Genomic DNA, 56,810 nt, shown 5'->3' on the forward strand with positions numbered 1-56,810 from the left:
TGCCCTGGTCAATTTTCAACGCGCAGGGGTGGTCAATTTTGGGCGCGCATCAACAGACTTGTCACCGTTGCTCTCCGGAGCCTCGGAAACACGGCAACACAAAGATCTTCAGCGATCCCTGTTGCGCTGCACGCAAACGCTCTTTATACTGGGCGTCTGACTGATGCGGGGTGGAGCAGTCTGGCAGCTCGTCGGGCTCATAACCCGAAGGTCGCAGGTTCAAATCCTGCCCCCGCTACCATCAGTGAAGCAGTGAAAGGTCTTATCTTTCTGCTGCATTGCAAAGAGCCTCCCCGTGAGGCTCTTTCATTTTCGGGCCCGCAGCGTCGGTGAGGTTGTCCGGCGAGGCTCCGGTGTCTTGGACAGGGCCCTGTGCCCTGGCTGCGCTCCGCCTGGCTGCGAGCGCGTGCGAGATCCAAGGATGCTGCGCCCATGTCCCAGACCAATCTTGAACTCGAAGCCTTGATGGGCCCGGCGATTGAAAGCCTGGGCCTTGAGCTGCTGGGCATCGAGTATGCGCCGAGCAGCCATCGCAGCGTGCTGCGGCTGTACATCGATGCACAGGATCGCTACGTGACGCTCGAGGACTGCGAGGCTGTGAGCCGCGAGGTCAGCGCCCAGCTCGACGTCAACGACCCGATCCAGGGCAACTACGTGCTCGAAGTATCTTCGCCGGGCTTCGACCGGCCGCTGTTCAAGCCTTCGCACTTCGAGCGCTTCCTCGGACAGCAGGCCAAGATCACCCTGCACCTGCCGCAGGACGGCCGCCGCCGCTTCACCTGCGCGCTGCGCGCGGTCGACGGCGACACCATCGTGGTGGAGCAGGATGGCAAAGAGTTCCGGCTTGCCCACGACAACATCGCCAAGGCCCGGCTGGTGCCGGACTACTCGGCGCTTGGACAGCCGTCCGAGGCCGCAGCGGACGCGGATGCGCCCGAGGCATCCATCTACGACGATCCCGACGCCAAGCCGGCGCCCCGACGCCCTGGCCGTGGCCGCTGAGCGCCGCGCACGGACCTGCTGACTCCCACCCACTTTCCGCCCCCCAGGCACCTCCCACGTGCCGGAGACACGACGATGAGCAAAGAACTGCTGCTGGTTGCCGAAGCCGTTGCCAACGAGAAGGGCGTCGATCGCGGCGTCATCTTCGACGCGCTTGAAGCCGCGCTGGCGTCCGCTGCGAAGAAGCAGTATCCGGAAGAGGACGTGCAGATGCGCGTGTCCATCAACCGTGCCACCGGCAACTACGAGACTTTCCGTATGTGGGAAGTCGTCGCCGACGATGTGGTGATGGAGTCGCCGCACCACCAGATCCGTCTGATGGACGCGGTCGACATCAAGGCCGACGCCCAGGTTGGCGACTTCATCGAGGAGCAGGTCGAGAACGTCGACTTCGGCCGCATCTCCGCGCAGGCTGCGAAGCAGGTGATCGTGCAGCGCGTGCGCGAGGCCGAGCGCGCGCAGGTGGTGGATGCGTTCAAGGATCGCGTCGGCGAGCTGATCACCGGCATCGTCAAGCGCGTCGAGCGCGGCAATATCTACATCGATCTCGGTGGCAACGCCGAGGCCTTCATCTCGAAGGACAAGTCGATCCCGCGCGACACCCTGCGCCCCGGCGACCGCGTGCGTGGCTATCTGTATGACGTGCGTACCGAGGCGCGTGGCCCGCAGCTGTTCGTCAGCCGCGCTGCGCCCGAATTCATGATGGCCCTGTTCAAGCTCGAAGTGCCGGAAGTGGGCCAGGGCCTGGTCGAGATCAAGGGCGCGGCGCGTGATCCGGGCGATCGCGCCAAGATCGCGGTGATCGCCCACGACACCCGCACCGATCCCATCGGCGCCTGTATCGGCATGCGCGGTTCGCGCGTGCAGGCCGTAAGCAACGAGCTGAACGGCGAGCGCATCGACATCGTGCTGTGGAGTGAAAATCCCGCCCAGTTCGTCATCAACGCGATGGCGCCGGCCGAGGTGCAATCGATCATCGTCGACGAGGAGCGCCACTCGATGGACATCGCCGTCGCCGAAGACAAGCTGGCGCAGGCGATCGGCAAGGGCGGCCAGAACGTGCGCCTGGCCTCGAAGCTGACCGGCTGGCAGCTCAACGTGATGACCCAGGACCAGGTCGCTGCCAAGAGCGAGGCCGAACAGGCCACCGCGCGCAAGCTGTTCATGGACCGCATGGAGGTCGACGAGGAAATCGCCGGCATCCTGGTCAGCGAGGGCTTCAGCACGCTGGAGGAAATCGCCTACGTGCCGGCGGCCGAGCTGCTGGCGGTGGAAGGTTTCGACGAGGACGTCGTCGAGGAGCTGCGAGCGCGTGCCCGCGACGCCCTGCTGACCGAGGCCCTTGCGGCCGAGGAGCAGCTTGAAGAGCACAAGCCGGCTGAAGACCTGCTGGGCCTGGACGGGATGGACGACGCGATCGCCTACGCGCTGGCCGCGCGCGGCATCGCGACGCGCGACGATCTGGCGGAAATGGCGGTCGATGAGATCAGCGACATCGAGGGGCTGGATGACGAGCGCGCCGCCGCCCTGATCATGGAAGCACGCAAGCACTGGTTCGAATGAACACCCGAGAGGCGGGTGCGCGAGCAGCGCGCCCGTCAGCCACGGGGTAGAATTACCGGCTTGACGCCCGTGCGCGGTGCTCGGCCGGGCCCATGAATTTTAGGAAGCCACATGTCGGAAGTTACAGTTCGTACCCTCGCAAAATTGACGGGAACCCCGGTCGAGAAGCTCCTTGAGCAGCTCGCCGAGGCCGGCATGAGCTTCAGCGGGCCCGACCAGGTGGTGACCAGCGCGGAGAAGATGAAGCTGCTGGGCTTCCTGCGCCGTACCCATGGCAAGACCGAGCCCGCCGAAGAGGCCTCCGCGCCGCGCCAGATCACGCTGAAGCGCCGCAAGGTCGAAGAGATCACGGTCGCTGCCGGCAAGCAGAAGACCACGGTCAACGTCGAAGTGCGCCAGAAGCGCACCTACGTCAAGCGCAGCGAAATCTCCACCAGTGAGGATCCGGGCCGCGAAGAGGCCCAGCGCCTGCTGGCCGAGTCGCAGGCGCGACAGGAGGCCGAAGAGGCCGCCCGTATCGAGGCCGAGCAGCGCAAGGCCGCCGAGGCCGAGCGCCAGCGCGAGGAAGAGGAAGCGCGCCGCCGCGCCGCCGAGGCGCCTGCCGCGGTGGAAGCCAGCGCGCCCGTCCCCGAGCCTGCCCCGGCAGTGCAGACGCCGGCGGCGGTGGCTCCCGCGGCCTCCACGCCGTCCGTGCGATCGCCTGCGCCGAGCGCGCCCACCTCGCGTCCTGCTCCGCGCAGCGACAGCCCCTCGTCGCGCCCGCCGATGCGTACGGGTGCGCCCTCAGGGCCCGGGGCTCCGCGTCCGGCGGGTGCACCGCCGCGTCCCGGCATGCGCCCCTCGGGCCCGGGTCCCGGTGCCGCGCCGCCTCCGCCTGCCGGCCCGGCTCGTGGGCGTGACGATCGCCGCGCCCGTCCGGCCCGTGGTGCGCCCGCCCGCCCCGGTGGCGATGATGCCGCGTCGCGCTTCGGCCGCGGTGAACTGCATCTGTCGGACGCCGGCATGGCGCGCCGCGGCGCGCGCAAGAAGCCCGGCCAGCGTCGCCAGGAAGCCTCGCGCTCCGGCGGCGGCAGCCATGCCTTCTCGCGCCCGCTCGCGCCGATGACCCGCGAGGTCGCGATCGGCGACACGATTGTCGTCGCCGACCTGGCGCAGAAGCTCGCGATGAAGGGCGCCGAGGTGGTGAAGGCCCTGTTCAAGATGGGCGTGATGGCCACGATCAACCAGACCATCGACCACGACACGGCCGTGCTGGTCGTCGAGGAGCTCGGCCACACCGCAGTGCGCGCCAGCGAGAACGATGTCGAAGACGCGCTGATCGCCCACGTCGAGCAGACCGGCGAAGGCGAGCTGCGTCCGCCGGTGGTGACCATCATGGGCCACGTCGACCACGGCAAGACCTCGCTGCTCGACCACATCCGCCGTACCCGCGTGGCGTCCGGCGAAGCCGGTGGCATCACCCAGCACATCGGTGCCTACCACGTCGAAACGCCGAAGGGTGTCATCAGCTTCCTCGACACGCCCGGCCATTCCGCCTTCACCCAGATGCGCGCGCGCGGCGCCAAGCTCACCGACATCGTGGTGCTGGTGGTCGCCGCCGACGACGGCGTGATGCCGCAGACGGTGGAAGCCATCAAGCATGCGAAGGCGGCTGGCGTGCCGCTCATCGTGGCCATCAACAAGATGGACAAGTCCGACGCCAACCCGGACAACGTCAAGCAGGGCCTGGCCAATCACGAGGTCATCCCGGAAGAGTGGGGTGGCGACACCCAGTTCGTGCCGGTGTCGGCCAAGACCGGCATGGGCATCGACACCCTGCTGGATGCGATCTCGATCCAGGCCGAAGTCATGGAGCTGCGCGCAGTGGTCGATGGGCGCGCCAACGGCGCCGTCATCGAGTCCTCGCTGGACAAGGGCCGCGGCCCGGTGGCGACCGTCCTGGTCCAGGCCGGCACCCTGAAGAAGGGCGACTTCGTGGTCTGCGGCACCCAGTACGGCCGCGTGCGCGCGCTGTTCGACGAGGCCGGCCGCCAGGTCGAGGCGGCGACGCCTTCGATTCCGGTGGTCATCCTCGGTCTGTCCGGCGTGCCGGATGCGGGCGACGATTTCGTGGTCGTCGAGGACGAGCGCCTCGCAAAGGACGTCGCCCAGCAGCGCGAGGCCAAGAAGCGCGAGTCGCGTCTGGTCAAGCAGGCCGGCAACCGCATGGAAGACATCATGGCCCAGATGGGCCAGGGCGAAGGCCAGCAGACCTTGAACCTGGTGGTCAAGGCGGATGTCCAGGGCTCGGTGGAAGCCCTGCGCGACTCGCTGACCAGCCTCTCCAACGACATGATCCGCATCAACGTGATCGCGTCCGGCGTGGGCGGCATCAACGAATCCGACGCCACCCTCGCTGCCGCCTCGAAGGCCGTGGTCATCGGCTTCAACGTCCGCGCTGACGCTGCTGCCCGCCGCGTCATCGAGGCCAATGGCCTGGATCTGCGTTACTTCTCGATCATCTACGACGTGATCGACCAGGTGAAGCAGGTTGCGTCCGGTCTGCTCGGCGTGGAGATCCGCGAAGAGATCATCGGTACCGCCGAGGTCCGCGAAGTCTTCCGCAGCTCCAAGTTCGGTGCGGTCGCCGGTTCGATGGTCATCGAGGGCGTGGTCCGCCGCAACAAGCCGATCCGCGTGCTGCGCAACAACACCGTGATCTTCCAGGGCGAACTCGAATCGCTGCGCCGCTTCAAGGAAATCGTCGACGAGGTCCGAATCGGCACCGAGTGCGGCATCGCGGTGAAGCAGTACAACGACGTCAAGCCCGGCGACCAGATCGAGTGCTACGAGCGTATCGAAGTCCAGCGCACGCTTTGAGGCCGGGATTCGGGATTCGGGATTGGGGTTTGACGCTGGCACGGCTACGCGTGCCGGGACGTCACAGGTGGCTCCGGAGCTGCGCGGCGATGTTCGCGCATGTTCCGTCTCCCGGTCTCAAAACCGTAAGCGCTTCCTGAGAAGAGAGATATGGCGACCAAGAGCTTCCATCGCACTGACCGCGTCTCCGCCCAGCTTCGCCGCGATATCGGCCAGCTGGTGCATGAGGCCGTGCGCGAACACGGGCTGCCCTCGGTCAGCGTGTCCGATGTCGAGGTGACCCGCGACATGGCGCATGCCAAGGTGTACTTCACCGCGCTGCAGCCCGAGAGCGCCAAGCAAGCCCTGAAGGCGCTGAAGGAGCTGGCCAAGGAGATGCGATTCGAGCTTGGCAAGCGCATCCGCATGCGGTCCGTGCCCGAGCTGCACTTCCATTACGACGATTCGGTCGACCGCGGCGAGCGCATCGAAGCGCTGTTGCGCGGACCCGAGTAAGCCGATGTCGCGTCAGGCGCGCACGGTCTGGCGTCGGCTGGACGGCATCGTCCTGCTCGACAAGCCGGCCGGACTGTCCTCCAACCAGGCCCTGCAGCGCGTGCGACATCTTCTGCGCGCCGAGAAGGGCGGCCATACGGGCGCTCTGGATCCTCTGGCCACCGGCCTGTTGCCGCTGTGCTTCGGTGAAGCCACCAAGATCGCCGGCCAGCTGCTGGGTGCGTCCAAGGCCTACGAGACCGTGGCCGTGCTGGGTCGCACGACTGACACCGACGACGCCGATGGACAGCCGCTGCGCGAGCGCTCCGTACCGGAGCTGAGCGCAGCGCGGATCGAAGCTGCCCTGGCGCCGCTGCGCGGCGCGATCCAGCAGGTGCCGCCGATCTACTCGGCGCTCAAGCGCGGCGGTGAGCCGCTGTATGCGCGTGCCCGCCGCGGCGAGCAGATCGAGCTGGAAGCGCGACCGGTGCAGGTGGATCGATTCGAGCTGATCGCCATCAATGGCCTGCGGCTGCGCCTGCACGTGGAGTGCGGTTCCGGCACCTATGTGCGTTCCCTGGTCCGCGACCTCGGCGAAGCGCTGGGTTGCGGCGCGCATGTCGCCGAGCTCCGTCGACTCTGGGTGGATCCCTTCCGTGAGCCGGCCATGCTCAGCCTTGAGCAGATCGCGGCTGACGCCGCGCATGCGCCAGACGTGGCTTGGCTGCTGCCGCTGGAGGCTGGCCTCGTGAGCTTCCCGCGCGTCACTCTCGATGCCACCCAGGTACACCAGCTGCGCCGCGGCCAGCGCTTGCCCGGCTTCGAGGGGCTGGCCTCAGGCCTGCATGCGGCCTACGGCGAGGACAGTCGTGCAGTTGCCCTGGTCGAGCGCCTGGACGGCGGTCTGCTCGCCTCCACGCGGGTGTTCCTGGCAGGCTGAGGTGGGCTGCGGACGCAGGCGGTCACCGCGTCGCCTTGCCCTGAGGCAACACTGATCATGTCCATCCCGACCTTGATCAGTGGTCGCGAGTCTGGCACAGGCCCGGACCCGCTTACGCTGGATCAAGCACTTGCGTGCTCGCTCCGCGGGCGCGCCCTCCATGGCGCGCGACAACGCTGAATTCTTCAGCCTTGCCCTAGGAAATCGACTTCAGCGCCAGGCGACCCCGGCTGTGCTCGCGCAGCGCGTGGGCAAAGGCGTCGACCTGATCCGCGCGCAGGCGCAGGCGTAGATCCACGCCCTCGGAATCAAAGCCCTCGTGGAGCTTGTCCGCGGCGAACAGGCTCATCAGTCCGTGCACTTCGCCAAGGTCAGGAAAGCCGCAGTGCAGCTCGATCACTCGCATCGGCAGCACGGTGATGCGCTCCGCCAGCCGCAGGCATTCCGCGGCGCAGCCGCCGTAGGCGCGCGCGAGGCCGCCGGCGCCGAGCTTGATGCCGCCATACCAGCGCGTGACTACGGCGACCACGCCGTCCAGGCCCTGGCCGTCGATGGCGGCGAGGATGGGTCGGCCGGCTGTTCCGGCCGGCTCTCCATCGTCGGAGGAGCGGTACAGCTCACCGATGCGGAAGGCCCAGCAGTTGTGGGTGGCGCCGGGGTCTGCAACGTCGCGCAGGAATCCAAGCGCGGCCTCCGCGTTGTCGACCGGCGCCGCTCGGCAGAGGAAGCGGCTGCGCTTGATCTCCTGCTCCAGCCGGGCTGGTGCGGCGAGCGTCTGCGTGCTCACGGAGTCTCGTTGAGCAGCTGCCGCAGGTCCTTGGGCAGCACGCGGTGCGGGTGCGCGCGCACGAACTCGCGGACGCTGCGACGTGCCGAGTCGAGGTCACCGCTGTCGCGACGATCGCGGATCCTCTGCAGCCAGTCCTCCGGCGACAGCCGGAAATCCTGCACGACCGGCGGAAAGCCGCTGATGCGCGAGCCCGTCACCTCGATGCGATCCAGCTGTGGCTGTTCGCCGACTTCGACGCCGACCCCCGCCGCTGGCGCCTCTTGCCGCTGAATATCCAGCACGGCGCCGGGGCTTGGCGTGGGCTGCGGGCTCGGGGCCATGGCCGGCGCCGGAGGTGCGACCGGCTGGATCGCGGCAGGCGCCTCGCGACTGTCGGCTTCACGCTGGCGCGAGGGGTGCTCCGCCGGCGCTGCGCGCTCGGCGGCGACAGGTGCCGCGCTGTTCGCGCTCTCGGACACTGTCGACGCTTTGGTTTCGGAAGCGCTGCGCGGAATGATCACGACTTCCATGTCCCCCTCGCGCGGCGCGGCCGGGCGCGATGCGGCGGTCGAGGCCCGGTCAGCGCCGTCCGGCGCGGCAGTCCGAAGCCCGCTGATCTGCCAGCCGATACCCGCAGCCATCACCGCGCCGGCTGCCGAGCCGAGCCACCACAGTGCGGACGAACGGCGTCGCGGACGCGGGCGCAGTGATGAAGTCGCCGCGCCGCGCGCGGAGGCCGGCGGTGCGACGGCTTCGCGTGCCATCGCCAGGATGCGGGCATCGAGCGCCGCCGAGGGTCCGCCGCCCGGCAGCGCATCCAGCGCTGCGGCGAGCCGCGCCTCGTCGGCGTCCAGCGGCGCGTGCCTGGGATCGGGCCCGTTGCCGGAGGGTGTGGTGGGCGTGTTCATCGACGCAGGCGGTCCTTGAGCTTGTCCAGCGCGTAGCGCAGCCGGGACTTGACGGTTTCTCGGCCGGCGCCGGTGATCGCGCCGATTTCTTCGAGGCTCAGCTCCTGCTCCAGACGCAGCTGCACGGCGATGCGCTGCTCGTCGGGCAGCTCGGCCAGCGCCTGCTGCAGCCGTCGCGCTTCCTCGAAGGCGCCCACGGTGTCCTCCGGCGACAACGCAGGAGCGGGGGCGATGGGGTTGTCGATGGGTTCGGCCTCTTCAGGCAGGGTTTCGACGTTCAGCTCGGGACGCTGGCGGCGGTACTGGTCGATCAGCAGGTTGTTGGCGATCTGGTACAGCCAGGTCGCGAAGCGCGCCTCGGGCTGGTAGCGGTCGCGGGCGGCGATGACCCGGCTCCAGACCTCCTGGAAGCATTCCTCGGCGGTCTCGCGACGGCCCAGACCGCGCTGCAGGAAGCGCATCAGCCCGCCCTTGTGGCGGCTGTAGAGCTGCTCGAAGGCGCCGACATCGCCGGCGGCGAAGCGGCGCATCAGCTCGCCATCCTCGGGTGCGGCCACTGCAGCCTCGGTCGGCAGGGTTTGTGGCGTGGCGTCATCCAGCAAGCGCATGCGGCCCGCTCACTCGCAGCGCAGCTTGAGTTCGCCGTCGACCAGCCGCGCCCGCAGGGCCTGGCCCTGACGCGCCTCCGAGGCTCGTGCCACCACGCTGCCGCTGTCGGCATCCAGCAGGATCGCGTAGCCGCGCCCCAGAGTCGCCAGCGGGCTGACCGCGGACAGCGTGCGCGCCAGCAGGCCGGAGCGCAGGCGCTGCCGCTGCAGGTTCTGGCTGACGCCGCCACGCAGCCGCCGCAGCAGCTCTGCACCCTGCTCGCGCTCCCGGCGCAGGCGCTGGGCGGGGGTGGCGCGCTGCAGCCGCAGCCGCAGCTGCTGCAGGCTGCGTCGCCGCTCGGCCTCGCTGCGCCGCTGGGACTGCATGAGCCGTGCTGCCGCCTGCTGCAGGCGCGTACGCACGCGCTGCAGGCGCAGGGCTGGCGCCTGCGCGCGCAGGCGCAGCTCCAGCTGGTCGAGGCGCTGCCCGAGTCGGCGTTCGAGCTGGGCCTGGTGCAGCTGCAGGCGCTGTCGAAGCCGTCGCAGCTGTGAGCCCAGGTCGGCCCGGTCCGGCACCAGCAGCTCGGCAGCCGCCGAGGGCGTGGGCGCGCGCAGGTCGGCCACGAAGTCGCTGATGCTGAAGTCGATCTCGTGACCGACGGCGGAGACCAGCGGCGTACGCAGGCGCGCGATGCAGCGGGCCAGCGCTTCGTCGTTGAAGGCGAACAGATCCTCCAGCGAGCCGCCGCCGCGGGTCAGCAGCAGGGCGTCGTAGCGGCCGCTGGCGTCGGCGCGTTCGAGCATCGCACGCATCTGCGCCGGCGCCTCGCGGCCCTGCACCAGCACCGGCAGGATCTCCACCTCGACGAGCGGAAAGCGGCGGGACAGCACGCTCAAGACGTCGCGCACGGCGGCGCCACTCGGCGAGGTGACGAGACCCAGACGTCGCGGCGGCGAGGGCACCGCCCGCTTGGCCTCCGCGGCGAACAAGCCTTCGGCTTCGAGCCGCGCGCGCAGCTCCTCGAAGGCGCGTCGCAGGGCGCCCTCGCCGGCGGGTTCCATGTGGTCGGCGATCAGCTGGTAGTCGCCGCGCGGTTCGTACAGCGAGAGCCGGCCACGCACGCGCACCTGCTGGCCGTCCGCGGGCACGAAGGGCAGACGCAGGCTGCGCTGGCGGAACAGGGCGCAGCGCACCTGGGCGCGGGCGTCCTTCAGGGTGAAGTACACGTGGCCCGAGGCCGGTCGCGAAACGCCGGACAGCTCACCCTCGACCCAGACCAGCGGGAACGCGCCCTCAAGCAGATCGCGGGCCATCGCGTTCAGGCTGCTCGGCGTCAGGCTGGGCGTCGGAGAATTCTGCAAATCGCTCACGCAAGGGGCAGGGCGGTGCATCGACCGGGATCGGCATGCTACCTGCTGCCGCGGCGTGCCGGCAGGCCGCAGGGGCGAGGGCGGCGCGGGACTCGGCCGCTCGCGGCGTGCGGGCGACGGCGATCCGGCGCGGGCCGTGCTGGCAATTCGGCCCCGACTTTGCATGCGACTGCCGTCACAGCATTCGGGATGCGGCTAGACTGCCGGTTCCCCGCGATCGGAGGCAGCCGGACCTCGCCTCCGCCACCGGCAACGAGGATCAGGACAGGCATGTCAGAACCCTATCAGCAGTTGGGCGAGCAGCTTCCCGAGCGCAGCCACAGCGCCTCCGGCAGCTTCCCTTCCGAGCCCAAGGCCGTCGCCCGCTGGGTAGAGGAGCTTCCGCGCGCGAACCCACAGGTGACGCTTGCACGTCTTGCTGACGCCTTCAACCAGCTGCGGCAGCGGGCGCTCGGCGGCAACCAGCGCGCGGCCATCCTCGATCTGGTGCGGCCGGCGGTGCTGGAGGCCCTGCAGTTCCTCGACCGCCAGCTGCAGACCAGCTCGTTTCCGCTGTCTCCCCAGGCCTCGCAGGCCGCCGAAGCCAGCCTGAATCTGCACCGCGAACTCGCCAATGGCTATCGCGCAGCGGCCTTCGAAACGCTGGCGCCCACGGGCTCGGTCTCGTTCCTGCGTCGCGGTGCGGTCAGCCAGATCCTGCTGCGTGCGGCCCTGCACTACGCGCGCATGCTTTCGCTCTGCTACTTCCTGTACCGGATGCCGCTGCCCGGCGCCTGGTTTGGCCTGCACTCCGTCCATCGCTTCGCGCGCGCCGCCGGCCTCGCCGCCAAGACAGTCAACGAAGCCTCCGAAGGCGGTGCCCGTTCGATCGAGCAGATCTACCTGCAGGCCGTGCTGCTGGCGCTGTCCAATCCCTTTCGCTTCAGTCAGCGCGAGCAGCACGAGCTGTGGCCGATCTGTCGCGAGCTGGTCGGCGAGCTGGAGCTGAAAGACGCCAGCGGCGGCGAGAGCGATTTCGCCGTGCCGGTGGCCAGCGACCGCGGTCCCGGCTACATCCCCGAGGAGCGCGAGGGTGCGGCCGAGCAGGTGCTGTGGCTCGATCTCGGTCCGCTGCGGGCCGTACTGGAAGCGCCGCTGCAGAACGCGGGCGTCGAACAGGTGCTGCTGAAGCTCAAGCGCCAGCGGCGCAGCATGGATGCGCCGGCGGAGCTGCTGCGCCGCCTGCGCGCAGGCTGGGGTACGGCGGCCGCGCGGCGCGCCCGTCGCCTGGGTGCCACCCATGCGCTGGATACGGTGATCGGCCTGTCCGGCCTGCATTACTTCCTTTCCGGCGAGCAAGACTTCGACAGCTTCATGCACCAGGTCACCGGTCATCGCGTCGGCGCCGCGCCGCACGCGAGCTGGGCACAGGCCACGCAGGAGACGGTCAAGGCCAGCCGGGTGCGCTCGCAGGTGCTCGACCAGAGCCTGGGCGGCTACCGCCTGCTGTGGCCGCGCGAAGCCGGTATCCGGATCCGCGTCGGCGAAGTGCTGGGCCTCACCATTGCGCACGAGGAGGACGATCCCCTGTGGATGGTCGGCGTGGTGCGCTGGATGCGCTACCACGGCGATGGTTCGGTCGACGCCGGCGTCGAGCTGCTGGCCCGTCGCGCCTTCGCGGTCGGTCTGCGCACGCTGGACCTGATGGGCACGCCGAAGTCACCGCAGCGCGGCATCGCCCTGCGCTGGCTGCGCGAATCCGGCGATCAGGCCTCGCACTTCCTGGCGCCCTCGCTGATCGATGCCCAGGCCGGGCGCATCGAGGTCGCCGGCCTGCCAGAAGATCTGGATGACCTGGAAGCCACGCCTGGCACCGAGGCGGTATCCTTCGCCGGCCTCGCGGCCGTCGAGCAGGCCGGTGACTACGTCCTGCTGCGGGCCGAGCGCAGCAAACCGCCCGCAACCCCGGTGATCTGAATGTCGGAACTGCAAGTGATCGAGCGTCGGCAGACGCTCCGTGCCCGCGTGGGCGGTGTCGAGGTTGGCGGCGGTGCGCCGATCGTCGTGCAGTCGATGACCAATACCGACACCGCCGACGTGGCCGCGACCACCAGGCAGGTGGGTGAACTCTGGCGTGCCGGCTCGGAGCTGGTGCGGATCACCGTCAACACGCCGGAAGCCGCGGCCGCGGTGCCGCGCATCCGCGACCGGCTGGCGATGATGGGCATCGAGGTGCCGCTGATCGGCGACTTCCACTACAACGGCCATCGCCTGCTGGCGGACGAGCCGGCCTGTGCGGAGGCGCTGGCGAAGTACCGCATCAACCCCGGCAATGTCGGCTTCGGACGCAAGCGCGACACCCAGTTCGCCCAGCTCATCGAGTTCGCGATCCGCTACGGCAAGCCGGTGCGCATCGGTGCGAACTGGGGCTCGCTGGACCAGGATCTCGCCGCACGGCTGATGGACGAGAACGCCGAGCGCGCCGAGCCCTGGGACGCCGCGCGGGTGCTGCGCGAGGCATTGATCCGCTCGGCGCTGGATTCGGCCGAGCGCGCGGTCGAGATCGGTCTGGCCCCCGAGAACATCATCCTGTCCTGCAAGGTCTCCGGCGTGCAGGACCTGATCGCCGTCTACCGCGATCTGGCCAGGCGCTCGCGCTTTCCCCTGCATCTCGGCCTGACCGAGGCCGGCATGGGCTCGAAGGGCATCGTCGCCTCCACCGCGGCGCTGGCCATCCTGATGCAGGAAGGCATCGGCGACACCATCCGCGTGTCGCTGACGCCTGAGCCGGGACAGTCGCGCACCACCGAAGTCGTGGTCGCGCAGGAGATGCTGCAGACGCTGGGCCTGCGCGCTTTCACTCCACTGGTTACGGCCTGCCCGGGCTGCGGCCGCACCACCAGCGAGTTCTTCCAGGAACTCGCGAGGGACGTGCAGGAGCACGTCCGCGGACGCATGCCGGAATGGAAGCTCAAGCACCCCGGCGTCGAGAACCTCACGCTGGCGGTGATGGGCTGCGTGGTCAACGGCCCCGGCGAGAGCAAGCACGCCAACATCGGCATCTCCCTGCCCGGCACCGGCGAAGCTCCGGTGGCGCCGGTGTTCATCGACGGCGAGAAGGCGACGACGCTCCGGGGCGACAACATCGTCGCCGAGTTCATCGGGATCATCGAGGACTACGTGGAGCGGCGTTACTTGTGAAGCCGTGAGTGGGGATTCGGGATTCGGGATTCAAAAGAGCGCATTCGGTAGGCTGAAGACCGCGCCCCGGAGTGGTCTTGTCGATGATGGGTCTTGCGCTGGGCTGAGACTTGCCGGCTCTGACGAATCCCGAATCCCCGCCCGTCAGGGCTCCACGCACACCCGGTTGCGCCCTTCGTCCTTGGCCCGGTACAGGGCTGCATCGGCCGCACGCATCAAGCGCGAGCGATCGCCGCGGTCGGGGCGCGCTTCGGCGACGCCGACGCTGACGGTGATGTGCTGCGCCTCGCCGCCCGGATGGAACAGGGTGCCGGCCACGGCGCCGCGGAACTGCTCCGCGAATTCGCGGGCGCCCTCGATGCCGGTTTCCGGCAGCAGCACCGCGAACTCCTCGCCGCCGATGCGCGCGGCGAGGTCCTCGCGTCGCACCTGGGTGCGCAGGATCGAGGCCATCTGCTTCAGCACGCTGTCGCCGGCGATGTGTCCGTAGCGGTCGTTGACCGGCTTGAACAGGTCGACGTCGATGATGCACAGGCTCAGCGGTCGCCCGTGGCGCAGCGCACGGGCGATCTCAATGTCGACGTGCTCGGCGAAGTGGCGGCGGTTGTAGAGGTCGGTCAGCGGGTCATGCGTCGCCAGCTGGTAGACCTCTTCGTGGTAGCGCGCCTCCAGGCTGGCATGGCTGATGAACTTCAGCAGGATCTCGCCGACCGTGATGTGGTCGCCGTCGGTCAGGATCGCCTCGGCGCAGGCGCGGTCGTTCACCCGCGTCTGGTTGGTCGCGCCGAGGTCGCGGACCCGATAGGTATCGCCCTCCCGCCAGACCTCGCAGTGCCGCCGCGACACGCTGGGATGCGGAATATGCAGCCGTGCCTCAGGTGAGCGGCCGACCAGCACGCGATCGATCTCGACGTCCACGCGCTTGCCCAGGCCCTCACCGTGGATGATCACCAGGCAGGCCGCGCGCTGCGCGGGGGCGATCAGGCCCGGGCTGAGCGCCGTCTGCTGGGTGGTGGGGTTGTCATAGGACGGCGGCATGCGCAGGCGGTCACCGGGGCGGAATCCGACGCAGGTTAGCACCGGTTCATGGCCGTCGAGAATCTTGGCGTGATGGCCGCCTGCGCTGCGTTCCGCGAGGCGCACCGGCCGATGTCGACAGGGCCGCTGATCGCCGGGTCGGCGGAGTTCGCACATGGCCCGGTTCCGCCCTTTCTTGCTGCAGGGCAGCATGCTAGCCTCGGGCGGATTCACGGTTTCTTCCCAGCTAGCGGAGCCCCCGAGCATGTCGCGTACCTTCAACTTCAGCGCCGGCCCCGCCGCGCTGCCCGAACCCGTGCTGCGCCAGGCGCAGGAGGAACTGCTGGAGTGGGGCGGCGAGCGCGCCTCGGTGATGGAGGTCAGCCACCGCGGCGCGGCCTTCGTGGCGGCGGCCGAAGAGGCCGAGCGCGACCTGCGCGAGCTGCTGGCGGTGCCGACCCACTACAAGGTGCTGTTCCTGCAGGGCGGCGCCACCCAGCACTTCGCCCAGATCCCGATGAACATCGCCTCGCCCGAGCGCGCGGCCGACTACATCGTCACCGGCGCCTGGGGCCAGAAGGCGGTGTCCGAGGGCAAGCCCTACGTCAAGACCCGCGTGGCGGCCAGCTCGGAAGCCGGCAACTTCACCGCGATCCCGGCGCGCAGCGAGTGGCAGCTCGGCGACGATGCCGCCTACGTGCACTACACCCCCAATGAGACCATCCACGGCGTCGAGTTCCACGAGACGCCGGACACCGGCGGCGTGCCGCTGGTGGGCGACTTCAGTTCGACCATTCTTTCGCGACCGATCGACATCGCGCGCCACGGCATCGTCTACGCCGGCGCGCAGAAGAACATCGGCCCCTCCGGACTGGTGGTTCTGATCGTGCGCGAGGACCTGATCCCGTCGCCGCCTTCGAACATCGCCAAGGTGCTGAGCTATGCCGCCCAGGCCAAGGACGGCAGCATGCTCAACACGCCACCGACCTTCTCTTGGTACCTGGCCGGTCTCGTCTTCAAGTGGCTCAAGCAGCAGGGTGGCCTCGCCGCCATGGCCGAGCGCAACCGCGCCAAGGCCGAGCTGCTCTACACCGCGATCGACGGCTCCAAGGGCTACTACCGCAATCCAGTCGAAGTCTCCGCGCGCTCGTGGATGAACGTGCCCTTCACCCTGCACGACGAAGCCCTCGACAAGCCCTTCCTGAAGGAGTCCGAAGCGGCAGGCCTGCTGGCGCTCAAGGGCCATCGAGCGGTCGGCGGCATGCGCGCCTCGATCTACAACGCGATGCCGATCGAGGGCGTGCAGGCCCTGGTTGACTTCATGGCCGACTTCGCCAAGCGCCACGGCTGAGGTCGTAGAAGCGGCGCGCGGCGCCGAGCCGCGCGCACGCTGGAAACCGAGGCCGCGCGCAGGTCCTTGATGACTGCCGCGCGGCGTCTCGTTCCGAAATCTCCTTTGCCGGCCGCGCGCAGCGTGGACCACGCTGCGCGGGTCGAGACTCACCGTCTTTCTCCTGCCAGGCTGTCCCCGCCCATGTTCAAGATCCAGACCCTCAACAACATCAGCCGTATCGGCCTAGACCGCCTGCCGGCCGACCGCTACGAAGTCGCCACCGACATGGCCCAGCCCGACGCGGTGCTGGTGCGCTCGGCCGACATGCACAAGCTCGACATCCCGAGCTCGATCAAGGCCATCGGTCGCGCGGGTGCGGGCACCAACAACATCCCCGTGGCTGCCATGAGCGAGCGCGGCGTGCCGGTGTTCAACGCCCCGGGCGCCAATGCCAATGCGGTCAAGGAGCTGGTCATCGCCGGCATGCTGCTCGCCGCGCGCAACATCAGCGAGGCCCTGGGCTTCGTCGCCCGCCTTCGCGAGCACGCCGACCCGCACCACGCCATCGAAGCCGAGAAGAAGCGCTTCGCCGGCTTCGAGCTGGCCGGCAAGACGCTCGGCGTGATCGGCCTCGGCGCGATCGGTGTCAAGGTGGCGAATGCCGCGCGCGCGCTGGGCATGCGCGTGGTCGGCTTCGACCCGCACATGACCATCGACGGCGCCTGGCAGCTGTCCTCGGATGTGGTCAAGGCCGGCAGCCTGAACGAGCTGTTCGCGGCGTCCGACTTCATCAGCTTCCACGTGCCGCTGAATGACGCCACCCGCGGCATCTTCGGCGCTTCGGCGCTCGAAGCCGCCCGTCGCGGCGTGGTGCTGCTTAACTTCGCCCGCGAGGGCATCGTCGATCCTCAGGCCCTGCGCCAGGGCCTGGAGAGCGGCGTGATCGGCCACTACGTCAGCGATTTCCCGAGCGTCGATCTGGTCGGCAATGCGCGCGTCATCGCGCTGCCGCATCTCGGCGCCTCCACTGCCGAAGCCGAAGAGAACTGCGCGGTCATGGTCGCCGACCAGATCCGCGACTACCTGGAGAACGGCAACGTGCAGAACTCGGTGAACTTCCCCAACACGCGCATGGCGCGCGAGGGCAAGGCGCGGCTGTGCATCGCCAATCGCAATCGGCCGAACATGATCGGCCAGCTTTCGCACCTGCTGGGCGAGGCCGGCTTCAACATCGCGCAGATGCACAACGCCTCGCGCGGCGAGCTGGCCTACACTCTGCTCGACGTCGACTCGCCGGTCGACGCCGCGGTGGTGGCGAAGATCGCCCAGGTCGACGGCATCCTGTCGGTGCGGGTGGTCTGATGGCCACGCGCAGGCAGGCGGGGCAGGGAGGCAAGCCGCCTGCCGCGCCGAAGAAATCGAAGTCCGCGACGAAGCCCGCAGCGAAGCGCGCGCCCAAGGTCGAGCTGCCCGAATCGACTGCGCTGCCGCCGGCGCTGGCGCAGGCGCGTGAGCGCATCGACAGCATCGACCAGAGCATCCAGAACCTGATCGCCGAGCGCGCACAGTGGGCGCAGCAGGTCGGCCGTGCCAAGGGTCCCCTGAAAGCGGCGGTCGACTACTACCGGCCCGAGCGCGAAGCCCAGGTGCTGCGCAAGGTCGTCGATCGCAACGACGGTCCGCTGCACGACGAGACCCTGGTGCGCCTGTTCCGCGAGATCATGTCGGCCTGCCTCGCCCAGCAGGAGCCGCTGCGGATCGGCTTCCTCGGGCCTGAGGGCACCTTCAGCCAGCAGGCCGTGCACAAGCACTTCGGCCATTCGGCCCACGGCATGCCGCTTTCCAGCATCGAGGAGGTCTTTCAGGAGGTCGAAGCCGGCAACGCCGATTTCGGCGTGGTGCCCGTCGAGAACTCCGGCCAGGGCACCATCCAGTCGACCCTGGACATGTTCCTGACTTCGAAGCTGAAGATCTGCGGCGAGGTCGAGCTGCGGGTGCACCAGTACCTGCTGAATCGCTCCGGCCGCATCGAGGACATCGAGCGCATCTATTCGCATCCGCAGTCCTTGGGCCAGTGCAAGACCTGGCTGCGCCAGTACCTGCCCAAGGTCGAGAAGCTGCCGGTGGTCAGCAATGCCGAAGCCGCGCGGCGCGCACGCACGGCGGACGATGCAGCGGCGATCGCGGGCGAGTCGGCGGCGCATGTGTACGGGCTCAAGGTCGTTGCTGGCCCGATCGAGGATCGACCGGACAACACCACGCGCTTCCTGGTGATCGGCCGCGAGCTGTTCCCGCCCTCGGGCCACGATCGCACCTCCCTGCTGGTGTTCGTGCGCGACCAGCCCGGCGCGCTCTACAACGTGCTGCGGCCGCTGGCCGAGCATGGCGTGAGCATGAATCGCATCGAGTCACGGCCTTCGCACGAGGGCAAGTGGCAGTACGCCTTCTTCATCGACATCGCCGGCCACGTCGAGGACGCGCCGGTGCGTGCGGCGCTGTCGGCGCTGGGCGAGTTCGCCTCGCAGGTGCGCATCCTCGGCAGCTATCCGGTGGCGGTGCTGTGAGCGGGGCAGGGGGCGTGTATCTCGCCATGCGCGCGGCGCGTGGCCTGCAGGGCCGCATCCGCGTGCCCGGCGACAAGTCGGTCAGCCACCGCGCGGTGATGCTGGCCTCGCTCGCCGAGGGTGTCAGCCACATCAGCGGCTTCCTCGAAGGCGAGGACACCCGCGCCACGGCGCGCGCGTTCGCGCAGATGGGCGTGCGCATGGAGGCGCCCGAGCCCAGCGTCCGCGTCGTGCATGGCGTCGGCCTGCACGGGCTGTCCGCCCCGGCTGCCGCCATCGACTGCGGTAATGCCGGCACCGGCATGCGTCTGCTCGCCGGCCTGCTGGCGGGGCAGGGCTTCGACAGCGAACTGGTCGGCGATGAGTCACTGACCCGGCGGCCGATGAACCGCGTGGTGCTGCCGCTGCGGCAGATGGGTGCCGTGATCGACACCGCCGAAGAAGGTCGCCCGCCGCTGCGTATCCACGGCGGTCGCGCGCTCAAGGGCATCCGCTACGAACTGCCGGTCGCCAGCGCACAGGTCAAGTCGGCCCTGCTGTTGGCCGGTCTGTACGCGCAAGGTGAAACCGAGACGATCGAGCCGCACCCGACCCGCGACTACACCGAGCGCATGCTCACGGCCTTCGGCGTTGACATCGATTTCGCGCCCGGCCGCGCGCGCCTGAGTGGCGGCCAGCGCCTGCGCGCCACCGATGTGCAGGTGCCGGCGGACTTCTCCTCCGCGGCTTTCTTCATCGTCGCCGCAAGCCTGGTGCCGGGCTCCGATCTGCTGATCGAGCAGGTTGGCATCAACCCGCGCCGCACCGGCCTGCTGGAGGCGCTGCGCCTGATGGGCGCGGACATCACGCTGGAGAACCGCAGCGAGCACGGCGGCGAACCGGTCGCTGATCTGCGCGTGCGCCATGCGCGCCTGCGCGGCGCGGTGATTCCCGAGCACGTCGTACCTGACATGATCGACGAGTTCCCGGCCCTTTTCATCGCCGCGGCCTGTGCCGAGGGTGTGACCACGGTCAGCGGTGCGGCCGAGCTCAGAGTCAAGGAATCCGACCGCATCCGCAGTATGGCCGAGGGCCTGCTGGCGCTGGGGGCGCACATCGAGGAGCGCTCCGACGGGGCGATCATCGAAGGCGGCACCCTGCGCGGCGGCACGGTCCACGCCCGCGGCGACCACCGCATCGCCATGAGCTTCGCCATCGCCGGCCAGCGCAGTCAGGGCGAAGTGCGCATCGAGGACTGCGCCAACGTGGCGACCTCGTTCCCGGGCTTCGTTGAGCTGGCGCGGGGCTGCGGCTTTGAGCTGGTCGAAACCGCGGGCTGATCGCGGCTAGGCCGGCATCGCCCCAGCCGCTAAACTGAGCGGATGACCACGAACGCCCAGACCCTGCCGCCCGTCCTGACCATCGATGGCCCCTCGGGCTCCGGCAAGGGCACGGTGGCGAGGGCGGTGGCGAAGCAGCTGGGCTGGCATTTCCTCGATTCGGGCGCGCTGTACCGCGCCGTGGGCCTGGCCGCGGGCTGGCACGATCTGGATCTCAGCGATGCCGAGGCTCTGGAGCGCTGCGCGCGCGAGACCCGGGTCGGATTCGAGGAGCGCGACAGCGGCGAGCCCCGGGTGTTCGTCGACGGCGTCGACGCGACCGACGAGCTTCGCACCGAGACGGCAGGAGCCGCTGCCTCGGCGATCGCCGCCCTGCCGCCGGTGCGTGCCGCCCTGTTCGACAAGCAGCGCGCGTTCCGGCAGCCTCCGGGCCTGGTGGCCGATGGTCGCGACATGGGCACGGTGATCTTCCCCGATGCCCCCTACAAGGTCTTTCTGACCGCCAGCGCCGCCGAACGCGCCGGGCGTCGCTATAAGCAGTTGAAGGATAAGGGTCTCGCGGTTACACTCGCCGGTCTGCTGGAGGAGATTGTCGCGCGCGACGCGCGTGATGCCGAACGCACCGTGGCCCCCCTGAAGCCCGCAGCCGATGCGGTCCTCATCGATTCCACCGGCGTTCCCGTCGACACCGTGATCGAACGCGTGCTCGCCGTGCTGCGCTGATTGGCGCCGCATCGCGGGCTGGCTTCGCGCCGGAACGCCCGACTTTTCCGACTGCGGAAACCCGAACCCCCGGGCCATGAAGGCACGGGTCAACCCACAGATGTCCGAAGGCCGTCCCGATCCGTCGGGTCGAACCCGAGGCCGTCGCACAGCCGGTGGCCGGCGCAAGTTTTGGCGCGTCAGGCCGTGTGTCCAACCTGGAAATTCACCCCCATGACCGAAAGTTTTGCTGAACTGTTCGAGCAGAGCGAAAAGCTCTCCAAGCTCAAGCCGGGCGCCATTGTCGTCGGCACCATCGTCGAGATCCGCTCCGACGTGGTTGTCGTCAACGCAGGCCTGAAGTCCGAAGGCATCGTCCCGATCGAGCAGTTCAAGAACGAGCAGGGCGAGCTCGAAGTCGCCGTCGGCGACGAAGTCAAGGTTGCGCTCGACTCGCTCGAGAACGGCTTTGGCGAGACCGTCCTCTCCCGTGAGAAGGCCAAGCGTTCGCTGGTGTGGGACGAGCTCGAGGAAGCCCTCGAAGCCAATGCCACCATCACCGGCCGGATCAGCGGCAAGGTCAAGGGCGGTTTCACCGTCGACATCAAGGACGTCCGCGCTTTCCTGCCGGGCTCGCTGGTCGACGTGCGCCCCGTGCGCGACCCGGTGTACCTGGAAGGCAAGGACATCGAGTTCAAGATCATCAAGCTCGACCGCAAGCGCAACAACGTCGTCGTCTCCCGCCGCGCGGTGGTCGAGAGCGAGTACAGCGCCGAGCGTGAGCAGCTGCTGGAGCGCCTGCAGGAGAACGCGGTCGTCAAGGGTGTGGTCAAGAACCTCACCGACTACGGCGCCTTCGTGGACCTCGGCGGCATCGACGGCTTGCTGCACATCACCGACATGGCGTGGAAGCGCGTGCGTCATCCGTCCGAAGTCGTCAACGTCGGCGACGAGCTGGACGTCCGCGTGCTGAAGTTCGACCGCGAGCGCAACCGCGTCAGCCTTGGCCTGAAGCAGCTGGGCGAGGATCCGTGGGAGAACATCGCCCGCCGCTACCCGAATGGCTCGCGCATCATCGGCAAGGTCAGCAACGTCACCGACTACGGCTGCTTCGTCGAGATCGAAGCTGGCGTCGAAGGCCTGGTCCACGTGTCCGAGATGGACTGGACCAACAAGAACGTCAACCCGTCCAAGGTCGTGCAGGTCGGCGATGAAGCCGAAGTCATGGTGCTGGACGTGGATGAAGAGCGTCGCCGCATCTCGCTGGGCATCAAGCAGTGCACCTCGAACCCGTGGGAAGCCTTCGCGGCGATGCACAAGAAGGGTGACAAGGTCGAAGGCCAGATCAAGTCGATCACCGACTTCGGCATCTTCATCGGCCTGGACGGCGGCATCGATGGCCTGGTGCACCTGTCCGACATCAGCTGGAACGCCACCGGCGAAGACATCGTCCGCAACTTCAAGAAGGGCGAGAACGTCGAAGCCGTGGTGCTGGCGGTCGATCCCGAGCGTGAGCGCATCTCGCTGGGCATCAAGCAGCTGGAGCAGGATCCGTTCGGCCAGTTCATGGCCGGCAATCCGAAGGGCAGCATCCTGAATGGCGTGGTCAAGGAAGTGGACGCGCGCGGCGCGACCATCGAGCTGGCCGACGGCATCGAGGGCTACCTGCGCGCCTCGGACATCGCCAAGGAGCGCATCGACGACGCCACCCAGCACCTGAAGGTGGGCGACAACGTCGAAGCCAAGTTCATCGGCATGGACCGCAAGGGCCGCACCCTGCAGCTGTCGATCCGCGCGAAGGAAGAGGCCGACCTGCAGGACGTGCTGGACGAGTACCAGAACGCTGCCGGCGGCACCACCAAGCTGGGCGCGCTGCTGCGCGAGCAGCTGGGCAACAAGGGCGACTAAGCCCCAACACGCGTCGCGGCTGCGCCTTCCGGTGCAGCCGCGGCGTGCTGTCGGAAGGTGCGCCCGCATCCCTGCGAGAACCCTTTCGATTTCCGGTCCGGCGGGCGTTCGCGCCCGTCGGGCTCCCGGTGTGACGTGCGTTCGTCGCGCCCAGGGTTGAATCGGCTCGCGCCTTTGCCAGCCCAGACTCGAGCTGCTCCATGACCAAGTCCGAACTCATTGAAGCCCTGGCACGCAACCAGTCCCATCTGAAGGCCGACGACGTCGACCTCGCGGTGAAGACCCTGCTGGAGCAGATGAGCACGGCGCTGGCCACGGGCGAGCGCATCGAGATCCGCGGCTTCGGCAGCTTCAGCCTGCATTTCCGTCCGCCGCGCATGGGCCGCAATCCCAAGACCGGCGATTCGGTCGCCCTGCCGGGCAAGTACGTGCCGCACTTCAAGCCCGGCAAGGAGCTGCGCGAGCGCGTCAACGACGGCAACGCCAAGCTCTGAGACCCGCCTCCTTCGGCCTGCGGCGTGATTCCCGCAGTCCGCGATGTCCGCCGCGCCGCATTCGGCGCGCGCTGTCCCGGTTTTGCGCGCAGCGATCCTGCGCAGGGCCGTCCCGCTACCCCTGCCGCCCGTCCGTCGAGCAGCCCTCCGCGCTGGTGGCAGCCACTGCCCGTGGCGGCATGAGTGCTCGTCTACAATGCCCGCCTGGTTGCCGTCGCTCCTGTGCGCGATGGTCCTTTCGGGAGCCCGCATGCGCATTCTGTTGACCGTGGTCGCGCTCGGCCTGCTGGGATTGGGCTTCCTCTTTGGCGCCCTCAATCCTGCGCCGGTCGCGATCGATCTGTTCGGCTTCGATTTCTCGCTTCGCCTCGGCCTGGCCCTGCTGCTGGCGGCCCTCACCGGAGCGTTTGCGGCCGGCCTGCTGCTGACCGTGCTGGTGCTGATGCCGCGGAGCAGGAAGCTGCGCCGCCTCACGATCGAACTCAAGGCGGCGGAAGCGGCCCAGCGGAACGCCCTGCAGTGAGTGAGCTTCTGCTGCTGTTCCTGCTGCTGCCCGTGGCCATGGCCTGGGGCTGGTACGCCGGTCGCCGCAACGCCGAGCGTGCCGGTGGGCATCGCGTCAGCCGGCTGTCGACCCGCTATTTCAAGGGCCTGAACTACCTGCTCAACGAGCAGCCGGACAAGGCGATCGAAGTCTTCCTGCAGATCGCCGAGATCGACAGCGACACGGTCGAGACCCACTTCGCGCTGGGCAGCCTGTTCCGGCGCCGCGGCGAGGTCGATCGCGCGATCCGCATCCACCAGAACCTGATCGAGCGGAGCACGCTGACCGATGAGCAGCGCGTGCAGGCCGTGCTCGAGCTTGGCGAGGACTACATGCGCGCCGGCCTGCTCGATCGTGCCGAAACCCTGTTCGCCGACCTCGTCCGCCTGGGCGAGCAGGCCCCGCAGGCCCTGCGCCATCTGCTGGTGATCTACCAGGCCGAGCGCGACTGGGAAAAGGCCATCGAGCACGCTCAGCGCCTGGAGGCCGCGACCGGCGAACCCACCGGCCGCCTGGTCGCGCATTTCCACTGCGAGCTGGCCGAAAAGGCTCGCCGGCAGGGCCGCAGCGCCGACGCGCGCGCGCTGCTCCAACAGGCGTTCGCGGCCGAAGCCAACTGCGTGCGCGCCGGCATCATCGAGGGCCAGATCGAGCTCGCCGAAGGGCGCGACGCGCTCGCCGTGCGTGCTTTCGAGCGCGTCGCCCGGCATGAGCCCGACGCCCTGCCGGAAGTGCTGAAGCCGCTGCTTTCGGCTTATGGGCGCCTCGGGGAACGGGCGCGGGCGCGGGCCTTCCTCGCCGAGATGAGCGAGCGCTATGCCGGCGTGGCGCCGGTGCTGGCCCTGTTCCAGCTGATCCGCGAAGACGATGGCGACTGCGCCGCCGCCGACTACCTGAGCGAAGCCCTGCGCCAGCGCCCGTCGATCAAGGGCCAGGCTGCCCTGATCGAGCTGGGCACGTCGAGGCCCGCCGAGGCGGCGCTGCCGATCCTGCGCGTGCTCGAACAGACCACCGGCCAGCTCGCCTCCAGCGTGCTCACCTACCGCTGCAACCGCTGCGGTTTCGGCGCCCGCCAGCACCACTGGCAGTGCCCGAGCTGCAAGAGCTGGAGCAGCGTGCGTCCGATCCACGGCCCGGCGGGGGATTGATGCCGCTGTCGTTGGCTTCGATGGGCCCGCTTGCGTCGGTACTGCTGCTGCTTGGCAGCGGCCTGCTGGCTTTTCTGATCTGCAGGTTTGCACTGGCCTACGCCCTGCGTCGCGGCCTGATGGATGCACCTGGACGCCGCCGCTCGCATGTGGTCGCCACCCCGCGCGGCGGCGGCATCGGCTTCGTGCTGGTGCTCGCTGCGCTGGCGCCGCTGCTGCTGACGCCGGCGACGCTGGGCCTGTCCTTCAGCGCGGGCCTGCTCGCGGTCGCGGCCGTCGGCTGGTGGGACGACCATCGGCCGCTGTCGGCGCGATTCCGGCTTGTCGTCCATGTGCTGGCGGCGGCCCAGTTCCTGTGGGTGCTACAGGGAACGCCAACGGACATGCAGACGGCCCTGCACTTCGGGCTCGGCCTGCTGTGGATCGTGAGTCTGGTGAACTTCTGGAACTTCATCGACGGCATCAACGGACTTGCTGCCCTGCAGGCGGTAATCGCCGCGGGCCTGTACGCAGGTCTCGCCCAGGCGGCCGGTCTCGCGGGGGCGGCCGTGTTGATGCTGGCCCTGTCCTCGGCGGTGCTGGGATTCCTGCCCTACAACCTGCCGCGCGCACGCCTGTTCATGGGCGATGTCGGCAGCGGCGCACTCGGCTTCGCACTCGGTGCCTTCGCCTTGCTGCTGCTGCCCAGCGTGCGTGCGCCCTGGCTGCTGCTGCTGCCGGTGGCAGCGGTCCTCGCCGATGCCGGCCTGACCCTGGCCAAGCGCATGCTGTTGGGGCGCCGCTGGTATGCTGCGCACCGGGAACATCTCTACCAGTGGTGGGTCCGACGCGGCGCCAGCCACGTGCGCGTCAGCCTTGCCTACGCTGCCTTCAGCCTCCTGGTGATCCTGCCTTCCATGGTCCTTGCCCTTGAACAGCCCGCCCTACGCCTGCCGATCGCGATTGGCGTGTATGCCCTGGCCGGCCTGATCTGGCTCTGGGGCAGGGCGCGGCTGCTGCGGAGGCCGCGCTGATGGTCAGCCGCGTCGCCGGCTTGATCGGCCGCGTGCATCCGCGCCTTGCCGTGGTGCTGCATGACCTGCTGATGGTCTGGGCGGCGTGGGTCATCTCCAACGCCCTGCGCTTCAGCCTGGTGCCGAACGCACCGTCCTTCACCCTGTTTCCGCCCGAGCTGCCGGTGGTGCTGCTGGCCCAGGGCGTGGTGCTGTGGTGGACCGGCCTGTATCGCGGGCTGTGGCGCTTCGCCAGCCTGCCCGACCTGTGGAACATCGCGCGCGCCTGTCTGCTCGGCGCGCTGGCCGTGTTCAGCGCCCTGTTCCTGCTGACGCGACTTGAGAACGTGCCGCGCACGGTGATGGCGCTCTACCCGCTGACCCTGCTGGTCTGCCTCGGCGCACCGCGCTGGCTCTACCGCTTCTGGAAGGACAGCCGCTACGGCGGGGCTCCGCGCCTGCAGCCGCTGCGCGTGCTGGTGATCGGTGCAGGCAGCGCCGGTGAGGCGCTGGTGCGCGACCTGCGCCGCGAGGGGCGTTTCCGTCCGCTCGGCCTGATCGACGACAACCGCGCGTTGCGCGGCGCCAAGGTTCACGGCGTGCCGGTGCTGGGCGACCTCGACCAGCTTGCGCAGATCGCCCGCGAAGTCGCCGCCGAAATGCTGCTGATCGCCATGCCGTCTGCCAGCAACCAGCAGATGCAGCGCGCGGTCGAGCGCTGCGAGGACAGCGGCCTGCCGTTCCGCACGGTGCCGCGCCTGCAGGACGTCATCGACGGTCGCTCCAGCTTCAACCAGCTGAAGGAAGTCGCGATCGAGGACCTGCTCGGCCGCGATCCGGTGGCGCTGGACTGGACCGCGATCCGCACCGGGCTGTCGGGCCGGCGCGTGCTTGTCAGCGGCGGCGGCGGCTCGATCGGGTCGGAGCTCTGCCGCCAGGTCGCGCGGCTCGGGGTGTCTTCGCTGATCGTGCTGGAGCAGTCCGAATACAACCTCTACCGCATCGAGCAGGAGCTCTGCGCCGAATTCCCGGAGCTGCTGGTGGTGCCGGTGCTGGGCGACTGCGGCGATCCGGCGGTGGCCGAGTACGCGCTGTCGGAGTTCCGGCCCGAACTGGTCTTCCACGCCGCCGCCTACAAGCACGTGCCCCTGCTCGAGGGCATGGTGCGCGAGGCGGTGCGCAACAACGTGCTGTCGACCCAGGTGCTGGCCCAGGCCGCGCTGCGCCACGGCGTCGGCAGTTTCGTTCTGATCAGTTCCGACAAGGCCGTCAATCCGGCCAATGTGATGGGCGCCAGCAAGCGGCTGGCCGAGCTGCTGTGCCAGACCCTGCAGGGCCAGGGCGGCACGCGCTTCGTCACCGTGCGCTTCGGCAACGTGCTGGATTCCGCCGGCAGCGTGGTGCCGCTGTTCCGCGAGCAGATCCGCCGCGGTGGGCCGGTGACGGTCACCCATCCTGAGATCACCCGCTACTTCATGACGATTCCCGAGGCCTGCCAGCTGATCCTGCAGGCGGCCACGCTGGGCGAGGGCGGCGAGATCTTCGCCCTCGACATGGGCCAGCCGGTGAAGATCCAGTACCTGGCCGAACAGATGATCCGGCTCGCCGGCAAGCGTCCGGGCGAGGACATCCGCATCGAGTTCACCGGCCTGCGCGCGGGCGAAAAGCTTTTCGAGGAGCTGTTCCATCCGCAGGAGGACTACCAGCCCACCCGGCACCCCAAGATCATGCTGGCGCAGCCGCGCGAGCTCGCCGCCCAGTCGATCCAGCAGCAGCTGCTGCGGCTGCGCCAGGCCAGCCAGCAGTACGACTCGGCGCAGATGCTGGAGATCCTGCAGCAACTGGTGCCCGAGTTCCGCCGCAGCGAAGACGCGCCCGGCGTGGTGTCGCTGCACCGCGTCTCCTGAACTGCCAACCGAATCCCCCTCACATGACCCAACGCATCCGCAAGGCCGTGTTTCCCGTGGCCGGACTCGGCACCCGCTTCCTGCCCGCCACCAAGACGGTGCCGAAGGAGATGCTGCCGATCGTCGACAAGCCGCTGATCCAGTACGCGGTCGACGAGGCGATCGAAGCCGGCTGCGACACCCTGGTGTTCATCACCAACCGCTACAAGCACGCGGTGGCCGACTACTTCGACAAGGCCTACGAGCTCGAACAGAAGCTCGAGCGTGCCGGCAAGCAGGAGCTGCTCGACGTCGTCCGCGGCGTGCTGCCGCCGCATGTGCGGGCGATCTTCGTGACCCAGGCCGAAGCGCTGGGCCTCGGTCATGCGGTGCTGTGCGCCGAGCCGGTGGTCGGCAATGAGCCGTTCGCCGTGCTGCTGCCCGACGATCTGATCTGGAACGCCAGCGGCCCCGGCGCCTTGAAGCAGATGGCTGATCTGGCCGAGCGCGAGCAGGCCAGCGTGATCGCAGTCCAGGACGTGCCGCGCGCGCAGACCTCCAGCTACGGCATCGTCGCCACGGACGCCTTCGAAGGCCGCTCGGGCCGCATCCACGCGATGGTCGAAAAGCCCAGGCCAGAGGTCGCGCCCAGCACCCTGGGTGTGGTCGGACGCTACCTCCTGGGCCCCGGCATTTTCGATGCGCTGCGCGCTACCCGGCCGGGCGCCGGCGGCGAGATCCAGCTGACCGACGCGATCGCCGCCCGCCTCGCCCAGCACAAGACCCTGGCCTATCACTTCGAGGGCACCCGCTTCGACTGTGGCAGCCACATCGGCCTGATCCAGGCCACGATCCGCTTCGCGCTGGACCACGAGAAGCTCAGCTCCGCCGCGCAGAGCTTCATGCGGCAGACGCTGGAAGAGCTCTCGCACAGCGAGGCGCCGCTGGAATAGGGCGGGGCGCGAGGGCGGGGATTCAGAGGCGGGGCGTATAATCCGCGCCCCTCGCTCGCAGACGCCCGCCACCCCATGTCCAGCACCGCCCCCAAAGTCGGTTTCGTCAGTCTCGGCTGCCCCAAGGCGCTGGTCGACTCCGAGCGCATCCTCACCCAGCTGAAGGTCGAGGGCTACGAGATCGTGCCGACCTATGACGAGGCCGACGTGGTGGTGGTCAACACCTGCGGTTTCATCGACTCGGCGGTGGACGAGTCGCTCGACGCGATCGGCGAGGCGATCAGCCAGAACGGCCGGGTGATCGTCACCGGCTGCCTGGGCAAGCGCCCCGAGACGATTCGCGAGGCGCACCCGGAAGTGCTGGCGATCAGCGGGCCCCAGGACTACGCGAGCGTGATGAACGCGGTGCACGAAGTCGTCGCCCCACAGCACAACCCCTACATCGACCTGCTGCCGGACTACGGGCTGAAGCTCACGCCCAAGCACTTCGCCTATCTCAAGATCTCCGAAGGCTGCAATCACCGCTGCAGCTTCTGCATCATCCCCAGCATGCGCGGCGACCTGGTCAGCCGGCCGGTGGACGACGTGCTGCGCGAGGCCGAAAAGCTGGCGCGCGGTGGCGTCCGCGAGCTGCTGGTGATCTCGCAGGACACTTCGGCTTACGGCGTGGACTTGAAGTACGCCGAGCGCGAGTGGCGCGGCAAGACCTACCAGACGCGCATGAAGGCGCTGTGCGAAGGCCTGTCCGAGCTCGGCATCTGGACGCGCCTGCACTATGTGTATCCGTATCCGCACGTCGACGACGTGATTCCGCTGATGGCTGAAGGCAAGCTGCTACCGTATCTGGACATTCCCTTCCAGCACGCCAGCCCGAAGATCCTGCGCGCCATGCGCCGCCCCGGTGCGGTCGACAAGACACTCGAGCGCATCCAGCGCTGGCGCGAGACCTGTCCCGAGCTCGCGATCCGCAGCACCTTCATCGTCGGCTTCCCCGGCGAGACCGAGGACGACTTCGAGGAGCTGCTGGACTTCCTCGAAGCGGCCCAGCTCGATCGCGTCGGCGCCTTTGCTTATTCCCCGGTCGAGGGCGCGGCGGCCAACGACCTGCCGGGCGCGGTGCCGGAGGAAGTGAAGCAGGAGCGCCTGCAGCGCTTCATGGAGCTGCAGGCCGAGATCAGCGAGGCCAAGCTGGCCGCCAAGGTCGGCACGCTGCAGCCGGTGATCATCGACCACCTCGAAGGCGAGCTCGCGATCGGCCGCTCGCGCTTCGACGCGCCCGAGATCGACGGCCTGGTGCAGATCCAGGACGGCGAGGCCATGGGCGTGAAGCCCGGCGACATCGTCAACGTGCGCATCCTCGGCAGCGACGAGCACGACCTGTTCGGCCTGATCGGCCCGGGCGAGGATGAGCTCGACGACTGACGCCATGGCCAAGCGTCGCTTCGAGGCGCCCGCGCGCGAGGCCGTCGATCGGGCGGTCTTCGAGCATCCGGCCTTCGCGCCGTATCGCTTCGAGCTGGATCTGCTCACCGTCGAGCACTGGCCCGACATGGGTACGCTCAATGCGCGCGGCTGCGGCTTGAAGCACGCCGGCACCGGGCGCAGCCTGCGCTTCGTCGAGCAGACGCCTGAGCTGCTGGCCGAAGGCCTGCACTACGAGACCCGCATCTTCGAGCGCGGCGAGATTCCCACCCGCGCCGACAACTGGCATGACCTGCTGAACGCGCTGGTGTGGATGCGCTTTCCTCAGCTCAAGTCCGCGCTCAACGCCCGCCAGGCTGCCGACGTGGCCACGGTCGGTGCCAGCGAGCGCACCCGCGGCCAGTGCGCACTGACGCATTTCGATGAAGCCGGCGTGCTGGTGCGGGTGTCCGATGCGCACACGCTGGCGCTGTGGGATGCGCACGACTGGGGCGCGCTCGGTGCCCGCGCCCAGCTCGACCCCGAGGCACTCGAAGCCCACGTATTCGGGCATGCGCTGCTGGAGCACGCGCTGTACCCGCAGCCGCTGCTGGTCGGCAAGGCCATCGCCGTGCTGGCGCCGCCCGAAGTCTCCACCAGCACGCTAGTTCGCCGCGTCGCCGAGGGCATCGCTGCAGGCGAACTGCTGACCGATCCGCAGGAGCTGCGTCCCTTGCCCACGGCGCTGCTGCCCGGCTGGCATCCGCGCAGCGGCGAGGCGGAATTCCTGCGCGAGGGCGAGTGCTTCCGGCCGCTGCGCGAGGGCAGGGTGTATCCGCTGGCGGTGGAACTCGACCCGGACGCTGGGCCCTGAAGCCGCTGAGCGGGTTCTGTCACGCTTCGCGCCTTCCCGCATCCTGTCGCGACACCCTGTTCGGCCGCGCGGCCGATTGCGTTTGTAGGCAGAGCAGGCAGGATGCTCGCGCGAGGACTGTGTTCAAGGAGCCGACTGCATGGGATGGGAACGATTTCACGCGAGCTGCCGGCGACATCTGCGTCGTTCGGGCGAGGATTTCGCGGCGACGCTGGAGTACTTCCGCTCGCATCGCGACGCGGCCTTGCTCGGGCCGCCGCCGCGGAGCGACTCACTGGCCGACAGCCTTATGCAGGCGCTGGCGCGCATGCCGGTCGAAGCCCGTGAGATCGCGCTGCAGCGCTACGCGACGCTTGATCTGGACGATCTGCTGAAGCCGCCGCTGGGTCGGGCAAGGGTGAGCCTGTACCTGCTGCTGCTCAGCGCGATGCTGATCCTGATGGTGTCCATCTTCAGCCTGTTCGTGCTGCCCTCGCTGCAGAGCTTCTACGCCGCTGCGGGCCACGTCCTGCCCGAGTTCAGTCAGCAGGTCATGCGCTGGGCGCCGCTGCTTGCCGTCGGGGTGTCGCTTCTGGCCGGCTATGTCCTTGCTTCGGCGCTGGCGCTGCGAGGCCTGTTGCCCTCTGCAGGTTCGCGTGTGTCCGCTCGGCGCCTCGCCTGGCTTCTGCCTCTCGCACTGCGTGCTCAAGGCACCCGGGTGCGTGCGCTTGTCGCCAGTCCGGCCCTCGCCGTGGACGACCTTGCACTGAAGCATGAGCTGGCCGCGATGGAGTCGGAGGGGCTGCTGCTCTCCGAGGAGCTGCCCGCGATTCTTCGCCTTCAAGCCCAAGGACTGCAGCGACGGGCGGAACGCTTCAGTGTCGGGCTGCTGCTTCTGCTGTCGCTCGCCGTGGTGGCGAGCATCGCCACCTTCCTGGTCGCCATCTACCTGCCAATCTTCAGGATGGGTTCCTCGCTATGAACAAAGCACGCGGTTTCACCCTGATCGAACTGATGATCGTGGTCACCATCATCGGCATCCTCGCAGCCATCGCGCTGCCGAGCTACCAGACCTATATCCAGCGCGCCGAGATCGTCGAGGCCATATCGCTGGCCGAGCATGCGCGTCGGAGGGTGGAGCAGTACTACACCGAGTTCGAGCGCTTCCCGCAGGACAACAGCACCGCCGGTCTGCCTCTCCCCGACAAGCTCATTGGCAATCGCATCACCGGTGTCGAAGTCGTCGATGGCGCGGTCCATGTCACGCTGGGCTTCAAGGCGTCCGAGAGTCTGCGCGGCAAGGTGCTTTCCTTCCGACCCGCCAGCGTCGACGGCAGCCCGACCAGCCCGATCGCCTGGCTGTGTGGCTTCGAGCAGCCCGTGCCCGGCATGTCGGCCTCGGGTGAGAATCGCACCGACGTTCCCGGCGTGGTGCTGCCCGGCAGCTGCCGCGGTTAGCCAATTCGAACCGGAGCCGCTTTCGATACTTTCGACGCATGCGGATTCGCACGAGCGCGAGGCAATACTGCGCGACACGCGGACCCGGGGAGAGTCGAGCATGGACCACGAAGCCGCCATTGGCGCATTGATGCAGGCCCTGTATGCGCAGGTCTCCGGGCCGGCCGGGCATCGCCGCGACTGGTCGCAGCAGGCCGAGCTGTTCATGCCGTTTGCGCGCATGGTGCGCACCGGTGTCGATGAGGCGGGCACGCCCTGGGCGCTGGTGATGGAGGTCGCCGACTACCCGGCCAACTTCGAGCAGAAGATCGCCGGTGCGCCCTTCTTCGAGGTCGAGATCCATCGCGTGGTGCAGCGCTTCGGCAACATCGCCCAGGTGTTCAGCACCTACGAGGCCTGGCGTGACGCGGCGCAGACCGACTTCATCAAGCGCGGCATCAACAGCATCCAGCTCTACAACGATGGCCAGCGCTGGCGCGTCGCCAACATGATCTGGGACGACGAGCGGCCGGGACTGCGCATCGATCCCGCCTTCCTGCCGCCCTGCACCGACGCCGTCCTTTGAACCTGCTCTTTGTCTGCACCCAGAACCGCCTGCGCAGCCCGACCGCCGAGCAGGTGTTCGCTGACTGGCCGGGCGTGGAGACGGCCTCGGCCGGGCTGGGCAACGAGGCCGCCGTGCCGGTCTCGCCCGAGCTGCTGCAATGGGCGGACTTCGTGTTCGTGATGGAGCCTGTGCACCGGACCCGACTCGCCCAGCGCTTCAAGGCGCACCTCAGGCGCGCCCGGGTGGTCTGCCTCGGTATTCCGGACGACTACGACTACCAGCAGCCCGAGCTGGTCGAGCTGCTGAAGCGCAAGGTCACGCCCTTCCTGCGCTCGCCGCCAGGGCGAGACTGAAGCCCTCGTCCGCGGGAGAATCCTCAAGCCGGATTCCGCACCGGTCGCGGCGCCCGTCCGCCTGGCTTAGTCTTTGGCGCTTCCCATTGCTGGAGCGCCTTCGATGTTCCGTTCGTTGACCCTTGCCCTCTGCCTGGTTTCCTCGGCTGCCATAGCGCAGGAGCCCGCCGCCCCCAGTGACGCCACGGTCCGTGAGCTGCTGGAGATCACCCGCAGCCGTGAGCTGGTCGACAGCATGCGGCCGCAGCTTGAAGCGGTGACCCGACAGGCCATCGGTGACGCAGTGGATCTGTCGCAGCTCTCGCCCGGCCAGGCGCGCATCCTCGACGAAATGCAGGCGGAAATGCTCGATGTCTTCGTCGAAGACATGGCATGGGACGTGATGGAGCCCGATTTCATCGCCATCTACCAGGCCAGCTTCACTGAAGCGGAGCTGCGCGGCATGATCGAGTTCTATTCCACAGAGCTCGGCCAGACCATGATCCGCAAGATGCCGATGGTGATGGAGCAGACCATGGGCATGCTCGGCCAACAGATGCAGCGCGCAGCGCCGCGGCTGCAGGACATCCAGACTCGCGCGATCGAACGCATGCGGAGCTGCTGTGCGGACGAGAAGGTCGAATAGCCTGCGACGCTGACCGGCCTTCCGAGCCGAGGGAGTGAACCCGATGCATCGTGCCGCCTGCCAAGTGCTCCTGTTGCTCGCTGCCGCTGGCGGCGCTACCGCTGCCAGCCCCATCAGCGGCGCCGCTGCCGACCCGTGGGTTCCGCCGTATGCTGGCAATCCCTGTATCGCCCCGGGCGCGGTTCCGGGCCATCAGCTTGAGTTCAACGCTTACTTCGAGCGCGAGGCGGATGCGCAGGGCGTGGCCCGAGCGCTCCCGTCCGAGGTCTTCATGCTGAGCGTGCGACGCTCGGTCGAGGGCCACGACTGGATTCTGATCGCGCGCTATCGCGAGCTGCCGACGCCCAACGACCATGCCGCGCACTCGGAACAGGCCCACGCCCTGGCCCGCGCCACGGGTGGGCGCTATCCCGGCTTTGTCTGCGCGGGGCCGCGCTACAGGCCCGCGGATTCGTCGGCTGCGTCTCCTTCGCCGCCGCAGGCACAGCCCTGATCTTGCCGGCCTTGGCGCCCGCCGAGTGGCGCGGTTGACGAGCGCGCCTTGAATACAGTTGCGGCGGCGGACACCGGTCACGGATGGCTCGGGGCGATCTGGCTAGACTTCACGCCGTTCGCAGCCCCTGCGCTGCTAGTCGACCGCAGTCGCCATGGCTCTCCGCTCCCGCTTGCCCCGTCTCATTCTTCTCGCTGCCGCACTGGCACCGGCCCTGGCTGCCGCTCAATCCGCGCGGCTGGAGATTCCCAAGGCGCAGTTGGAAGCGCTGCTTTCTGCGCAGCCGGGCGACGAGCGTCGCCTGCTGACGGACTGGAGCACGGCCGAACCGCGGCGCGACGCTGCAGCGCCGAAGTCCGTCGAGCTGCGCCTGCGCCGCATCGAGGTCTATGCGCCCGATGCCCGTGTGTTGGAGGCGACCGCTGACGGCTACCGCGAGCTGCCGCGCGATGCGCGTCTGCATTTCGTCGCCGAGCCCAGCGCCGGCCAGCGCATGTCGCTGAGTCTCAACCCCGAGAGCGCCAAGGCCGAGGGGCTGCTGCTGCTCGGTGGGCGCATGTATTCGCTCACCGGCGCGCGCAGCGAGGGCGGGCTGGCGCTCGACGCGAACGATATGGAGCAGCCGCTGCCGGACGGCGCGCTGCGTGTCGCCTCCTGCGTCGGCGACATGAGCGCGGCGGATGCGCCGACCGCGAAGGTCGAAGCGCCGGCCGCACAGCCGCTGCGCGCCCGCGAGGCCGCGAACCTGTTCGGTGCACCGTCGACCCCGGCCCAGCGCCTGGCCATGCAGTCCTTCGCGCCCAAGGCCGCGACGCGACAGGTCACGCTGGCCATCGACACCGACAACGAACTGCTGCAGAAGAAGTTCAGCAACAACACCAGCAATGCGACGGCCTACGTCGCCGCCCTGGTGGCGGCCATGAACGCGATCTACGAGGACGATCCCGCCCAGTACGGCCTGCAGCTGCGCCTGCTGCAGGGCACCCTGATCCTGCGCCCCTCGACCACCGCTGATCCGTACACCAACAGCGACGACATGGCGACGGGCGCGGCCCTGACCGAGTTCGGCAACTGGTGGCAGGCCAACCAGTCCGGGGTGTCGCGCGCTTTCGCGCTCAAGCTCTCGGGCAAGGCCAGCAACCAGTTCAGCTCCTCGGGCATCGCCTGGCTGCTGAGCAGTGGCACTTACTGCACGGCAACGTCGGGCTCGGGTGGGCACTACAGCGTGACCCGCGTATTCCACAGTCCGCAGCTGGTGGCGGCGGACGACGCCTATGTGGTTTCGCATGAGTTGGGCCACAACCTCGGCGCCCGCCACACCCACTGCGCCAATGCCAGCACCGGCGCCCAGGCCGCCACGGGCACCATCGATCGCTGCTTCAACGGCGAGTCTGGCGGCGGCTGCTATGCGGGGCCGCAGGCCTGCCCGACCGGCGCGGAGTCGCCGCTGGCGCCGCAGGGCACGCTGATGTCCTATTGCCATCTCAACGGGCTGAACTGCGGTGTCTCGACCGAACTGCATCCCACCCACGTCAACCAGCTGAACGGGCGACTCGCCAGCCAGCCGAGCAGCTGCGTGGTGCCGATCGGCAGCAACCAGGCGCCGACGATCAATGCGCCTGCCAGCATCAGCGGCGTCGAGGACACGGTGCTGGCCTTGACCGGCATCAGCGTCGCCGACCCTGACAGCGCCAGCCTGGCCGCGACGTTCTCGGTGCCCTCGGGCGCGCTGAATGCGACTGCGGCCGCTGGAGTCAGCGTGAGCGGCAGCGCCAACGCGCGCGTGCTGACGGGCAGCCCCTCGGCCCTGAACAGCTTCCTCTCCGAGGGACGCCTCAGCTATGCGCCGGTCGCGAATGCCAATGGCAACGTGACGCTGGGCCTGTCGGTGACCGATACCGTCGCAGCACCGGTCACGCGTTCGGTGACGCTGGCCATGGCTGCGGTCAACGACGCGCCCACCCTCAACGCGCCTGCCTCGCTGTCCGTACAGGCCAGCGTGTCCTCGGCCATCAGCGGCGTCAGCTACGCCGATGTCGACTCGCCCGGCGGCGGCATTGCCGTGCAGGCAACCTACAGCGCGGGCTCCGGCAGTTTCACTGCCAGCAGCGGCGGTGGTGTCACTGTCAGCGGCTCGGGCAGCGGCAGTCTCACCCTGTCGGGCACCCTGGCCGCCATCAACAGCTTCGTGGCGGCGACGCCGGTGCGCTTCACCGCCTCGCCCACCGGGCCGGCATCGGTCAGTCTGAGCCTGGGCATCAATGACCTCGGCAACACCGGCTCGGGCGGCGCGCTCAGCGCGACGCGCTCGATCAGCGTGTCGGTGAGCGGGCGCGAGGGCGAACTGTTCGCCAACGGCTTCGAACCCTGAACGCCGACGCACCTGCGTGACCTTCGGCGGGTCGTCACGACCCGCCCTTCACCTATGCTTGCGCGCCCTCACACGTCCGCCCGCATGCGCCCTGTGTCCGCCCCCGGCCCTGTCCTTGCCCTGCTGGCCCTCGCCCTGCTGCTGGCGCCCCCCGTCATGGCGGCCGACGGCATCCAGCTCGACGGTCGCCTGGACGAGCCCGAGTGGGCGCAGGCCCTGCGCATTGACGACTTCCGCACCGTCCAGCCGCTGACCCGCGAACAGCCGCCGGTGCGCACCGAGGTCCGCGTGCTCTCGCGCGCGGACGGCCTGTACTTCGGCATCCACGCCGAGCAGCCGCCGGAGTTCGCGCGCACCCGCCATCCGACCCGCCGCGATGCGCAGGCGCGCGCCGATCGGATCAATCTGATGATCGATTTCGAAGGCGAGGGCAGCACCGCCTACGAGTTCACCGTCAGCATCAGCGGCGGCATCCAGGACGCCATCATCACCGGCCAGAACGGTTACAAATACGACTGGGACGGCGTCTGGGAGCAGGCCGTCGCCGAGGACGCCGACGGCTGGAGCGTCGAGGTGCGCCTGCCCTGGGGCATCGCTCCGCTGGGCCGCATCGAGGACGGCCGCACCACCATCGGCGTCTACCTCTCGCGGGTCGTCGAGCAGCGCGGCCTGCGCTTCTCGCATCCACACTACGATTTCGAGAATCCGACCTTCGTCGCCGACATGGCGAAGTTCGAGATCGAAGCGCGCAGCGACCTGCGCCTCGACGTGGTGCCCTATGTCGCAGTGGCGAACGATCGCCTGCTGCGCAGCACCGACACCCGTGCCGGTGCCGACCTCTACCTCGCGCGCGGCGCGCATCGCCTGAACGCCACGCTGGCGCCGGACTTCGGCCAGGTCGAGAGCGACGCGCTGGTGGTCGACTTCAGCGCGCTGGAGGTTTTCTTCAGCGAGAAGCGGCCCTTCTTCACCGAGAACCAGGCCCTCTTCGATGTGCCGCTGGGCAATGGCGCCCTGCTGGTCAACACCCGCCGCATCGGCGGTCGCCCGGACGATGGCCCCGACGGCATCAGCGATGTCGACGGCGCGATCAAGTACACCGGCGCTTTCGGCGCCTTCGACATCGGCACCCTGCTCGCCACCGAGGCCGATCCGGTCGATGCGCGCGGCCGCGACTTCCGGGTGCTGCGCGGTCGTTGGCGCACCGCCAGCGGCGAGTACGGCGCGACCGTCACCGAGACGCTCAGACCCACGCTGGACCGCGAGGCGCGCGTCGGCGTGGTCGATGCGCTGTGGCGCCCGCTCGAAGGCCTGCAGCTGCGCGGAGCGGTCGGCGAGAGCCGGATCGACGATGCGGGGCAGGGTGATCCCGACGGGCGCCTGCTGTGGCTGCGCATGGACCATGCGGTGAGCCCCAACTTCCGCCAGGAGTACGAGCTGGGCCGCTACGGCCGCGACCTGCAGGTGAACGATCTCGGCTTCCTGCAGCGCGCGGACATGAGCCTGCTGCGCGCCGAGTACACCTGGTACCGGCGCGCCTGGGGCGCCGAGTCCAGCGTGCGCGACTCGTCGTGGGAGACCGAGCTGCTGTGGCAGCGCAATGGCGCCGGCGAGCGCATCTATGGTGGCTGGGAGCTGGGGCACAGCTGGGCTTTCCGCAATGCCGCCGAGCTGACCACCTATGCACTGCTGCGTACGCCCTACACCGATGACCGCGTGCTGCGCGGCAATGGCGACGTGCGCCTGCCGGCACAGCATCTTGCGGGCGTCTACTTCGCCAGCCCGCGCATGGGCAGGTGGCGCTTCGAGACCGACCTCGGCCTGGAGCAGGAAGGGCTCTCTGGCTGGGCGCGCTTCATCGAGTTCACGCCGACCTGGTTCCTCGGCGAGCGCTTCAGCACGGCGCTGGGGGTGTACCTCACCGACAGCAGCGACTGGCTGATCTGGGACAGCGGTGACCGCCTTGGACGCTACGCGCGGCGGCAGGCGGAGTTCGACTGGACGCTCGAGTGGTTCCCGGCGGCAGGCCACGAAGTACGGCTGCGCGCCCAGTACGTCGGCCTGCGCGCGCAGGCGCTGGCGGGCTATGCGGTGCAGTCGGGCGCGCTGTTCGACGCCGTGGCACCCTCGGACTTCAGCCTCGGCACGCTGGCGGCACAGATCCGCTACCGCTACGAGTTCGCCCCGCAGCGCGAGTTCTACCTGGTGCTGAGCCGCGGCGGCGAGTACTTCGGCGAGGACGAGGATGCGGCAGGACTCGGTCGACTCTTCGACCGCAGCCGCGCCAACGAAACCGCCAACCAGATCCTGGCCAAGCTGCGCTGGGGCTTCTGAAGGCGCGCCCGGGCGTGCTCGGCGCTCGACGCCTTACTCCGGAAGCGCCGCGCCGTAGCTCACGTCCAGCACAAGGAAGCGCACGCGGCCCCCGGGCAGCGGGGCCTCGAACTCGTCGTCGATGCGCTTCCTGAGTGCGGACCGCGCCAAGGGCGAGTCGATGCTGATCCAGCCGCGTACGGCATCCGTTTCATCGGGGCCGACGATGCGGTAGCGCAGGGTTTCGCCATCGTCCGTGCGCTCCAGCTCGATCCAGGCGCCGAAGTAGATCGCCTCGGGATCGGCAGGCTGGCCCTCGGCGACCTTGAGCGCCTCCAGGCGCTTGCTCAGGTAGCGCACCCGCCGGTCGATCTCGCCCAGCTGCTTCTTGCGATAGGTGTACTCGGCGTTCTCGCTGCGGTCGCCTTCGGCGGCCGCGGCGGCCAGCGCCTTCACCACCTCGGGGCGCTTCTCGCGCCACAGATGGTTCAACTCGGCGCGCAGGGCTTCAAAACCCTCGCGGGTGATGATCGGGGTGGAGCCGGGGGCAGGCGGGCGCCAGCGGGACATATGCGCTTGGAGACGGCATCAGGACGGCCGCCTATTGTGGTTGCCGGCCGCAGCGCTGTCAGCCAGCCTCGACGCGCAGCCACGCATGCGGCGTAGCGCGCCGCCCAAGCCTGCCTCTGGCAGACTGCAGGTCCACCAGGATCACCAGGCCATTCACCCCATGCCACGACCCATCTTGAGTGAAACGGACCTGCACCCGGCGATCCGCGAGCGCGTGGCGCGCCTGCATGCCGATCTGCTCGACGAAGTTCGTGCCGCTGTCGCGCGCGAGCCGGTGCTGGTCATCGGCATGGCCGGCAATCCCTTCGTCGGCCGCGCGCGCAAGGCGCTGAGTGGCATCGGCATCGAGCACGCCTATCTCGGCTACGGCAGCTACTTTTCGCAGTGGCGACGCCGCAGCGCGCTCAAGATGTGGAGCGGCTGGCCGACTTTTCCGATGGTGTTCGTGCGCGGCCAGCTGATCGGCGGCGCCACCGACCTCGAGGCCCTGATCGCCAGCGGCGAACTGCAGCGGATGATGGCGGCGTCTGCGCAGGTCTAGCTCATCGGCTCAACAGGGACGATCCCGTGCAGGGGCTCCGCTTGCTGCGAGGCATCCATCGGAATTGCTGGTGGATGCGCTGCGCTTGTCCACCCTGCGACCCCAGCGACGCCAGGTAGCAGGCGACGCCGGATGCGTTCGTGCGTAATGGACGCGGCGCGCAGCGCATGTGGCGGATCGCGATCGACTCCAGCCACCGAACCCAGCTGCAACGCCCGGTGCGCAGAACAGTCGCAGCTCAGCGCGTATTCCCCCGCCACCGCGCCGCGCTTAAACAGGTGTTCAGTCCAGGCCCACCCGGAATTCACCGACATCGATCCGGCCGCGTACGTCGTGCAGTCGACGCGTCGTGGCCTGGCGCTCCGAATCCGGCGTGCCGAACGCGGTCTGGAACTCCAGCTGCACCGTGACCGGGCCCGCAAGGCTCTGGCGGCGGTCGCCGAAGTAGTTGGCCTGGACGCGGTAGACGCCGGGCAGCGGCCTCGTCAGGGTGAACACTTCGGGCCCGTAGCCCTGGGTCAGATCCTGGCTGACGCGGCCGCCGCTGCTTGAACGGTTGCTGGCGTAGTAGACGGACTCGCCCAAGGGGTCGATCACCCACAGATCGATGTCGGTGTTGTCCGCGTCCCAGCCCAGCGTCACCCGCAGGCCGATGGGCAGTGGTTCGCGCAGGGTCTGCGGGATCCGCAGGGCGTCCAGGGTGTCTGCCAGCTGCGCCGGGCCCGCGCGGGCGATGAGGTCGTTGATCTCGTGCGCGGCGATCAGTTCGATGCCGGGAAAGCGGTTGCTCCAGTCTCCGAGCGCGACCTTCCACAGAAGTTCGATCGCGCGCACATAGTCCGGCTGCGGCAATCGCGCCAGCGCGAGCGCGAGGTCGCGATGGCTCTGCGGCTCCTCCGGGCGCTGCGCAAGCGCGGTCTCGAATTGCTGCACGGCCAAGGCGTGCGATCCCCACTGCGAGAGTCGATGCGCCAGCACGCGAACCAGGGCGGTGTTCTCGGTCGAGAGTTCGGCCAGGTTGGAGAGCACGCGCTGGGCAAGCGCCGCATCGCCTCGCACCTCGCGCAAGTGGTCCGCGGCGTCCAGGAAGAAGCCCGGTGTATCGCCGTATGCCTCGCGCTGGCGCAGGTACTCGGCGTAGGCATCGTCGGCGGCCTGCATCGCCTGCAGGTAGGGCGTGTCCGGATTCCAGGCCTGGAGCCGGATCTCTGCGCGGGGTGTGGACGGGTCGCCGTCATCTTCCTCTGCGCCCTCGGAGACCCGTGCGCCGGTGACGACGATCTGATCGAGTGACATATCGTTGGCGTCGACGGGCGCGGAGGCAGGCGCGGGGACTGACGGCGCCGGTGAGGGCATCGCCGCTTGCTGGCGACCAGCGGCGTCGTCTTCGCGTGCGTCCCGGCCTGCGCCCGTCCTTGCTCGCGGCAGCTCCGGCAGCGCTTCGCGTCGCGCGCGCAGCGCCAGCAGCAACTCGAGCTGTTCGGCGGCCTCACGTTCCCAGCGCTGGCGCGTGCGCGCATCGCTGCCCTCGTTTGGCCAGCGGGATTGCAGCGTGCGAATGCGTTTGTCCAGCGTCTGCGCCTGGCGCAGTTCCGCGCGCACGCTGCGATCGCGCGCAGCGCGCGCCTGCCACAGAGCGACCTCGGCCGAAGCCGCCTGCGGCAGGAGCGTCTCCAACCACGGATGCGCCCGCCGGTGCCAGCGGCTGAACTCTGCCCAGCCGGACAGCAGGCGGTCGATGCGATCGCGCTCGCTCAAACTGGTATCCGGCTTCTGGGCCATGGCCAGCGCCTGTTCGTACTGCGCGCGCAGCTCGGCTTCCTTCGGGGCAATCCGGTAGCGGACATAGTCCTCGATACGGTCCAGCACCAGCAGCGAGGTCCAAGGCGTGACGACCCCGTGGCGGGTGGCCAAGGCAAGGATGGCCTTGGTGTCCGGCCTGTCCTCAGCTGCCATGCGCCGCAGCTGCTGCTGCGCGCGCAGCCGATGCACCGCTTCGCCCAGGGCGCCCTCGGCGGGGGATGACTCACCAACCCGAATCGCGAACTCTTCGCTGGCCTGGGTATTGCCGACCCGCAGCCGGAGGCTGGATTCGCCCTCGCAGCGCGCGCTCACCACAAGCCGCATCGGAGCGGCTTCGCCCGCCTTCGGCAGCAGGTCCTCGCAGTGGCCCCCAGTGACTTCGACCGCGAGCACGCGCCGCTCGTCCGCCAGCAGGGCCGCCAGCGCCGACTCGGCATCGAGCTGGAGCAGGTCGACGACTTCGCCGCCCTGCGCAGTCGCGATGCGCTGCAAGCGCTGGTGGTCCGCCGACTGCGTCGCCAGAAGGATCGATACGCGGGGCTGGTGGCCGCTGCGTGTCTGCAGTCTTGGGGAGGCCTCGCCGAAGTTGTGCAGGCCGTCGCCCAGCACGAGCACGCGATCGACCTCGGGCAGACTGGTGAGATCAAGGCTGCCGTAGCGGCTGCCGCCGTCCAGGGGCAGGGCCTCGATCGCTTCCAGCAATGCCGCGCTGTTGCCATTGGCGACGTCGAAGCGACGCGGCGCCTCCGCGGCATCGCGGAATGGCACCAGCCACAGCTCGCGCACATTCGCTGCCCTGATCCACGCCTGCAGCACGGCGCGCTCGCGTTCCAGATCACGGCGCGCCGCGCTGGCCGAGGCATCGAAGAACAGCGCTACCCGCACGGACTCGGCCGTGGGCGCCATGCGCCGCGCGCCGGGTTCGATGCTGGCGATCACGCTGCGCCACGCCGGCTGCTGCGTGTCCTGCGCCTCGATCTGCACGGCAGGCGCAGCACCTGCCGGAATCGAGAACGCCAACTCGCGCTGCGGCTGCACGTTGCGGCGGACGAAGCCGGCGCTCCAGGCCGGCCCCGCGCGATCAAACCGCAGCTCAGGGTCCGGCGAGGCAGGCGCCGGACGCAGATCGCCCGTGTGCGCCAGCGCCTGTACTTCGAAGCGCTCGATTGGGGCGTCGAAGCTGAGCGGCAGCAGGTAGCGGTACTGACCCTCGCGCAGCGGCATCAGCTGCTCGAAGCCCAGCGCGACGCGCTTGTTGCCGCGCGCAGGTATCGGGTACAGGCGGGTGCGGAAGACATTGCCCTGGGTGAGTTCGGCGAGGCCCGGATCGATCTGCTGCCGGCTGATCTCCTCGAAAGCGACGCGTGCGGTCTGCTTCGGCACGACCACGCCCTCGCGCATCGCCCCTTCCACCTCCAGCGCGTAGCCGGAGACGGTCTGTCCGTCAGCCAGCGGGAACAGGAATTCGCCTTCGAGGACGCGTGCGTTGGGATTGTGGAAGCTGAGCTCGATCCAGGTGCGCGCCAATGAGCCCTGACTGTCGATGTGGATCGATACCGACTGCAGCTGCACCGGCAACAGGTCCTCTGCGGGGGGAATCCAGACCCGTGGCGGCGGCAGGGGGCGCGTATCGGGTATGGGCGTAAGCGCCTGGGCAGGCGTCAGCCCGCCGCAGGCGCAGAGCAGGACAAACAGTCGAAGCAGGCGCATGCGGGGGCGCTCCGGGCGAGTTCGAGGGCAGCCTAGCAGTTGGCGTCGCTCGCGCGATTGCTCTTAGCTTCGACCACGCGCGACGCGGCTGGTGCTGCGCCAGGGCGGTGAGTCAGCTCATTGAATGCGCCCGGGCGCTTGTCGATGCCGCCACGCGTCGCCATCTCGAGTCTGCGCCGCGGACGCGATCGGAGCATTCACTCCAGACGCCAGGCGCAGGCTGCAACGCGGTGTGCGCATCCATGCAGCGCACCGTCCCGGAGTCGGAGGCTGCCATGGGTTCGAGCACGAAACACAGGCGCACGGGTCGCTGGCAGCCGGGCGATGCGCGGGCGGCCGTGGCGCTGGCGCAGCGCGCGAGCGAGGGCGTGATCGACATCACCGAGGGCGTGCACCAGTCCGTGCGTCGCACGCTGGGCCTTGCCCACGGCGCCACGGCAGACCGCTGTGGCGGGCTTGCCGGTCGCATCTACGCGCTGGTGCGCGGCGGGCACGCCCTGGTCGGCTCGGGTGCGCAGGCGGCGCTGCGCGCGCTGGAGGGCCAGCGAGCGGCCGAGCACACCGGGGTATCGGATGAGGCGCCGATCGACGCCCGCCGTCTGGCCTGGCTGGCCGCACTCAACGGCGTCTGCGGCGATCACCTGCATGCGACCGGCAATGCACTGGCCATCCAGCCGGCACTCAGCGCGCACGAAGGCTCGCTGGCGGATGCCCTGGCTGCAGCCTCGGCCTCGGGGCATCTGCTGGTGCTGGCGCATGGCCTGTGCATGAACGAGCTGCAGTGGCGCAGCCGCGGTGATGCAGGACACGGCGCGGCGCTGGGCGCGGAACTGGGCACGGTGCCGGTCTATTTCCGCTACAACAGCGGGCTGGCGATCGAGCACAGCGGGCGACTGCTCGCGGAGGCGCTGGAATCGGCACTGGCGGCCATGCCGCGGCCGCCGCAGCGGATCAGCCTGATCGGGCACAGCATGGGGGGGCTGGTCGCACGCAGTGCCGAACGGCAGGCGCGGCAGGCAGCGCTGCGCTGGCGTGGTGCCCTGCGCGAGATCGTGCTGCTGGGTACGCCCAATGAGGGCGCGCCGCTGGAGCGTCTTGGCCACGCCTTCGAACGCGTGCTGGGACGCCTGCCGTTCGCACATCCGTTCACCCGCATTGGCGCGCTGCGCAGCCGCGGCATCCTCGACCTGCGCGATGGCCTGCACGATGCGGAGGGGCTGCCCGGGGATCTGCGCTGCTACACCGTGGCGGCCTCGCTGGCGCGTGCGCCGGGTCGTCTGGATGCCGCGCTGCTGGGCGATGGTCTCGTGCCGGTCGAAAGCGCGCTGGGACGACGAGCGCTCGGCAGGCCCGCCGACGACGCGCTGGTGGTGCCGGGCACCGGCCATCTTCAGCTGCTGCGTTCACCAACGGTGCGTCGACAGCTGTCGGACTGGCTTACCGAGGGTTGATCCAATGGCGCGGCCTGCTTCGTCAGTTCGGACCGTGCTGCGATAGGGCTCAGAACCTCAGTTCGAGCTTGCACAGGGTGAGCCCATCGCTGTGCCGGAACAGCTCGACGTGCCGGAAGCCGAGGTGCGCGAGCAGGCCCAGTGAGGCCGCATTGTCCTGCTGGCAGATCGCGAGCAGGCCAGGCAGCTGCAGCGCGTCGCGGACGAAGGCCAGCGTCGCTTCAGCCGCCTCGCGGGCGTAGCCCCGGCCCCAGAACTCGGGCAGGAAGGCGAAGCCCAGATCGGGTCCGGGCAGGCTGTCGCGACGTACCAGCCCGCACAGGCCCATCGGCGTCGGGTCATCGATGCGGCTGATCCGCCAAAGGCCGTAGCCAGACTCGCGGTAAAGCCGGCGCGGGCCGTCCTCGATGTAGCGGATCGCATCGTCGCGGCTGCGCACGCCGCGGTCACCGATGTAGCGCAGCCAGCCCTCGCTGTTGGTCAGCCGCAGGATGAAGTCGGCATCGTCAGGGTCGAGCTCGTTGAAGTGCAGGCGAGGGCTGGTGGGGCAGGGCATGCACGGGTCTCCGGTGGCAGCGCAGCACAGCAGTCGACTACGAGCGGCGCAAGTCCCGGCATTCACGGCGGGCGCGCCAGAGGGGACAATGCGCGACCGCCGCGCCTGACCACTCCGACCCTTGAGCCACACACACCTCCACGACGCCAGTATTCCCAGCGGGACCGACATCGCCTGGATGCGCGAGGCGCTTGCACTCGCCGAGCAGGCCCGCGACCGCCTGGGCGAAGTGCCAGTGGGCGCGGTGCTGGTGGACGCTGCCGGGCAGTGCATCGGTCGTGGCCTGAACCGCACGATCAGCGACCACGACCCCAGCGCCCACGCCGAGATCGTCGCCTTGCGCGAAGCCGGCCGCGCTCGGCACAACTACCGGCTGACCGGCAGCACGCTCTACGTCACCCTGGAGCCCTGCGCGATGTGCGCCATGGCCCTGGTGCATGCGCGCGTGGGCCGTGTGGTCTATGCCGCCGACGACCCCAAGACCGGGGCGGTGGTCAGCGTCTTCGACCTGCTGACCTCGCCGCGCCACAATCACCGCGTCGAGGTCTGCCGCGGGGTGCTGGCCGACGACGCCAGCGCGCTGCTGCGCGATTTCTTCCGCGCCCGCCGGGCGCAGGCCAAGCTCTTCGAACCCAAGGATCCATCCGCGTGAATGCGACCACCGTACTGCCGCCCGAGACCCGCCTGATCTGGATCGACCTGGAAATGACCGGGCTCGACACCGACCGCGACAGCATCATCGAGATCGCCACCCTGGTGACCGACAGCGAGCTCAATGTGCTGGCCGAGGGCCCGGAGATCGCCATCCGCCATCCGGTCGAGCGCCTGCAGGCGATGGACGACTGGAACCGCGAGACCCACACGCGTTCCGGCCTGTGGCAGCGGGTGGTCGAGTCGCAGGTGTCGATGGCCGAGGCGGAGGCACGGACGATCGAGTTCCTGAAGGCCTGGGTGCCGGCCGGCAAGTCGCCGATGTGCGGCAACAGCATCTGCCAGGACCGTCGCTTCCTTGCCCGCGAAATGGTCGAGCTGGAGCGCTACTTCCACTACCGCAACCTCGACGTGTCGACAGTCAAGGAGCTGGCCAAGCGCTGGGCCCCGCAGGTCGCGCAGGGCCTGAAGAAGAACGGCGCGCATACCGCGCTGTCGGACATCCGCGAGTCGGTGGCCGAGCTGGCCTACTACCGCGGCTTCATGGGGGTGCTGGGCGGGGCGACGGCGGACGCTGAGGCTTCGGCCTGAGGCATCGGCCGCAACACGCTGGGGGCGAGCGCCCGGGCTGACGTCCGTGCGTCCGCGATCTGCCGAGCACGCGGCGTCATCTGGACTTGCTGGCGGATGCGCTGCGCTTATCCGCCCTACGACTCGGGTGACGCCATGCGGCGAACCAAGCAGCGGGCCTGTGTACGCGTAGGGCGCACAGGTGCAGCGCATGCGCCGGCCCTGGGCACTGCTCACGCTGTCCATCGCTGCGCGAACCACGGCTCTGGCGCCACAAGGCCGACATCAGCGCATGCGCCAGCAGCCCTCAGCCAATCAGCCCGTCGAACTCCACCGCCAGCTCGCGTGGGCTGGGCATGTCTTCGAGCAGGGCTTCGTCCAGCTCCAGCGCGTCCAGCACCTGCACCGGCAGGGTGCCGGCGATCTCGTCCGGCTCAAGGCTGTTCTCGTCGCAGCGGGCGCGCCAGGCGGCGATGTGGATGACCGCCGCCAGGCGGTCGAACTCGGCCAGCTCCAGCGGCTCGTTCCAGGCCTTGAGCGCCGCCGGGTAGGCCTTGGGAAAGCGCCACAGCTCGGCCAGACGCGCGCCGACCTGAGGAAAGCTGTAGCCGAAGGAGTGCCGCTCGACATCGCTGCGGCGTGGATCGAAAACGCCGGCCACGCGCGACACCGCCAGCATCTTCTCAGGCATCGCCGCGTGCATCACCAGTTGTCCGATGGCGTGCATCAGGCCGACGGTGAAGGCCTGGTTCGGATCGACGCCGGCGGGTTTGGCCAGCCAGCGGCCGATCACCGCGGCCTTCAGGCTGTAGCGCCAGAACGCGGCGAGGTCGAGGCCGGGAATCGGACGGAAACTGCTGGTGAGCCCCGCGCTGATCACCAGCGTGCGCACGGTCGAGAAGCCCAGCATGCGCAGCGCGTCGTCGATGGTGCCGATCGGCCGCGGCGGGTGGTAATAGGCCGAGTTCGCCAGCCGCAGCAGGCGCGCCGACAGCACCGGGTCGGCGGCGATCTTCGGCGCCAGCTCGCCGATCAGCACGTTGTCGTCGTCGAGGCTGCTGATCAACTCCTGGACCACCTTGGGCACCGTCGGCAGGGCGCTGGCGTGGTCGAAGAGGGCGTCGAACTGCATGCAGGACTCCGGCGAAAAACAGGGAAACAGGCGGGCGAGTCTAATCCGTACGCACGCGATATGCCTCGGCCAGCGTGATTTCGCCCGTTCTGGCGAGATCCAGCGCCGATTGTGTGATCGAGCGCATGCCGCCGGCGAGGGCTGCTTCATGGATGCGATCGGCCTCTGCGCCGGGCACGATCAGGCGGCGGATCTCGGGCGTGACTTCCAGCAGCTCATAGACCGCGCGGCGGCCCTTGATGCCGTGCCCCCCGCACTCCGGGCAACCGCGGCCGCGCTGGAACCGCTCCTGCTCGGCCACCGACAGGGCCTCCCGCATATGGGTCTCGCCGGTCTCGGGCTCGCGGCAGTGCGGGCAATTCACCTTCACCAGGCGCTGGGCCAACACGGCGAGCAGCGAGCTGCGCAACAGATACGACTCGACGCCCAGATCGAGCAGGCGGGTGATCGTGGTCGCCGCGGTATTGGTATGCAGGGTGCTCAGCAGCAGGTGGCCGGTGAGCGCGGCATCGACGGCGATGCCGGCGGTCTCGCGGTCGCGGATCTCGCCGACCATGATGACGTCGGGGTCGTGGCGCAGCATGTTGCGCAGCGCGCTGGCGAAGGTGAAGTCGGCGGCGCGGTTGACCTGCATCTGCTGCAGGCCCGTGATGTGGTACTCGACCGGGTCTTCGACGGTGAGGATGTTGAGCGCACGCCGGCGCAGCTCCAACAGCAGGGCATAGAGCGTGGTCGACTTGCCGCAGCCGGTCGGCCCGGTGGCGAGGAACATGCCGTGGCTGCGCTCCATCACCCGGCGGATCACCGCGCGGTCCTGCGTGCTGAAGCCGATGCCGTCGATGTCCTTCAGGCTGTCGGCCGTGTTGAGCAGGCGGATCACCGCGCCTTCGCCCCACACCGTCGGCATGATCGAGATGCGCATGTCGGGCTTGCGGCCGTCGTCGAGCGTGAGGCTGCAGCGGCCGTCCTGCGGGCGCCGGTGCTCGGCCAGGTTCATCAGGCCGATCACCTTGATGCGGCTGATCAGGGCCGGCGCCAGCGCCGGCAGGAAGCGGCGCACCGGCAGCAGCTCGCCATCGACGCGGTAGAGCAGCTCCAGGCCATCCTCGGCCGGGCGCAGGTGCACATCCGAGGCGCGCCGGGCCAGCGCATCGACCAGCAGGTCATGGATGATCCGCACCACGCTGCGCTCGCGGGCCAGGCGCTCGTTGTCGCGATCGCTGGTTTCGCTGACGCGCAGGCCGGGGTCCAGCCCCAGCTCGCGCACCACGTGGATGTCCTCGATGCGGTCGTAGCTCATCGCCAGCAGCTTGCCCAGCACCTCGCTGTCGGCCAGCAGCGGCACCACGCGCTGGCGCGAGAGGAAGTCGAGCTGCTCCAGCGCCGCGGCGTCGAGCGGGTTCTCCATCGCCACCGCGATGCGCCCGTTGATGCGCAGCAGCGGCACCGCGCGCAGCTGGCGGGCGCGTGCCGGCGGCACCAGGGCCAGGGTCGCCTCCTCGCCGTCGAGCACGGGCGACAGCAGCACCGGCAGGCCAAGCTGCTCGGCCTCGATCAGGCGCGCGTCGGTGAGGCGGGTCAGCGTCTTCAGATGCTCGGGCGGGTGGCGCAGCGGACCCAGCGACCAGTCCGCATTGCCCTGCGCCGTCGCGCCGACATAGGTCTCGATGTCCTCCAAGCCGCCCAGCGCGATCACGCCCTGCGCGCGTGCTCGCGTCGAATCCGCAAAGCCCATCCGCCCTTCCCCTGTGGCCGGCGGCGCCGGCCCTGATTTCCAGTGCGCCCGCTCAGGGCGGTGTGGCCTTGACCGCGATCAGACCGTGAGATCGATCTGCTGCACCACGCCGGCCGTCGCCGCCGTGCTCAGGTAGAGCCCAGTGCTGCGCACCTGGCCGAGATCGCTGTTGTTCGCGCCGCGCAGGTCGAAGGCGCTGCTGATCGGGCGCAGGCTGATCGCCGCCACGCCGGCGTCCTCCAGGGTCAGCAGCTGGCCGCCCTGGCGACGCTCCTCTTCCTCGCGCGAGCGGGTGCCGGTTTCCGGCGCGGTGGGGTCGGGCATCCACACCCGCAGCCGGCCGAAGATCGTGTCGCCGGAGTCGATCCAGCCGTTGCCGTCGGAATCGAAAGCCAGGAGCTCGCCGAAGCCGTCGCCGGTCTTCGCGCCGAACAGCTCGCTGCCGTCGTTGATGCGGCCATCGGCGTTGCGGTCGAAGGCCAGGAAGCCGCTGCCCGAGCGCAGCATCGGCAGGGCCTCGCTCTGGCCGTCGGCATCCAGGTCGAACGCGAAGCGCTGGTCGCTGAGCTGGGCCGCACGGCCGTCGAAGTTGATCACCAGCGGATCCTTGCGCTGGGCGGCAGCGCCGGCCTGCAGTCGCAGCTCGACGGTCTCGCTGTAGGCGCGCTCCATCGACAGATCGAGCGAGAAGCGGATGCGCGCGCCATCGGCGGTCAAGACCTCGCCCTGTGCGCTGACCGAGGTGCGCTCGTACTCGCTGCGGGTGGCGCGGAACTGGTAGTCGAGGCTGAAGCCGGGGTCGGACCCGGCAGGCGCGGCTGCGGGCGACGGCCCCTGTGGGGCGGCAGCGGTGGTGGCCTCTGCTGAACCGCCCGAGGGCGCACTCAGCTGGCTGGCGTCGAACAGCTTCACCGGCCGTCCGGTGAGCGTCTCGATCAGGCGGATCAGCAGGCTCAGGTTGGGATCGTTGCGCGCGCCCGCTTCATCGGTGGCGGCGACTTCCTCCGGCGCCAGCAGCGGCGATTCGCCGGCGCCGACCTGCAGGGCCAGCTCGCGGCCGCGGGCGGACAGTTCGATTTCAGGGCGGGCCTGTGGCGCAGGCCCAATGCGCAGCGCCAGCCGCTCCTCACGGGTTTCCGTTTGTCGGAACTCGCGCGCGGACGCGAGCTGCAGTTCGGTGGCGACGATGCGCATGGCTGGCTCCCCAAGGTGATCGCGGAAGCGGAGTTCCGCTGGACGGAGTAGCGGCCGGGGCTGGGGAAACTTGAGGGCCGGGTTGCGCCAGTGGTGCGCGACACGCGCACCCTACGATCGCGCGCGACGCCAAACCCCAATCGAAACCCGGGCCACAGCCCGTAGGGTGCGCCTGTGGCGCACCAATGCCCGCGCCGCGATCCCGCAGATCCGGGCAGAGAGATCGGCCTGCCCCGATCCGGGCTCGAACGGGAAACCTTCGGCCGAGACTGTGAACCGTCGCTTCTCCATGCAGCCGCGCTGCTACGCTTCGGCGCTTGCCTACGCGATGGACGCCTGCATGACACCGAGCCCCCTGGTCGATCTCCGCAATCAGCAGTTCATGCTCAATGACGTGTTCGACCTGCCGGCCCTGCTGCGCCTGCCGGCGTTCGCCGAACATGGCGAGGACGCGGTCGCGGCAGTGCTTGATGCCGCGCATGCGCTGGCCGCGGAAGTCTTCCTGCCGCAGGCCGCCGAGGCCGATCGCGAGGAGCCGCGCTTCGTCGATGGCGAGGTGCTGCTGCCGGCGTCAACCCGCGAGGTGACGCGGGCCTACGCCGAGGGCGGCTTCAACGCCGCTGCCGCGCCTGTCGACCACGGTGGCCTCGGCCTGCCCTACACCGTGGCGCTGGCCGCCGACGGCCTGTTCATGGGCGCCAACACCGCCGCTGCCGGCTACGGCCTGCTGACCCGCGGTGCCGCGCATCTGCTGCTGGCCCACGGCTCGCCCGAACAGATCCGCCGCTACGCCGAACCGCTGCTGGCCGGACGCTTCTTCGGCACCATGTGCCTGTCCGAGCCGCAGGCCGGCAGCTCGCTGGGCGACATCCGCACGCGCGCGATCCCGCAGGCCGACGGCAGCTATCGCCTGGAGGGCCAGAAGATGTGGATCTCCAGCGGCGAACACACGCTGGGCGAGACCATCATTCATCTCGTTCTGGCGCGCATCGAAGGGGCACCTGCCGGCACCCGCGGCATCAGCCTGTTCGCGGTGCCCCGCAACCACATCGGCGCCGATGGGCAAGTCGGCGAGCGCAACGATGTGCAGCTGGCGGGCCTGAACCACAAGCTGGGCCAGCGCGGCATCGTCAACACGGTGCTGAAGTTCGGCGAGCGCGGCGCGTGCGTGGCCGAGCTGGTCGGCCAGCCGCAGCAGGGCCTGGCGGCGATGTTCCACATGATGAACGAGGCGCGCATCGGCGTCGGCATCGGCGCGATCATGCTGGCCTACCGCGGTTATCTGTATGCGCTGCAGTACGCGCGAGAGCGCCTGCAAGGGCGGCCGGTCGACAACCGTGACCCGGAATCCAAGCCCGTCGCCATCATCGAGCACGCCGACGTGCGCCGCCTGCTGCTGCGTCAGCGCGCCCTGGTCGAAGGCGGCTACGCGCTGTGCCTGTACGCGGCCAGCCTGGTCGATCTGAAAGCGCATGCAGTGAACGAAAGCGAGCGTAGCGAAGCCGGGCGTCTGCTCGACCTGTTGACGCCGATCGTCAAGGGCTGGTGCTCGGAGTTCGGCGTGCAGGCCTCGGACCACGCGATCCAGGTGTTGGGCGGCTACGGCTACACCCGCGAGTACCCGGTGGAGCAACTCTGGCGCGACAACCGCCTGAACCCGATCCACGAGGGCACCAACGGCATCCAGGCCATCGACCTGCTGTCGCGCAAGGCGATGGCGGAGCAGGGCGCGGCGCTGCGTCTGCTGGGCCAGCGCATCGAGGCCACGCTGGGCGAGGCCGCCATGTACCCGGACTGGATCGAAGCCACCGTCGTGCTGCGCGTACTGACCCAGAAGGTCGGCGTCACCGCCGCCAGCGTCGCCAGCCGCATGCAGCGCGGCGAGGCCGGTCTCGCGCTGGCAAATGCCAGCCACTACCTGCACGCCGCCGGCCACGCGGTGGTCGGCTGGCTGTGGCTGAAGCAGGCCCTGGTCGCGCAGAAGAAGCTCGACGCAGGGCAGGGCGATGCCGACTTCCTGCGCGGCAAGCTGCAGACCTGCCGCTACTTCCTCAAGCAGGAGCTGCCGACCGCGATGCATGCGATCGGTCTGGTCGCAGGCTTCGAGGACTCGTTCTTCGCGATGCGCGGAGAGTGGTTCTAGGGCAGTGCTGAAGACTTCAGCGCTGTCGCGCGCCATGGAGGGCGCGCCCTTGGATCGAGCACGGAAGTGCTTGATCCAGCGAAAGCGAGTCCGGACCTGTGCCGGACTCGCGACCACTGAACAAGGCCAGGAGGGACTTGATCGGTATTGCCGCAGGGCGGGGCGTGTAGCCCTGGCGGATCGGCTCACCGGTGGCTCAAGCACGTTGGCCGTGGCCCGGCCTGCTCACTCCGGTTCGCGGATGTTCGCCGGCGTACCATCGCTCCGCTGCTTCGGAACATGGAACCCGATCGGCTGCCGGGCGATCAGCTCGACGACCCAGTCGATGAACGCGCGCAGCTTGCGGCTGACGTGGGGGCTCTGCGGATAGGCCAGGTAAAGCGGCATCGGTTCGATCTGCCACCCTGCGAACAGCGGGATCAGCTGGCCGCGCTGCAGCGGCGCGCTGGCCATGTACTCGGGTAGCCAGAGCACCCCGAGGCCAGCAATGCCCGCGGCGAGGTAGGCATTGCCGTCGTCGACGATCAGCGTCTGCCGCCCCCGCAGCGCGTGGCGCGTCCCATCGCGCTGCAGCACAGGGCGCAGGGGCTGGCCGACGCGCGAGCCGCGATAGCCGATCAGCACATGGGCGCCCTCGTCCAGAGTCGCGGGTGAATCCGGTATGCCGGCGCGCTGCAGATACGCCGGCGCGGCGTACACGCCCATCGACAGCTCCGCCAGCTGGCGCGCGCGCAGGTGGGGCTCGGTTAGCGGGCCGCCGCGGATCACGCAGTCGACGTTCTCGTCGATGAGGTCCACCCGGCGATCGCTGGCGCCCAGATCGAGCTGGATCTCGGGAAAGCGTGCCTGGAACTCGACCAGCGCCGGCAGCAGCACAAGGCTCGCGAACGGCGCCGGCACGTCCACGCGCAGACGCCCGCGGGGGGCCGTCGAAGCCGCGGAGACACTGGTCTCGGCATCGTCCAGTTCGGCGAGCAGGCGCTGCGCGCGCTCGTAAAAGGCCGCGCCCGCTTCGGTCGCGGCCACCCTGCGCGTGCTGCGGTGGAGCAGCTTGACGCGCAGGTGCCCCTCCAGCTGCTGGATGAGCTGGGTCACCCGCGCCTTGCTGGTCTGCAGGGTCTGCGCGGCGCGCGTGAAGCTGCTCGTTTCCACCACGCGCACGAAGGCCTGCAGCGCTTCGAATCGGTCCATGCAGGGCGTCGGATCAGGGCGGGATTGTTTGGATTCTACAAACAGTGAAGCGCGCCGCGCGGTGCTTATCGCCCACGCCCGCAGCGCCGACACTGCTCGCACCTCCTCCCCAACGGACCCCCGCCGCCATGAACCTCGCCCGCCAGGCTGTCTTTCCCGAGGGTCGGCACGCCCTCTACGCCCTGCACGGCTATTCCGCCGCGATCCGCTCCGGCGACCTGCTGTTCGTCTCCGGCCAGGTCGGCAGCCGCAGCGACGGCAGCCCCGAGCCCGACTTCGAGGCCCAGGTGCGGCTCGCCTTCGCCAACCTTGAGGCCACGCTCAAGGCGGGCGGCTGCACGCTGGACGACATCGTCGACGTCACCAGCTTCCATACCGATCCCGAGCGGCAGCTCGCCACCGTGCTCGCAGTGAAGAGCGAAGTCTTCGCGCAGCCGCCGTATCCGAACTGGACGGCGATTGGGGTCACCTGGCTGGCCGGCTTTGACTTCGAGATCAAGGTGATCGCCCGCATTCCCGGCTGAGGCCACGCGGACGGCAGCGTGCCTGCGCGCTGCCGCGCCAGCGCGACTGGCGGTCTCCACGGGGTCCGCGCCCGCTTGCGTGGCTGGGCGCGAAGCGAATACGATTCGTATATGTTTCGTATCTTGAGGCGCGCATGGGCATCGTGAACATCGACGACGAGCTGCACGACCAGCTGCGCAAGGCCAGCGCGGTCTCGTGCCGCTCCATCAACGCGCAGGCGGCCTTCTGGATCCGCATCGGCATGCTCTGCGAGCTCAACCCCACGCAGAGCTACAGCGAGATCGTCGCGGCCGAACTGAGGTCCGCCGGCGTCGAGCCCCAGCCCATGCGATTGGCAAGGGCGTGATCAAGCGACCCGAAGAAATCAACCTGCTTGCGGAGGCGGGTCGGCTGTTGGCGCAGGTGTTCGAGTATCTCGATGGCCTTGAGCTCATCGGCCTGTCGACCCTGCAGGTCAATGACCGGGTCGATGACTTCATCGTCAATGCGCTCAAGGCGCGCCCGGCCAGCAAGGGGCAGTACGGCTACGCCTATGCGCTCAATGCCTCGCGCAACCAGGTGGTCTGCCACGGCGTGCCCTCGGCAGCCGATATCCTGCAGGACGGCGACATCGTCAACTTCGACATCACCCTGGAAAAGCACGGCTACATCGCCGACTCCAGCAAGACCTATGTGCTGGGCGCGGCCTCGCAGCCGGCCCGGCGTCTCGTGCAGACGACCTACGAAGCGATGTGGAAGGGCATCCAGGCCGTGCGCCCGGGCGCACGGCTCGGCGACGTCGGCCACGCCATCGAGCGGCACGCCCGCCGGTACGGCTATTCGATCGTCCGCGACTACTGCGGCCACGGCATCGGGCGCGAGATGCACGAGCCACCGCAGGTGCTGCACTTCGGCAAGCCGCACACCGGCCTTGTCCTGCGCGAAGGCATGGTGTTCACCATCGAACCGATGTTGAACCAGGGGCGGCGCACCGTGGATACGCTGGAAGATGGCTGGACCGTCGTCACCCGCGATGGGCTGCTGTCCGCGCAGTTCGAACACACCGTCGCGGTGACCGATCGCGGCGTGCGCGTGCTGACCTTGCGTCCGGGCGAGACGGCTCCGCATTGAGATCGAAGAGCCTGGATTGAAGAGCCGGGATTGGGGATTCGGGATTGAGAATTCGCCCACAGCCGTGCAGATCAGCTCCAGACGGCCGCTGCCGGTGTCAGCTGTGTGCGGGGAGACGGTCTGTCTCTTGAGAGCTTCAAAGCCCCGCGCGGCGGCCCCGGTGATCATGAAGAGACCTTGATTCGTCATCCCCGCGAAGAGCCTGCCCTCGCGAAGGCGGGGGCGGGGATCCAGGACTCGTGCGACTGCGGCAAGCGACACTGGGCCCCCGCCTTCGCGGGGCGACGGTACTGGCTGATGCGCCGAGCGATCGGTTTCTCGAGCACTTCTCAGCCCTGCGCGGCGGACCCGGTGATCTTGAAGACACCTTGATTCGTCATCCCCGCGAATGCGGGGATCCAGGAGTCGTGCGACTGCGGCGAGCGACACTGGGCCCCCGCCTCCGCGGGGGCGACGATCAGTGGGGCTGCACGTGTTCTGCTTCTCGAGAGGCTCTACCTTGTGCAGGCAGCCTCCGAGTCACGCAGGCTGGCCACGTCGCGGATCGGTGGGGCGCCGAACATACGCGCGTATTCGCGGCTGAACTGCGAGGCGCTCTGATAGCCCACGCGATAGGCTGCGCTGGCGGCGTCGGCCCGCTCGGCCAGCAGGATCTGGCGGGCTTCGGTCAGGCGCAGACGCTTCTGGTACTGCAGCGGGCTCATCGCGGTGACGGCCTTGAACTGCTCATGCAAGGCCGAGCGGCTCATGTGCGCCAGTGAGGCGAGCTCCTCGATGCGGATCGGCTCGGCGAGCTGGCTGCGGATGTGCTGGATGACCTGCGCGATCCTGTGCGTGTGGCTGCCGGCCATGGCCATCTGCGCGATGCATGCACCGAAGGGGCCACTCAGCACTCGAAAATGGAACTCGCGCATCAGCAGCGGCGCCAGCACCGGAATCTCGCGCGGCGTGGCGAGCAGGCGCGCGAGCCGCAGCACGGTGTCCTGCGTGGCCTCATCCAG

Annotated in this window: 49 protein-coding genes, 1 tRNA gene and 1 pseudogene (1 of these 51 running past the window's edge); 38 read left to right on the forward strand and 13 right to left on the reverse strand. The window is 69.1% G+C overall.

Annotated features, from left to right (window positions below; translation table 11 throughout):
• Positions 1-164: 164 nt before the first annotated feature.
• From Q0654_RS12665 to truB, 6 genes are all read left to right on the forward strand, one after another.
• Positions 165-241, forward strand: a tRNA-Met gene (locus Q0654_RS12665).
• A gap of 191 nt (positions 242-432) precedes the next feature.
• Positions 433-1,002, forward strand: coding sequence for a ribosome maturation factor RimP (gene rimP / locus Q0654_RS12670; RefSeq protein WP_298854323.1), 570 nt, complete (start codon positions 433-435; stop codon positions 1,000-1,002).
• 75 nt (positions 1,003-1,077) lie between these two features.
• A complete protein-coding gene (gene nusA, locus Q0654_RS12675) occupies positions 1,078-2,565 on the forward strand; it encodes a transcription termination factor NusA (protein WP_298854325.1) in 1,488 nt (495 codons plus the stop codon).
• A gap of 111 nt (positions 2,566-2,676) precedes the next feature.
• A complete protein-coding gene (gene infB, locus Q0654_RS12680) occupies positions 2,677-5,424 on the forward strand; it encodes a translation initiation factor IF-2 (protein WP_298854327.1) in 2,748 nt (915 codons plus the stop codon).
• Between the two features lie 150 nt (positions 5,425-5,574).
• Entirely contained in the window at positions 5,575-5,919 is a 345-nt protein-coding gene (gene rbfA / locus Q0654_RS12685; protein WP_298854329.1) for a 30S ribosome-binding factor RbfA, read from the forward strand.
• A 4-nt stretch (positions 5,920-5,923) separates the two neighbouring features.
• Positions 5,924-6,838: a tRNA pseudouridine(55) synthase TruB gene (truB, locus tag Q0654_RS12690; RefSeq protein ID WP_343230139.1), complete on the forward strand. Its 915-nt coding sequence runs from the start codon at positions 5,924-5,926 to the stop codon at positions 6,836-6,838.
• 196 nt (positions 6,839-7,034) lie between these two features.
• On the opposite strand, the gene Q0654_RS12695 is transcribed toward truB, so the two are convergent.
• From Q0654_RS12695 to xseA, 4 genes are read right to left on the reverse strand one after another with little or no spacing between them, the layout of a single operon-like run.
• Entirely contained in the window at positions 7,035-7,625 is a 591-nt protein-coding gene (locus Q0654_RS12695) for a YigZ family protein (protein WP_298854331.1), read from the reverse strand.
• Entirely contained in the window at positions 7,622-8,515 is an 894-nt protein-coding gene (locus Q0654_RS12700) for a hypothetical protein (RefSeq protein ID WP_298854333.1), read from the reverse strand. The genes Q0654_RS12695 and Q0654_RS12700 overlap by 4 nt, the downstream gene beginning before the upstream one ends.
• Entirely contained in the window at positions 8,512-9,123 is a 612-nt protein-coding gene (locus Q0654_RS12705) for an RNA polymerase sigma factor (RefSeq protein WP_298854334.1), read from the reverse strand. Before Q0654_RS12705 ends, Q0654_RS12700 begins: the two co-directional genes overlap by 4 nt.
• A gap of 9 nt (positions 9,124-9,132) precedes the next feature.
• A complete protein-coding gene (gene xseA / locus Q0654_RS12710) occupies positions 9,133-10,464 on the reverse strand; it encodes an exodeoxyribonuclease VII large subunit (protein WP_298854441.1) in 1,332 nt (443 codons plus the stop codon).
• A gap of 279 nt (positions 10,465-10,743) precedes the next feature.
• Here xseA and Q0654_RS12715 point away from each other — a divergent pair, with 279 nt between their 5' ends.
• Positions 10,744-12,429 (forward strand): hypothetical protein, encoded by a 1,686-nt coding sequence (locus tag Q0654_RS12715; RefSeq protein WP_298854336.1) that lies wholly within the window; start codon positions 10,744-10,746, stop codon positions 12,427-12,429.
• Positions 12,430-13,653 carry a flavodoxin-dependent (E)-4-hydroxy-3-methylbut-2-enyl-diphosphate synthase gene (gene ispG, locus Q0654_RS12720; protein WP_298854338.1) on the forward strand — a complete coding sequence of 408 codons (1,224 nt, stop codon included), beginning with the start codon at positions 12,430-12,432 and terminating at the stop codon, positions 13,651-13,653.
• A gap of 144 nt (positions 13,654-13,797) precedes the next feature.
• On the opposite strand, the gene Q0654_RS12725 is transcribed toward ispG, so the two are convergent.
• Positions 13,798-14,847 carry a GGDEF domain-containing protein gene (locus Q0654_RS12725; RefSeq protein ID WP_298854340.1) on the reverse strand — a complete coding sequence of 350 codons (1,050 nt, stop codon included), beginning with the start codon at positions 14,845-14,847 and terminating at the stop codon, positions 13,798-13,800.
• An 88-nt stretch (positions 14,848-14,935) separates the two neighbouring features.
• Here Q0654_RS12725 and serC point away from each other — a divergent pair, with 88 nt between their 5' ends.
• The 22 genes and pseudogenes from serC to Q0654_RS12835 all read left to right on the forward strand — a co-directional run bounded on the left by serC (position 14,936) and on the right by Q0654_RS12835 (position 38,948).
• Entirely contained in the window at positions 14,936-16,021 is a 1,086-nt protein-coding gene (gene serC, locus Q0654_RS12730) for a 3-phosphoserine/phosphohydroxythreonine transaminase (RefSeq protein WP_298854343.1), read from the forward strand.
• A gap of 183 nt (positions 16,022-16,204) precedes the next feature.
• Positions 16,205-17,365 carry a phosphoglycerate dehydrogenase gene (locus Q0654_RS12735; RefSeq protein WP_298854344.1) on the forward strand — a complete coding sequence of 387 codons (1,161 nt, stop codon included), beginning with the start codon at positions 16,205-16,207 and terminating at the stop codon, positions 17,363-17,365.
• A complete protein-coding gene (pheA, locus tag Q0654_RS12740; protein WP_298854346.1) occupies positions 17,365-18,567 on the forward strand; it encodes a prephenate dehydratase in 1,203 nt (400 codons plus the stop codon). Before Q0654_RS12735 ends, pheA begins: the two co-directional genes overlap by 1 nt.
• 26 nt (positions 18,568-18,593) lie before the next feature.
• Positions 18,594-19,886: a 3-phosphoshikimate 1-carboxyvinyltransferase gene (gene aroA, locus Q0654_RS12745; RefSeq protein ID WP_298854443.1), complete on the forward strand. Its 1,293-nt coding sequence runs from the start codon at positions 18,594-18,596 to the stop codon at positions 19,884-19,886.
• A gap of 42 nt (positions 19,887-19,928) precedes the next feature.
• Positions 19,929-20,609: a (d)CMP kinase gene (gene cmk / locus Q0654_RS12750; protein ID WP_298854348.1), complete on the forward strand. Its 681-nt coding sequence runs from the start codon at positions 19,929-19,931 to the stop codon at positions 20,607-20,609.
• A 213-nt stretch (positions 20,610-20,822) separates the two neighbouring features.
• Positions 20,823-22,496: a 30S ribosomal protein S1 gene (gene rpsA / locus Q0654_RS12755; protein WP_298854350.1), complete on the forward strand. Its 1,674-nt coding sequence runs from the start codon at positions 20,823-20,825 to the stop codon at positions 22,494-22,496.
• A 176-nt stretch (positions 22,497-22,672) separates the two neighbouring features.
• Positions 22,673-22,990: pseudogene (locus Q0654_RS12760) on the forward strand (integration host factor subunit beta); the annotation flags it as partial.
• A 196-nt stretch (positions 22,991-23,186) separates the two neighbouring features.
• Positions 23,187-23,513, forward strand: a complete 327-nt coding sequence (locus Q0654_RS12765) for a lipopolysaccharide assembly protein LapA domain-containing protein (protein WP_298854352.1) — start codon at positions 23,187-23,189, stop codon at positions 23,511-23,513.
• Positions 23,510-24,682, forward strand: coding sequence for a lipopolysaccharide assembly protein LapB (gene lapB / locus Q0654_RS12770; protein ID WP_298854353.1), 1,173 nt, complete (start codon positions 23,510-23,512; stop codon positions 24,680-24,682). The genes Q0654_RS12765 and lapB overlap by 4 nt, the downstream gene beginning before the upstream one ends.
• A complete protein-coding gene (locus Q0654_RS12775; RefSeq protein WP_298854354.1) occupies positions 24,682-25,695 on the forward strand; it encodes a lipopolysaccharide biosynthesis protein in 1,014 nt (337 codons plus the stop codon). Before lapB ends, Q0654_RS12775 begins: the two co-directional genes overlap by 1 nt.
• Positions 25,695-27,581 (forward strand): nucleoside-diphosphate sugar epimerase/dehydratase, encoded by a 1,887-nt coding sequence (locus Q0654_RS12780; RefSeq protein ID WP_298854355.1) that lies wholly within the window; start codon positions 25,695-25,697, stop codon positions 27,579-27,581. The genes Q0654_RS12775 and Q0654_RS12780 overlap by 1 nt, the downstream gene beginning before the upstream one ends.
• A 23-nt stretch (positions 27,582-27,604) precedes the next feature.
• Complete coding sequence (galU, locus tag Q0654_RS12785; protein WP_298854356.1) at positions 27,605-28,513, forward strand: UTP--glucose-1-phosphate uridylyltransferase GalU; 909 nt, start codon at positions 27,605-27,607, stop codon at positions 28,511-28,513.
• Between the two features lie 75 nt (positions 28,514-28,588).
• Entirely contained in the window at positions 28,589-29,935 is a 1,347-nt protein-coding gene (gene rimO / locus Q0654_RS12790) for a 30S ribosomal protein S12 methylthiotransferase RimO (protein WP_298854358.1), read from the forward strand.
• Positions 29,936-29,939: 4 nt separating this feature from the next.
• On the forward strand, positions 29,940-30,788 hold the full coding sequence (locus Q0654_RS12795) for a DUF3025 domain-containing protein (protein ID WP_298854360.1): 849 nt from the start codon (positions 29,940-29,942) through the stop codon (positions 30,786-30,788).
• Positions 30,789-30,927: 139 nt separating this feature from the next.
• The gene (locus tag Q0654_RS12800) at positions 30,928-31,749 is read left to right on the forward strand and encodes a hypothetical protein (protein WP_298854362.1); all 822 of its coding nucleotides are present in this window, start codon (positions 30,928-30,930) and stop codon (positions 31,747-31,749) included.
• Positions 31,746-32,225, forward strand: a complete 480-nt coding sequence (locus Q0654_RS12805; protein ID WP_298854364.1) for a pilin — start codon at positions 31,746-31,748, stop codon at positions 32,223-32,225. The genes Q0654_RS12800 and Q0654_RS12805 overlap by 4 nt, the downstream gene beginning before the upstream one ends.
• Before the next feature lie 100 nt (positions 32,226-32,325).
• Positions 32,326-32,790 (forward strand): hypothetical protein, encoded by a 465-nt coding sequence (locus tag Q0654_RS12810; protein WP_298854366.1) that lies wholly within the window; start codon positions 32,326-32,328, stop codon positions 32,788-32,790.
• Positions 32,787-33,125 (forward strand): low molecular weight protein tyrosine phosphatase family protein, encoded by a 339-nt coding sequence (locus Q0654_RS12815; RefSeq protein ID WP_298854368.1) that lies wholly within the window; start codon positions 32,787-32,789, stop codon positions 33,123-33,125. The genes Q0654_RS12810 and Q0654_RS12815 overlap by 4 nt, the downstream gene beginning before the upstream one ends.
• Before the next feature lie 103 nt (positions 33,126-33,228).
• Positions 33,229-33,750, forward strand: a complete 522-nt coding sequence (locus Q0654_RS12820; RefSeq protein WP_298854370.1) for a DUF2059 domain-containing protein — start codon at positions 33,229-33,231, stop codon at positions 33,748-33,750.
• Between the two features lie 43 nt (positions 33,751-33,793).
• Complete coding sequence (locus Q0654_RS12825) at positions 33,794-34,243, forward strand: hypothetical protein (RefSeq protein ID WP_298854372.1); 450 nt, start codon at positions 33,794-33,796, stop codon at positions 34,241-34,243.
• Positions 34,244-34,397: 154 nt separating this feature from the next.
• A complete protein-coding gene (locus Q0654_RS12830) occupies positions 34,398-36,614 on the forward strand; it encodes a M12 family metallo-peptidase (protein WP_298854374.1) in 2,217 nt (738 codons plus the stop codon).
• Between the two features lie 84 nt (positions 36,615-36,698).
• Complete coding sequence (locus tag Q0654_RS12835) at positions 36,699-38,948, forward strand: DUF5916 domain-containing protein (RefSeq protein WP_298854376.1); 2,250 nt, start codon at positions 36,699-36,701, stop codon at positions 38,946-38,948.
• A 33-nt stretch (positions 38,949-38,981) separates the two neighbouring features.
• Here the strand turns inward: Q0654_RS12835 and greB are convergent, their stop codons facing one another.
• Positions 38,982-39,497 carry a transcription elongation factor GreB gene (greB, locus tag Q0654_RS12840; RefSeq protein WP_298854378.1) on the reverse strand — a complete coding sequence of 172 codons (516 nt, stop codon included), beginning with the start codon at positions 39,495-39,497 and terminating at the stop codon, positions 38,982-38,984.
• Between the two features lie 160 nt (positions 39,498-39,657).
• On the opposite strand from greB, the gene Q0654_RS12845 reads away from it, so the two are divergent.
• Positions 39,658-40,038: a hypothetical protein gene (locus Q0654_RS12845; protein ID WP_298854379.1), complete on the forward strand. Its 381-nt coding sequence runs from the start codon at positions 39,658-39,660 to the stop codon at positions 40,036-40,038.
• Between the two features lie 282 nt (positions 40,039-40,320).
• Here the strand turns inward: Q0654_RS12845 and Q0654_RS12850 are convergent, their stop codons facing one another.
• Positions 40,321-43,551 carry a VIT domain-containing protein gene (locus Q0654_RS12850; RefSeq protein WP_298854381.1) on the reverse strand — a complete coding sequence of 1,077 codons (3,231 nt, stop codon included), beginning with the start codon at positions 43,549-43,551 and terminating at the stop codon, positions 40,321-40,323.
• Positions 43,552-43,826: 275 nt separating this feature from the next.
• Between Q0654_RS12850 and Q0654_RS12855 the strand changes: the two genes are divergently transcribed.
• Complete coding sequence (locus tag Q0654_RS12855; RefSeq protein ID WP_298854383.1) at positions 43,827-45,002, forward strand: hypothetical protein; 1,176 nt, start codon at positions 43,827-43,829, stop codon at positions 45,000-45,002.
• Between the two features lie 49 nt (positions 45,003-45,051).
• On the opposite strand, the gene Q0654_RS12860 is transcribed toward Q0654_RS12855, so the two are convergent.
• Entirely contained in the window at positions 45,052-45,558 is a 507-nt protein-coding gene (locus Q0654_RS12860) for a GNAT family N-acetyltransferase (protein WP_298854385.1), read from the reverse strand.
• Positions 45,559-45,736: 178 nt separating this feature from the next.
• Here Q0654_RS12860 and tadA point away from each other — a divergent pair, with 178 nt between their 5' ends.
• Entirely contained in the window at positions 45,737-46,210 is a 474-nt protein-coding gene (gene tadA / locus Q0654_RS12865; RefSeq protein ID WP_298854445.1) for a tRNA adenosine(34) deaminase TadA, read from the forward strand.
• A 14-nt stretch (positions 46,211-46,224) separates the two neighbouring features.
• On the forward strand, positions 46,225-46,800 hold the full coding sequence (gene orn, locus Q0654_RS12870; RefSeq protein WP_298854447.1) for an oligoribonuclease: 576 nt from the start codon (positions 46,225-46,227) through the stop codon (positions 46,798-46,800).
• A 286-nt stretch (positions 46,801-47,086) separates the two neighbouring features.
• Here orn and Q0654_RS12875 read toward each other — a convergent pair whose 3' ends face one another.
• The 3 genes from Q0654_RS12875 to Q0654_RS12885 all read right to left on the reverse strand — a co-directional run bounded on the left by Q0654_RS12875 (position 47,087) and on the right by Q0654_RS12885 (position 50,840).
• Positions 47,087-47,911, reverse strand: a complete 825-nt coding sequence (locus Q0654_RS12875; protein WP_298854387.1) for an HDOD domain-containing protein — start codon at positions 47,909-47,911, stop codon at positions 47,087-47,089.
• 40 nt (positions 47,912-47,951) lie between these two features.
• A complete protein-coding gene (locus tag Q0654_RS12880) occupies positions 47,952-49,646 on the reverse strand; it encodes a GspE/PulE family protein (protein WP_298854389.1) in 1,695 nt (564 codons plus the stop codon).
• Positions 49,647-49,724: 78 nt separating this feature from the next.
• Positions 49,725-50,840 carry a hypothetical protein gene (locus Q0654_RS12885; RefSeq protein WP_298854391.1) on the reverse strand — a complete coding sequence of 372 codons (1,116 nt, stop codon included), beginning with the start codon at positions 50,838-50,840 and terminating at the stop codon, positions 49,725-49,727.
• Between the two features lie 340 nt (positions 50,841-51,180).
• On the opposite strand from Q0654_RS12885, the gene Q0654_RS12890 reads away from it, so the two are divergent.
• Positions 51,181-52,983 carry an acyl-CoA dehydrogenase gene (locus tag Q0654_RS12890; RefSeq protein WP_298854393.1) on the forward strand — a complete coding sequence of 601 codons (1,803 nt, stop codon included), beginning with the start codon at positions 51,181-51,183 and terminating at the stop codon, positions 52,981-52,983.
• A gap of 225 nt (positions 52,984-53,208) precedes the next feature.
• Here the strand turns inward: Q0654_RS12890 and Q0654_RS12895 are convergent, their stop codons facing one another.
• On the reverse strand, positions 53,209-54,174 hold the full coding sequence (locus Q0654_RS12895; protein WP_298854395.1) for a LysR family transcriptional regulator: 966 nt from the start codon (positions 54,172-54,174) through the stop codon (positions 53,209-53,211).
• Between the two features lie 128 nt (positions 54,175-54,302).
• On the opposite strand from Q0654_RS12895, the gene Q0654_RS12900 reads away from it, so the two are divergent.
• From Q0654_RS12900 to map, 3 genes are all read left to right on the forward strand, one after another.
• On the forward strand, positions 54,303-54,698 hold the full coding sequence (locus Q0654_RS12900) for a RidA family protein (RefSeq protein WP_298854397.1): 396 nt from the start codon (positions 54,303-54,305) through the stop codon (positions 54,696-54,698).
• Between the two features lie 134 nt (positions 54,699-54,832).
• Positions 54,833-55,045 carry a ParD-like family protein gene (locus tag Q0654_RS12905; protein ID WP_298854399.1) on the forward strand — a complete coding sequence of 71 codons (213 nt, stop codon included), beginning with the start codon at positions 54,833-54,835 and terminating at the stop codon, positions 55,043-55,045.
• A complete protein-coding gene (map, locus tag Q0654_RS12910) occupies positions 55,042-55,809 on the forward strand; it encodes a type I methionyl aminopeptidase (RefSeq protein WP_298854403.1) in 768 nt (255 codons plus the stop codon). The genes Q0654_RS12905 and map overlap by 4 nt, the downstream gene beginning before the upstream one ends.
• 494 nt (positions 55,810-56,303) lie before the next feature.
• Here the strand turns inward: map and Q0654_RS12915 are convergent, their stop codons facing one another.
• Positions 56,304-56,810 carry the 3' portion of an AraC family transcriptional regulator gene (locus Q0654_RS12915; protein WP_298854405.1) on the reverse strand. The gene runs 420 nt beyond the window's last position, so only the last 507 of its 927 coding nucleotides appear in the window; its start codon lies beyond the right edge, outside the window; its stop codon occupies positions 56,304-56,306.

Origin of the sequence: uncultured Aquimonas sp., assembly GCF_937888285.1 — a bacterium.
Taxonomy (GTDB): Bacteria; Pseudomonadota; Gammaproteobacteria; order Xanthomonadales; family Xanthomonadaceae; genus Aquimonas.

What these genes read in the sequence shown, in the direction of transcription:
- rimP (WP_298854323.1), top strand. Translation starts at nt 433, where the DNA reads ATGTCCCAGACCAATCTTGAACTCGAAGCCTTGATGGGCCCGGCGATT.
- nusA (WP_298854325.1), top strand. Translation starts at nt 1,078, where the DNA reads ATGAGCAAAGAACTGCTGCTGGTTGCCGAAGCCGTTGCCAACGAGAAG.
- infB (WP_298854327.1), top strand. Translation starts at nt 2,677, where the DNA reads ATGTCGGAAGTTACAGTTCGTACCCTCGCAAAATTGACGGGAACCCCG.
- rbfA (WP_298854329.1), top strand. Translation starts at nt 5,575, where the DNA reads ATGGCGACCAAGAGCTTCCATCGCACTGACCGCGTCTCCGCCCAGCTT.
- truB (WP_343230139.1), top strand. Translation starts at nt 5,924, where the DNA reads ATGTCGCGTCAGGCGCGCACGGTCTGGCGTCGGCTGGACGGCATCGTC.
- Q0654_RS12700 (WP_298854333.1), bottom strand. Translation starts at nt 8,515, where the DNA reads ATGAACACGCCCACCACACCCTCCGGCAACGGGCCCGATCCCAGGCAC.
- Q0654_RS12705 (WP_298854334.1), bottom strand. Translation starts at nt 9,123, where the DNA reads ATGCGCTTGCTGGATGACGCCACGCCACAAACCCTGCCGACCGAGGCT.
- Q0654_RS12715 (WP_298854336.1), top strand. Translation starts at nt 10,744, where the DNA reads ATGTCAGAACCCTATCAGCAGTTGGGCGAGCAGCTTCCCGAGCGCAGC.
- ispG (WP_298854338.1), top strand. Translation starts at nt 12,430, where the DNA reads ATGTCGGAACTGCAAGTGATCGAGCGTCGGCAGACGCTCCGTGCCCGC.
- Q0654_RS12725 (WP_298854340.1), bottom strand. Translation starts at nt 14,847, where the DNA reads ATGTGCGAACTCCGCCGACCCGGCGATCAGCGGCCCTGTCGACATCGG.
- serC (WP_298854343.1), top strand. Translation starts at nt 14,936, where the DNA reads ATGTCGCGTACCTTCAACTTCAGCGCCGGCCCCGCCGCGCTGCCCGAA.
- Q0654_RS12735 (WP_298854344.1), top strand. Translation starts at nt 16,205, where the DNA reads ATGTTCAAGATCCAGACCCTCAACAACATCAGCCGTATCGGCCTAGAC.
- pheA (WP_298854346.1), top strand. Translation starts at nt 17,365, where the DNA reads ATGGCCACGCGCAGGCAGGCGGGGCAGGGAGGCAAGCCGCCTGCCGCG.
- aroA (WP_298854443.1), top strand. Translation starts at nt 18,594, where the DNA reads ATGCGCGCGGCGCGTGGCCTGCAGGGCCGCATCCGCGTGCCCGGCGAC.
- cmk (WP_298854348.1), top strand. Translation starts at nt 19,929, where the DNA reads ATGACCACGAACGCCCAGACCCTGCCGCCCGTCCTGACCATCGATGGC.
- rpsA (WP_298854350.1), top strand. Translation starts at nt 20,823, where the DNA reads ATGACCGAAAGTTTTGCTGAACTGTTCGAGCAGAGCGAAAAGCTCTCC.
- Q0654_RS12765 (WP_298854352.1), top strand. Translation starts at nt 23,187, where the DNA reads ATGCCCGCCTGGTTGCCGTCGCTCCTGTGCGCGATGGTCCTTTCGGGA.
- Q0654_RS12775 (WP_298854354.1), top strand. Translation starts at nt 24,682, where the DNA reads ATGCCGCTGTCGTTGGCTTCGATGGGCCCGCTTGCGTCGGTACTGCTG.
- Q0654_RS12780 (WP_298854355.1), top strand. Translation starts at nt 25,695, where the DNA reads ATGGTCAGCCGCGTCGCCGGCTTGATCGGCCGCGTGCATCCGCGCCTT.
- galU (WP_298854356.1), top strand. Translation starts at nt 27,605, where the DNA reads ATGACCCAACGCATCCGCAAGGCCGTGTTTCCCGTGGCCGGACTCGGC.
- rimO (WP_298854358.1), top strand. Translation starts at nt 28,589, where the DNA reads ATGTCCAGCACCGCCCCCAAAGTCGGTTTCGTCAGTCTCGGCTGCCCC.
- Q0654_RS12795 (WP_298854360.1), top strand. Translation starts at nt 29,940, where the DNA reads ATGGCCAAGCGTCGCTTCGAGGCGCCCGCGCGCGAGGCCGTCGATCGG.
- Q0654_RS12800 (WP_298854362.1), top strand. Translation starts at nt 30,928, where the DNA reads ATGGGATGGGAACGATTTCACGCGAGCTGCCGGCGACATCTGCGTCGT.
- Q0654_RS12805 (WP_298854364.1), top strand. Translation starts at nt 31,746, where the DNA reads ATGAACAAAGCACGCGGTTTCACCCTGATCGAACTGATGATCGTGGTC.
- Q0654_RS12810 (WP_298854366.1), top strand. Translation starts at nt 32,326, where the DNA reads ATGGACCACGAAGCCGCCATTGGCGCATTGATGCAGGCCCTGTATGCG.
- Q0654_RS12820 (WP_298854370.1), top strand. Translation starts at nt 33,229, where the DNA reads ATGTTCCGTTCGTTGACCCTTGCCCTCTGCCTGGTTTCCTCGGCTGCC.
- Q0654_RS12825 (WP_298854372.1), top strand. Translation starts at nt 33,794, where the DNA reads ATGCATCGTGCCGCCTGCCAAGTGCTCCTGTTGCTCGCTGCCGCTGGC.
- Q0654_RS12830 (WP_298854374.1), top strand. Translation starts at nt 34,398, where the DNA reads ATGGCTCTCCGCTCCCGCTTGCCCCGTCTCATTCTTCTCGCTGCCGCA.
- Q0654_RS12835 (WP_298854376.1), top strand. Translation starts at nt 36,699, where the DNA reads ATGCGCCCTGTGTCCGCCCCCGGCCCTGTCCTTGCCCTGCTGGCCCTC.
- greB (WP_298854378.1), bottom strand. Translation starts at nt 39,497, where the DNA reads ATGTCCCGCTGGCGCCCGCCTGCCCCCGGCTCCACCCCGATCATCACC.
- Q0654_RS12845 (WP_298854379.1), top strand. Translation starts at nt 39,658, where the DNA reads ATGCCACGACCCATCTTGAGTGAAACGGACCTGCACCCGGCGATCCGC.
- Q0654_RS12850 (WP_298854381.1), bottom strand. Translation starts at nt 43,551, where the DNA reads ATGCGCCTGCTTCGACTGTTTGTCCTGCTCTGCGCCTGCGGCGGGCTG.
- Q0654_RS12855 (WP_298854383.1), top strand. Translation starts at nt 43,827, where the DNA reads ATGGGTTCGAGCACGAAACACAGGCGCACGGGTCGCTGGCAGCCGGGC.
- Q0654_RS12860 (WP_298854385.1), bottom strand. Translation starts at nt 45,558, where the DNA reads ATGCCCTGCCCCACCAGCCCTCGCCTGCACTTCAACGAGCTCGACCCT.
- tadA (WP_298854445.1), top strand. Translation starts at nt 45,737, where the DNA reads ATGCGCGAGGCGCTTGCACTCGCCGAGCAGGCCCGCGACCGCCTGGGC.
- Q0654_RS12875 (WP_298854387.1), bottom strand. Translation starts at nt 47,911, where the DNA reads ATGCAGTTCGACGCCCTCTTCGACCACGCCAGCGCCCTGCCGACGGTG.
- Q0654_RS12880 (WP_298854389.1), bottom strand. Translation starts at nt 49,646, where the DNA reads ATGGGCTTTGCGGATTCGACGCGAGCACGCGCGCAGGGCGTGATCGCG.
- Q0654_RS12885 (WP_298854391.1), bottom strand. Translation starts at nt 50,840, where the DNA reads ATGCGCATCGTCGCCACCGAACTGCAGCTCGCGTCCGCGCGCGAGTTC.
- Q0654_RS12890 (WP_298854393.1), top strand. Translation starts at nt 51,181, where the DNA reads ATGACACCGAGCCCCCTGGTCGATCTCCGCAATCAGCAGTTCATGCTC.
- Q0654_RS12895 (WP_298854395.1), bottom strand. Translation starts at nt 54,174, where the DNA reads ATGGACCGATTCGAAGCGCTGCAGGCCTTCGTGCGCGTGGTGGAAACG.
- Q0654_RS12900 (WP_298854397.1), top strand. Translation starts at nt 54,303, where the DNA reads ATGAACCTCGCCCGCCAGGCTGTCTTTCCCGAGGGTCGGCACGCCCTC.
- Q0654_RS12905 (WP_298854399.1), top strand. Translation starts at nt 54,833, where the DNA reads ATGGGCATCGTGAACATCGACGACGAGCTGCACGACCAGCTGCGCAAG.